60 protein-coding genes (2 of these 60 running past the window's edge) are annotated in these 57,108 nt (G+C 35.3%); 20 read left to right on the forward strand and 40 right to left on the reverse strand.

Going from position 1 to position 57,108, the window contains the following annotated elements; all coding sequences use genetic code 11:
- A protein-coding gene (locus P700755_RS20555; RefSeq protein ID WP_015023605.1) for a T9SS type A sorting domain-containing protein crosses the window boundary here: on the forward strand, positions 1-71 show its 3' end. It extends 1,018 nt beyond the left edge of the window; only the last 71 of its 1,089 coding nucleotides appear in the window; its start codon lies off the left edge, out of view; the stop codon is at positions 69-71.
- 67 nt (positions 72-138) lie between these two features.
- Positions 139-888, forward strand: coding sequence for a 23S rRNA (guanosine(2251)-2'-O)-methyltransferase RlmB (gene rlmB, locus P700755_RS04790; RefSeq protein WP_015023606.1), 750 nt, complete (start codon positions 139-141; stop codon positions 886-888).
- 1 nt (position 889) lies between these two features.
- Here the strand turns inward: rlmB and P700755_RS04795 are convergent, their stop codons facing one another.
- Complete coding sequence (locus tag P700755_RS04795; RefSeq protein WP_015023607.1) at positions 890-1,648, reverse strand: rhomboid family intramembrane serine protease; 759 nt, start codon at positions 1,646-1,648, stop codon at positions 890-892.
- A gap of 94 nt (positions 1,649-1,742) precedes the next feature.
- Here P700755_RS04795 and P700755_RS04800 point away from each other — a divergent pair, with 94 nt between their 5' ends.
- Positions 1,743-3,020 carry a replication-associated recombination protein A gene (locus P700755_RS04800; RefSeq protein ID WP_015023608.1) on the forward strand — a complete coding sequence of 426 codons (1,278 nt, stop codon included), beginning with the start codon at positions 1,743-1,745 and terminating at the stop codon, positions 3,018-3,020.
- On the opposite strand, the gene P700755_RS04805 is transcribed toward P700755_RS04800, so the two are convergent.
- Genes P700755_RS04805 through radC form a run of 4 tightly spaced genes read right to left on the reverse strand, consistent with a single transcriptional unit; the run spans position 3,017 to position 6,448 of the window.
- Positions 3,017-3,787 carry a hypothetical protein gene (locus P700755_RS04805; RefSeq protein WP_041758621.1) on the reverse strand — a complete coding sequence of 257 codons (771 nt, stop codon included), beginning with the start codon at positions 3,785-3,787 and terminating at the stop codon, positions 3,017-3,019. The genes P700755_RS04800 and P700755_RS04805 overlap by 4 nt on opposite strands.
- 1 nt (position 3,788) lies before the next feature.
- Entirely contained in the window at positions 3,789-4,463 is a 675-nt protein-coding gene (locus P700755_RS04810; protein WP_015023610.1) for a YjjG family noncanonical pyrimidine nucleotidase, read from the reverse strand.
- Positions 4,460-5,746, reverse strand: coding sequence for a polysaccharide deacetylase family protein (locus P700755_RS04815; RefSeq protein ID WP_015023611.1), 1,287 nt, complete (start codon positions 5,744-5,746; stop codon positions 4,460-4,462). Before P700755_RS04815 ends, P700755_RS04810 begins: the two co-directional genes overlap by 4 nt.
- 3 nt (positions 5,747-5,749) lie before the next feature.
- Positions 5,750-6,448, reverse strand: coding sequence for a RadC family protein (gene radC, locus P700755_RS04820; RefSeq protein WP_015023612.1), 699 nt, complete (start codon positions 6,446-6,448; stop codon positions 5,750-5,752).
- 135 nt (positions 6,449-6,583) lie between these two features.
- On the opposite strand from radC, the gene P700755_RS04825 reads away from it, so the two are divergent.
- On the forward strand, positions 6,584-7,162 hold the full coding sequence (locus P700755_RS04825; protein WP_015023613.1) for an FMN-binding negative transcriptional regulator: 579 nt from the start codon (positions 6,584-6,586) through the stop codon (positions 7,160-7,162).
- A gap of 2 nt (positions 7,163-7,164) precedes the next feature.
- Here P700755_RS04825 and P700755_RS04830 read toward each other — a convergent pair whose 3' ends face one another.
- The gene (locus P700755_RS04830; RefSeq protein WP_015023614.1) at positions 7,165-8,520 is read right to left on the reverse strand and encodes a UDP-N-acetylmuramate--L-alanine ligase; all 1,356 of its coding nucleotides are present in this window, start codon (positions 8,518-8,520) and stop codon (positions 7,165-7,167) included.
- Positions 8,521-8,644: 124 nt separating this feature from the next.
- On the reverse strand, positions 8,645-9,961 hold the full coding sequence (ahcY, locus tag P700755_RS04835) for an adenosylhomocysteinase (protein WP_015023615.1): 1,317 nt from the start codon (positions 9,959-9,961) through the stop codon (positions 8,645-8,647).
- Positions 9,962-10,015: 54 nt separating this feature from the next.
- On the opposite strand from ahcY, the gene P700755_RS04840 reads away from it, so the two are divergent.
- The 3 genes from P700755_RS04840 to P700755_RS20565 all read left to right on the forward strand — a co-directional run bounded on the left by P700755_RS04840 (position 10,016) and on the right by P700755_RS20565 (position 11,247).
- Positions 10,016-10,648, forward strand: a complete 633-nt coding sequence (locus P700755_RS04840) for a 4'-phosphopantetheinyl transferase family protein (protein WP_015023616.1) — start codon at positions 10,016-10,018, stop codon at positions 10,646-10,648.
- Positions 10,641-10,895 (forward strand): hypothetical protein, encoded by a 255-nt coding sequence (locus P700755_RS20560; protein ID WP_051007934.1) that lies wholly within the window; start codon positions 10,641-10,643, stop codon positions 10,893-10,895. The genes P700755_RS04840 and P700755_RS20560 overlap by 8 nt, the downstream gene beginning before the upstream one ends.
- Before the next feature lie 85 nt (positions 10,896-10,980).
- Positions 10,981-11,247 (forward strand): hypothetical protein, encoded by a 267-nt coding sequence (locus P700755_RS20565; protein ID WP_245536004.1) that lies wholly within the window; start codon positions 10,981-10,983, stop codon positions 11,245-11,247.
- Here P700755_RS20565 and P700755_RS04850 read toward each other — a convergent pair.
- A complete protein-coding gene (locus P700755_RS04850; protein ID WP_015023617.1) occupies positions 11,240-12,607 on the reverse strand; it encodes a saccharopine dehydrogenase family protein in 1,368 nt (455 codons plus the stop codon). The two genes, P700755_RS20565 and P700755_RS04850, sit on opposite strands and share 8 nt — an antisense overlap.
- A 71-nt stretch (positions 12,608-12,678) precedes the next feature.
- On the opposite strand from P700755_RS04850, the gene P700755_RS04855 reads away from it, so the two are divergent.
- Together P700755_RS04855 and pckA are read left to right on the forward strand one after the other, a co-directional pair.
- Positions 12,679-13,071 (forward strand): DUF423 domain-containing protein, encoded by a 393-nt coding sequence (locus P700755_RS04855; protein ID WP_015023618.1) that lies wholly within the window; start codon positions 12,679-12,681, stop codon positions 13,069-13,071.
- 75 nt (positions 13,072-13,146) lie between these two features.
- The gene (pckA, locus tag P700755_RS04860) at positions 13,147-14,742 is read left to right on the forward strand and encodes a phosphoenolpyruvate carboxykinase (ATP) (protein WP_015023619.1); all 1,596 of its coding nucleotides are present in this window, start codon (positions 13,147-13,149) and stop codon (positions 14,740-14,742) included.
- An 82-nt stretch (positions 14,743-14,824) separates the two neighbouring features.
- On the opposite strand, the gene P700755_RS04865 is transcribed toward pckA, so the two are convergent.
- Positions 14,825-15,562, reverse strand: a complete 738-nt coding sequence (locus P700755_RS04865; RefSeq protein ID WP_015023620.1) for a uroporphyrinogen-III synthase — start codon at positions 15,560-15,562, stop codon at positions 14,825-14,827.
- Between the two features lie 30 nt (positions 15,563-15,592).
- Complete coding sequence (locus tag P700755_RS04870; protein WP_281015252.1) at positions 15,593-16,198, reverse strand: DUF4271 domain-containing protein; 606 nt, start codon at positions 16,196-16,198, stop codon at positions 15,593-15,595.
- A 140-nt stretch (positions 16,199-16,338) separates the two neighbouring features.
- Between P700755_RS04870 and P700755_RS04875 the strand changes: the two genes are divergently transcribed.
- The 3 genes from P700755_RS04875 to P700755_RS04885 are packed head-to-tail and all read left to right on the forward strand — an operon-like array spanning position 16,339 to position 18,861.
- A complete protein-coding gene (locus P700755_RS04875; protein ID WP_015023622.1) occupies positions 16,339-17,064 on the forward strand; it encodes a polyprenol monophosphomannose synthase in 726 nt (241 codons plus the stop codon).
- Between the two features lie 3 nt (positions 17,065-17,067).
- Positions 17,068-18,408: a dihydroorotase gene (locus tag P700755_RS04880; RefSeq protein WP_015023623.1), complete on the forward strand. Its 1,341-nt coding sequence runs from the start codon at positions 17,068-17,070 to the stop codon at positions 18,406-18,408.
- Positions 18,409-18,861: a DUF4296 domain-containing protein gene (locus P700755_RS04885; RefSeq protein ID WP_015023624.1), complete on the forward strand. Its 453-nt coding sequence runs from the start codon at positions 18,409-18,411 to the stop codon at positions 18,859-18,861. It abuts the gene before it with no gap.
- On the opposite strand, the gene P700755_RS04890 is transcribed toward P700755_RS04885, so the two are convergent.
- Positions 18,862-19,932, reverse strand: coding sequence for an SDR family oxidoreductase (locus P700755_RS04890; protein ID WP_015023625.1), 1,071 nt, complete (start codon positions 19,930-19,932; stop codon positions 18,862-18,864).
- On the opposite strand from P700755_RS04890, the gene tyrS reads away from it, so the two are divergent.
- The 3 genes from tyrS to P700755_RS04905 all read left to right on the forward strand — a co-directional run bounded on the left by tyrS (position 19,931) and on the right by P700755_RS04905 (position 23,431).
- Positions 19,931-21,226, forward strand: coding sequence for a tyrosine--tRNA ligase (tyrS, locus tag P700755_RS04895; protein WP_015023626.1), 1,296 nt, complete (start codon positions 19,931-19,933; stop codon positions 21,224-21,226). The two genes, P700755_RS04890 and tyrS, sit on opposite strands and share 2 nt — an antisense overlap.
- Positions 21,227-21,667: 441 nt before the next feature.
- Complete coding sequence (locus P700755_RS04900; RefSeq protein WP_015023627.1) at positions 21,668-22,432, forward strand: exodeoxyribonuclease III; 765 nt, start codon at positions 21,668-21,670, stop codon at positions 22,430-22,432.
- 39 nt (positions 22,433-22,471) lie between these two features.
- The gene (locus P700755_RS04905; protein WP_015023628.1) at positions 22,472-23,431 is read left to right on the forward strand and encodes an OmpA/MotB family protein; all 960 of its coding nucleotides are present in this window, start codon (positions 22,472-22,474) and stop codon (positions 23,429-23,431) included.
- 26 nt (positions 23,432-23,457) lie between these two features.
- On the opposite strand, the gene P700755_RS04910 is transcribed toward P700755_RS04905, so the two are convergent.
- The 3 genes from P700755_RS04910 to P700755_RS04920 are packed head-to-tail and all read right to left on the reverse strand — an operon-like array spanning position 23,458 to position 26,355.
- Entirely contained in the window at positions 23,458-24,126 is a 669-nt protein-coding gene (locus tag P700755_RS04910; protein WP_015023629.1) for a response regulator, read from the reverse strand.
- A 5-nt stretch (positions 24,127-24,131) separates the two neighbouring features.
- On the reverse strand, positions 24,132-26,132 hold the full coding sequence (locus P700755_RS04915) for a tetratricopeptide repeat-containing sensor histidine kinase (protein WP_015023630.1): 2,001 nt from the start codon (positions 26,130-26,132) through the stop codon (positions 24,132-24,134).
- Between the two features lie 43 nt (positions 26,133-26,175).
- Positions 26,176-26,355, reverse strand: coding sequence for a hypothetical protein (locus P700755_RS04920; protein WP_015023631.1), 180 nt, complete (start codon positions 26,353-26,355; stop codon positions 26,176-26,178).
- A gap of 497 nt (positions 26,356-26,852) precedes the next feature.
- Between P700755_RS04920 and P700755_RS04925 the strand changes: the two genes are divergently transcribed.
- Positions 26,853-27,191, forward strand: coding sequence for a single-stranded DNA-binding protein (locus P700755_RS04925; protein WP_041758147.1), 339 nt, complete (start codon positions 26,853-26,855; stop codon positions 27,189-27,191).
- A 140-nt stretch (positions 27,192-27,331) separates the two neighbouring features.
- Here P700755_RS04925 and P700755_RS04930 read toward each other — a convergent pair whose 3' ends face one another.
- Both P700755_RS04930 and P700755_RS04935 read right to left on the reverse strand, forming a co-directional pair.
- Positions 27,332-30,013, reverse strand: coding sequence for a TonB-dependent receptor (locus P700755_RS04930; RefSeq protein WP_015023633.1), 2,682 nt, complete (start codon positions 30,011-30,013; stop codon positions 27,332-27,334).
- 62 nt (positions 30,014-30,075) lie between these two features.
- The gene (locus P700755_RS04935; protein ID WP_015023634.1) at positions 30,076-30,795 is read right to left on the reverse strand and encodes a GLPGLI family protein; all 720 of its coding nucleotides are present in this window, start codon (positions 30,793-30,795) and stop codon (positions 30,076-30,078) included.
- Between the two features lie 140 nt (positions 30,796-30,935).
- Here P700755_RS04935 and P700755_RS04940 point away from each other — a divergent pair, with 140 nt between their 5' ends.
- Complete coding sequence (locus P700755_RS04940; RefSeq protein WP_015023635.1) at positions 30,936-32,369, forward strand: IS4-like element ISPto3 family transposase; 1,434 nt, start codon at positions 30,936-30,938, stop codon at positions 32,367-32,369.
- 168 nt (positions 32,370-32,537) lie between these two features.
- Here P700755_RS04940 and P700755_RS04945 read toward each other — a convergent pair whose 3' ends face one another.
- The 17 genes from P700755_RS04945 to P700755_RS05025 all read right to left on the reverse strand — a co-directional run bounded on the left by P700755_RS04945 (position 32,538) and on the right by P700755_RS05025 (position 46,901).
- A complete protein-coding gene (locus P700755_RS04945) occupies positions 32,538-33,281 on the reverse strand; it encodes a GLPGLI family protein (protein WP_015023636.1) in 744 nt (247 codons plus the stop codon).
- A gap of 5 nt (positions 33,282-33,286) precedes the next feature.
- Positions 33,287-33,976: a GLPGLI family protein gene (locus P700755_RS04950; RefSeq protein WP_015023637.1), complete on the reverse strand. Its 690-nt coding sequence runs from the start codon at positions 33,974-33,976 to the stop codon at positions 33,287-33,289.
- Positions 33,977-34,407: 431 nt separating this feature from the next.
- A complete protein-coding gene (locus P700755_RS04955; RefSeq protein WP_015023638.1) occupies positions 34,408-34,680 on the reverse strand; it encodes a hypothetical protein in 273 nt (90 codons plus the stop codon).
- Between the two features lie 26 nt (positions 34,681-34,706).
- Positions 34,707-35,408 (reverse strand): GLPGLI family protein, encoded by a 702-nt coding sequence (locus P700755_RS18640; RefSeq protein ID WP_157609252.1) that lies wholly within the window; start codon positions 35,406-35,408, stop codon positions 34,707-34,709.
- A gap of 71 nt (positions 35,409-35,479) precedes the next feature.
- Positions 35,480-35,686: a hypothetical protein gene (locus P700755_RS04965; RefSeq protein WP_015023640.1), complete on the reverse strand. Its 207-nt coding sequence runs from the start codon at positions 35,684-35,686 to the stop codon at positions 35,480-35,482.
- 76 nt (positions 35,687-35,762) lie between these two features.
- The gene (gene tnpA / locus P700755_RS04970; RefSeq protein ID WP_015023641.1) at positions 35,763-36,197 is read right to left on the reverse strand and encodes an IS200/IS605 family transposase; all 435 of its coding nucleotides are present in this window, start codon (positions 36,195-36,197) and stop codon (positions 35,763-35,765) included.
- A gap of 358 nt (positions 36,198-36,555) precedes the next feature.
- Positions 36,556-37,503, reverse strand: a complete 948-nt coding sequence (locus P700755_RS04975; RefSeq protein WP_015023642.1) for a 2-hydroxyacid dehydrogenase — start codon at positions 37,501-37,503, stop codon at positions 36,556-36,558.
- Between the two features lie 40 nt (positions 37,504-37,543).
- A complete protein-coding gene (locus tag P700755_RS04980) occupies positions 37,544-37,954 on the reverse strand; it encodes an acyl-CoA thioesterase (protein WP_015023643.1) in 411 nt (136 codons plus the stop codon).
- Between the two features lies 1 nt (position 37,955).
- A complete protein-coding gene (gene mgtE / locus P700755_RS04985) occupies positions 37,956-39,305 on the reverse strand; it encodes a magnesium transporter (RefSeq protein ID WP_015023644.1) in 1,350 nt (449 codons plus the stop codon).
- Positions 39,295-40,161 (reverse strand): 16S rRNA (adenine(1518)-N(6)/adenine(1519)-N(6))-dimethyltransferase RsmA, encoded by an 867-nt coding sequence (gene rsmA, locus P700755_RS04990; protein ID WP_015023645.1) that lies wholly within the window; start codon positions 40,159-40,161, stop codon positions 39,295-39,297. The genes mgtE and rsmA overlap by 11 nt, the downstream gene beginning before the upstream one ends.
- Positions 40,158-40,469 carry a DUF4286 family protein gene (locus P700755_RS04995; protein ID WP_015023646.1) on the reverse strand — a complete coding sequence of 104 codons (312 nt, stop codon included), beginning with the start codon at positions 40,467-40,469 and terminating at the stop codon, positions 40,158-40,160. Before P700755_RS04995 ends, rsmA begins: the two co-directional genes overlap by 4 nt.
- 2 nt (positions 40,470-40,471) lie before the next feature.
- Positions 40,472-42,262, reverse strand: coding sequence for a tetratricopeptide repeat protein (locus P700755_RS05000; RefSeq protein WP_245536005.1), 1,791 nt, complete (start codon positions 42,260-42,262; stop codon positions 40,472-40,474).
- A gap of 114 nt (positions 42,263-42,376) precedes the next feature.
- Positions 42,377-43,648: a serine--tRNA ligase gene (serS, locus tag P700755_RS05005; RefSeq protein WP_015023648.1), complete on the reverse strand. Its 1,272-nt coding sequence runs from the start codon at positions 43,646-43,648 to the stop codon at positions 42,377-42,379.
- Positions 43,649-44,213: 565 nt separating this feature from the next.
- Entirely contained in the window at positions 44,214-44,510 is a 297-nt protein-coding gene (locus P700755_RS05010; protein ID WP_015023649.1) for a chaperone modulator CbpM, read from the reverse strand.
- Positions 44,507-45,358, reverse strand: a complete 852-nt coding sequence (locus P700755_RS05015; RefSeq protein ID WP_015023650.1) for a J domain-containing protein — start codon at positions 45,356-45,358, stop codon at positions 44,507-44,509. The genes P700755_RS05010 and P700755_RS05015 overlap by 4 nt, the downstream gene beginning before the upstream one ends.
- 109 nt (positions 45,359-45,467) lie before the next feature.
- Entirely contained in the window at positions 45,468-45,728 is a 261-nt protein-coding gene (locus tag P700755_RS05020; protein WP_015023651.1) for a heavy-metal-associated domain-containing protein, read from the reverse strand.
- A 165-nt stretch (positions 45,729-45,893) separates the two neighbouring features.
- Entirely contained in the window at positions 45,894-46,901 is a 1,008-nt protein-coding gene (locus P700755_RS05025; protein ID WP_015023652.1) for a Gfo/Idh/MocA family protein, read from the reverse strand.
- A gap of 254 nt (positions 46,902-47,155) precedes the next feature.
- Between P700755_RS05025 and P700755_RS05030 the strand changes: the two genes are divergently transcribed.
- Both P700755_RS05030 and P700755_RS05035 read left to right on the forward strand, forming a co-directional pair.
- Positions 47,156-47,884: a phenylalanine-4-hydroxylase PhhA gene (locus P700755_RS05030; RefSeq protein ID WP_015023653.1), complete on the forward strand. Its 729-nt coding sequence runs from the start codon at positions 47,156-47,158 to the stop codon at positions 47,882-47,884.
- A gap of 200 nt (positions 47,885-48,084) precedes the next feature.
- On the forward strand, positions 48,085-49,317 hold the full coding sequence (locus P700755_RS05035) for a serine hydrolase domain-containing protein (protein WP_015023654.1): 1,233 nt from the start codon (positions 48,085-48,087) through the stop codon (positions 49,315-49,317).
- 14 nt (positions 49,318-49,331) lie between these two features.
- Here the strand turns inward: P700755_RS05035 and P700755_RS05040 are convergent, their stop codons facing one another.
- The 4 genes from P700755_RS05040 to P700755_RS05055 all read right to left on the reverse strand — a co-directional run bounded on the left by P700755_RS05040 (position 49,332) and on the right by P700755_RS05055 (position 53,653).
- A complete protein-coding gene (locus P700755_RS05040; RefSeq protein ID WP_015023655.1) occupies positions 49,332-49,964 on the reverse strand; it encodes a hypothetical protein in 633 nt (210 codons plus the stop codon).
- Positions 49,965-50,051: 87 nt separating this feature from the next.
- Positions 50,052-52,538: a zinc-dependent metalloprotease gene (locus P700755_RS05045; protein WP_015023656.1), complete on the reverse strand. Its 2,487-nt coding sequence runs from the start codon at positions 52,536-52,538 to the stop codon at positions 50,052-50,054.
- Between the two features lie 142 nt (positions 52,539-52,680).
- The gene (locus P700755_RS05050; protein ID WP_015023657.1) at positions 52,681-53,094 is read right to left on the reverse strand and encodes a DUF6691 family protein; all 414 of its coding nucleotides are present in this window, start codon (positions 53,092-53,094) and stop codon (positions 52,681-52,683) included.
- 4 nt (positions 53,095-53,098) lie between these two features.
- Entirely contained in the window at positions 53,099-53,653 is a 555-nt protein-coding gene (locus P700755_RS05055; RefSeq protein WP_015023658.1) for a YeeE/YedE family protein, read from the reverse strand.
- A gap of 176 nt (positions 53,654-53,829) precedes the next feature.
- On the opposite strand from P700755_RS05055, the gene P700755_RS05060 reads away from it, so the two are divergent.
- Positions 53,830-54,474, forward strand: coding sequence for a porin family protein (locus P700755_RS05060; RefSeq protein WP_041758626.1), 645 nt, complete (start codon positions 53,830-53,832; stop codon positions 54,472-54,474).
- Positions 54,475-54,687: 213 nt separating this feature from the next.
- On the opposite strand, the gene bioA is transcribed toward P700755_RS05060, so the two are convergent.
- From bioA to P700755_RS05075, 3 genes are all read right to left on the reverse strand, one after another.
- A complete protein-coding gene (bioA, locus tag P700755_RS05065; RefSeq protein ID WP_015023660.1) occupies positions 54,688-56,016 on the reverse strand; it encodes an adenosylmethionine--8-amino-7-oxononanoate transaminase in 1,329 nt (442 codons plus the stop codon).
- A 66-nt stretch (positions 56,017-56,082) separates the two neighbouring features.
- Positions 56,083-56,706 (reverse strand): dethiobiotin synthase, encoded by a 624-nt coding sequence (gene bioD, locus P700755_RS05070; RefSeq protein WP_015023661.1) that lies wholly within the window; start codon positions 56,704-56,706, stop codon positions 56,083-56,085.
- On the reverse strand, positions 56,699-57,108 hold the 3' end of the coding sequence (locus tag P700755_RS05075; RefSeq protein ID WP_015023662.1) for a carboxypeptidase-like regulatory domain-containing protein. It continues 679 nt past the right edge of the window; the window shows 410 of its 1,089 coding nt (coding positions 680-1,089); the start codon falls outside the window, past its right edge — the gene reads right to left on this strand; it ends in the stop codon at positions 56,699-56,701. Before P700755_RS05075 ends, bioD begins: the two co-directional genes overlap by 8 nt.

Raw genomic sequence — 57,108 nt, forward strand, 5'->3', positions numbered from 1 at the left:
CAAATGGTGTATATATTGTGAATTTAACGGATGGTCAACAAACTATCAATAAAAGGATCATTAAAGAATAAGTAAGTATTTTATAGGTTTACTAAAGGGATTGGCATAATTTTGTCGATCCCTTTTAACTTTAAAATTATGGAAGAGTCCCACGTCATTTTTGGAATACATAGCATTGTTGAAGCCTTAAGACAAGGCAAAGACATCGAAAAAATCATCTTATTACGGGATTCTGACAATCCTAAGCTTAAAGAGATTGAAGGTCTGGCAGAGCAGAACACAATAAAGGTATCCTACGTCCCTATTCAAAAGTTTAAAAAATACGAACAACTAAACCACCAAGGGGCTATTGCCCATACTTCAAAAATAAGCTATAGTGATTTTGAAGAAACTGTTGAAAAGGTTTTAGAAATCAAGGAAAAACCTTTGTTCTTACTTTTAGATGGTATTACCGATGTAAGAAACTTAGGAGCAATTCTAAGGACAGCAGAATGTACTGGTGTGGATGCAGTCATTCTTCCTAAGAGTGGAAGCGCACAAGTCAACAACGAAACTATAAAAACCTCTGCTGGAGCAGCTTTTAATATTCCTATATGTAAAGTAAATCATCTTAAAGATGCTTTATTCTATTTAAAATCATCTGGTGTAGAAATTGTTGCGGTGACAGAAAAAACAAATACATCCGTTTATGAATTGGAACTCAATAAACCACTAGCTCTTCTTATGGGTGGTGAAGGAGAAGGAATCCAACCAAGCATACTCAAAATGGCTGATGTAAAAGGAAAACTTCCTATGTTAGGCAGTATAGAATCTTTAAACGTTTCCGTAGCCTGTGGTGTCATCTTATATGAATGCCTAAGGCAGCAAAATATGACAATTACCAAATAAATCACTCTTTATCCTCGGCCTTATAGTTGATTTCTATTTGATTTGCAGTTGAAGATTGTGAAAAGTTGGATTCTTTATGGTCTGTATCTAAAGGCTTAAAATTGCCATTTTCATCAAATTGTTTCATAAATTCATCTTCTGAATTCGTTTTCTTAGGCTTATTATAAAGGGGAAGATCCAAAAAATGCGAAGATTTAAGAAAAAAGCTCAAAAGGAATCCAGAGCTAAATCCAGACAAATGGCCTTCCCAAGAAATGCCTGGTTCACCAGGCATAGTTCCCCAAACTAAACTTCCATATAAAAAGACCACGATAAGGGCTAGGGCGACTAGCCTATAATTTCTAGAGAGTATGCCTTTGAAAAACAAAAAAGAAGCTAAGAAATAAACTATACCGCTTGCTCCAATATGAAATGAAGGTCTTGCAATAATCCAAGTTAATACTCCTGAGCTAAGCAATCCAATAAGCAATGCTTTCCAGGCTATGTCTTTATAAAAATAAAATAAACTAGCTAAGAGAACTAGAAGCGGAATTGAATTTTTATAGAGGTGATCTATCCCACTATGAATGAATGGTGAAGCAAAAATACCAAATAGTCCTTTTACCTGTCTTGGGTAAACCCCAAAGGAGGTAAAGTTAAATCTAAACCTGATTTCAATCCAATAAACAATCCATAGTGAGACTACAATTAAAAGTGGCCATAGAATAGCTGAGGCTAAGGAAGATTGATGATGTTGGTCTATGGGGTTTTTGGTCTTCATAATTCAAAAGTATTAAAAAGCGGCTATTAAATATAGCTCTGTTAAGAAATCATTTTAATAAAACAAGCTGAAAAGAAATTCTTAATTTTGAATCATGAAAGCACCTTTAGCTGAAAGATTACGACCAAAACAACTTTCCGATTACTTAAGTCAGACTCACCTTATTGGTGAAAAAGGAACTATTTCTCAAATGATAAAACGAGATTTAATACCGTCAATAATCCTTTGGGGACCTCCAGGCATTGGTAAAACCACCTTGGCAAACTTGATTTCTAAAGAAACCAAGAGAAGCTTTTTTACTTTATCAGCCATAAGCAGTGGGGTGAAAGACGTGAGAGAAGTTATCCAAAAAGCCAAACAAGATCAAGGTTTATTTGAGCAAAAAAATCCTATTTTATTTATAGATGAGATCCATAGGTTTAGCAAATCACAGCAAGATTCACTTTTGGGGGCTGTAGAAAAAGGCTGGATTACCCTTATAGGAGCTACTACAGAAAATCCAAGTTTTGAAGTTATTCCAGCACTGCTTTCCCGCTGCCAAGTTTATACCCTTAATGAATTTTCTAAAGAAGACTTAATTCTGCTTTTAAATAGAGCAAAATCTGAAGACGAGTATCTTTCAAAAAAAAATATCACTCTAAAAGAGACGACTTCTCTACTTCGATTAAGCGGAGGTGATGCCAGAAAACTTCTGAATATGTTTGAGCTGATCGTTAATTCTGTAGATGATGAGAACATCATTATTACAAATGATCTCGTTGAAGAAAAAATTCAACAGAAAACGGCTAGATATGATAAAACGGGAGGGCAACATTATGATATCATATCAGCTTTTATAAAATCGATAAGGGGAAGCGATCCCAATGCAGCTGTATACTGGCTAGCAAGAATGATAGAAGGTGGTGAAGACGTCAAGTTTATTGCCAGAAGGCTTATCATTTTATCTAGCGAAGACATTGGGAATGCAAATCCCACCGCACTTATTATGGCTAATAACACCTTCCAAGCCGTGAATACAATTGGTTTTCCCGAGGCTAGAATAATTTTAAGTCAATGTGTGATTTATTTAGCGACCTCCCAAAAAAGCAATGCCTCTTACCAAGCGATAAAAGATGCACAAGCCCTCATAAAAGAAACTGGAGACCTTTCTGTACCCCTTACTCTAAGAAATGCTCCTACCAAATTGATGAAAGACCTAGGCTATGGGAATGAATACAAATATGCCCATAACTATGAAAACAATTTTATTCAAACTGAGTTTATGCCCGAAGACTTAACAGATAAAGTTTTATTTAACCCAGGAAAAAACAAAAGAGAAGACCAATTAAGACAGTTTTTAAAACAAAAATGGACAGGCAAGTATAGCTATTAGTCGATTTTATTGAATCTTATATTTTGGATTTCATTCAAGTCTCGCTCCATATATTCGACCATAAGATTTCCTTCAGCATCGAAATAAGCAGCTCCGTTTATCATTTTTGAATTAAAAATATAAGAGCCTCTATCTGCTTTTTTAAGCTGAGCGTAGTTCGTTTTACCCTGGCTGGATAAAAGATCATAATCCCCTGAGGAATTAGTCACCAACCAATAAAATTCACCACCAAACTTATAAATAGATTTATCTGGGTATTCCTCCTCTGGGTTTGAGTCTGGTCTTTCCATAACGTCACTTAGTCCACTAGTAAGATCAGGGGTACTATTTAAAGTGTCGTCGTACATATAATTTGCTGTAGAAAAGGACATAAAAGCATCTCTCAACGCATCATTATATGATTTTTTAAAGTCTTTTAACCTACTTACTCCTTGTTCTGTTTCGTAAACAATATCATTAGAACAATCTAAAAGAACGAACTTTAATTTGGTCGTTAGGAAAGCGTTTTCTTGGATGATATTTGCTCTAAGAGAATTACATGGATCTAGCCCAAAGGCTAAAGGCTTCTTTTCCTGATCCATATATACTTTAAAACCCTGATCTTTAAGCAAAACTCGCGCAAGAATATTAAGGCTATATTGGTTGGGCTCCGATTGAAAATTAAACTGCATAGGGACAACAACATATTCGTAAGCATTTAAGCTTTTAGTTTGTCCAAAGCTGAATTGGAGTGATAATAAGACAATAAGAATGACTATGTACTTCATATTAAAAATAAGATTTGAGTTCATTTAAATTTTGAATTTGAATCCCTTTGTAATTTGCATCATATCCAAAAAATATGGCCTCTATCCCTATAGCCTTTGCACCTTCTACATCCGCTTCTAGACTATCGCCTATCATGATACTCTGGGAGTGCTTTGTTTTTGCTAGGTCTAAGGCATAATCAAAAATAATCCTATTAGGTTTTTTGACTCCTGCATCATCCGAAGTGGTTATTGTTTGAAAGTAAGGAGACAACTTTGAATTCCCTAGCTTCTTATGTTGCACATCATAAAAGCCGTTGGTAATAATATGGAGCTTATAGCTAGCAGATAAATAATCCAGCACCTCAAATGTGTTGGGGAACAAGTGGTTGTAATTTGGCAATTGATCTATATAAGCTTGAGATAAATCATCGATGAGCTGTTCTGATGCAGAGAACTTAAGCGTATCAAACACTTCGCTCAAACGCTGGAATCTCAGGTCTTTTTGCTCGATCTTACCCTCCCTAAAAAGCTTCCAATACTTCCTATTCACAGGTAAGTAAACCTGCAGAAAATCGTTTAGGGGTAGATCGACATTGTAGCTTTTAAAAATAGTTTCAAAAGTAAGTTCTGAGTTTTTGTCAAAATCCCAAAGCGTGTGATCTAGATCAAAAAAAATATCGGTTATCTCTTTCATTGTTTCATTTCTTTCATGAGTGCAAATATGGCATTTTTAGAATAGCGATCTACAAAATCTGAATTTTCAAATATAAAATTCATTTGTCCATCAACTGATACTATAGCGGATTTTAATTGCTTCAGTTCCTCGATTTTTTCATAAATATCTATGCCTTTTAAAATCCTGGAATTTAAAACATAAGGCTGTATAACCAGTCCAGACACTTGCTCCAAATTCAAATCATAAAATTGGAAAGCGGTACAAGTCCCTGCCCGAAAGCCTATATTTTTTTGATAACCCATAGAAAAATCTTTCTCAACTTCCAACTTGTTGAAATTGAGATAGGCATCTGGAAAATTAAGATGGTAATTCTTTATAAGAGTTTTTACTAAACTTCTGTTGACTATGCCCTCCCAACGTTTTATTTCTTTCTCGAGAATTTCATAGTCATGGAGTCCTTCAAAACCAGGCAAAAGTCCAAGATCTCCGTAATCTCCCATAGATTTAATAAGGTTGTGATAAATCCTTTTATTATAACTTATACTTTTACTGTACCTAGAATAGTTGCTCAATTGAAAGTAGAAATCGAACTTCAATTTATTCTCTTTTGCAAAACCTATAAGTTCATCATAAATATCAAAAGGATCTGGCTGAAGCCTCAACATAGTCTTAAAGCGTTCAAAAAGAGATTTGATCTGGAGTTGAAAAATATCCCTAAAAGAAGCTCCCACAAATCTTACGAAACCATTGTGTCTATGTTCAAAAGCTTTGGACACTGCTATCAAAAAATGACTGTTAAACTCTCGCTTTGGAAAACTGATTTTAGGAAACTTAGCCTCCAATATTTTTTTTAGCTTATAAGTCCAAACATCCACCACAGGCTGTTTTAGAAAATCATATTGGTGGGCCAAACTTTCTTCAATAGGATAAGAATCGACATCATTTTTGACATGAGGCTGATATTCTTCGTATCGTGTAATTAAATAGAATGCTGCTGAAAAAATATCAAAAGGAATTTCACTTTCTGAAGAGACTCGAAAAAAGCACGGAACCTCTTCCCAATGATCCACACTGAAATTAAGATCGTTAATCCCTTGCTCATCCAATAAACCAAACTTTTGGATAAAAACTTCATTGCCCAATTTTTTCTTAGCGTAAGAAAACTTTACGCCCTCGAAAGCAATGAAATCTTCAACTTTCGTGCAAAATTTGACTTTAAACCCCAGTATCCTTCCACACATGTGTCTAAAGATATAGTTGATTCTTGGAGTTTGTTTTGGAATGTAAACTAATAGTTCCATAAATTAAAGTATACCTTCATCAGCAAAGCTAAAATAAGTTTTTTCTGTTACAATAATATGGTCCAGAATCTTTATATCCAGCAGGTCACCGGCATTTTTCAGTTTTTGGGTGATGGTTTTATCGGCTTGGCTAGGTTGCAAGGTTCCAGAAGGATGATTATGAACCAAAATAAGAGCTGTAGAGCCATGAGCCAAAGCACTTTTATAAACCAAACGCGTGTCTACCATAGTGGACGTAATTCCACCTTTGCTTAAGGGATATTTATAAATAATTTTATTGGAATTGTTCAGCATCAGTATCCAAAACTGCTCATGATCCAAATCCCCTAAAAAAGGATGCATTATCGTAAATACATCCTTACTTGTAGAAATTTTATTAAGCTCTTTAACAGACTCTGCTCCTCTCCTATTTCCAATCTCGAGTGCTGCGATGATACTAATCGCTTTGGCTTCACCAATTCCTTTAAAATCTTGAAGTTGGCTTAAATTGAATTTAGCGAGTTTCTGCAGACTGTTTTCAGAAGCATGTAAAATCCGTTTACAAAGCTCAACAGCACTCTCTTCCCTATTACCAGAGCCTATTAAAATCGCTAAAAGTTCTGCATCACTTAAGCTAGATTTACCTTTATGAATTAACTTTTCTCTTGGTCTATCACCTTCAGACCAATTCTTTATGCTAAAAGATTTTGAGGAGGGTTTCATACTAATGCTTATTTAGATAAAGGTAATCAAATAGAAAACACCCTGAGCTCTCCAACTAAGAAGTCATAAATAATTGACTCAGAATTAAAATTCAGCTAAAAAACAGTGTAATTTTGACATTATTATTTCTAAACTATGAGCTATTTACCAAGTCATTTTACATCCGAAAGTTGGGAATCTGTAAAAACCTTTATCGAGTTATTTCCGCTAGCCACGCTAATCAGTCTCCACGACCAAGAAATTTTTACGTCGCACATCCCTTTTATAATTTACAACGATAAATTGGTAGGACATATTAACAAAGAGAATCCACAATTTCAGCATATCCACAAGTCCCAGGTAGAACTTATCTTTCACGCAGGCGATGCTTACATTTCTCCCTCAGAATTTGAAACTGATGAACTCCCTACTTTTAATTTTGCAAAAGTTCATTTAAAAGGGAAAGCCAACTTTATTGAAGAACCTACAATGGTAGAAAGTTTAATAGCAATGACCAACCAATTGGATTTCAACTTTAAGCTTGAATCAAACCATCCTAAAATTCCTGTATTAAAGCATTTTATACAAGGCCTTGAAGTCTCTATAGATGAGTTCCACGGAAGGTTCAAGATGAGCCAAGACAAATCTGAATCTCATTTCAATAAAGCTAAAACACTCCTCAAAAAAAGTCAGGAAAAACGCTTAAATCTGTTTTTAAACACCTTAAGTCAGTAAGATTATTGAATCCACTTTTTGATTTCTTCAAAATCCAATCCTCCATAATTCCCACTGCTCATCAGTAACAAAACCTGGTCTAAATAAGACTTTGACTTCAAAAACTCTCTAAAAGCTTCAGGATTGGTAAATATTTTTAGATCTTTTCTTCCAAAAGCCTCAAAAATTTGTTCTTCGGTAATAGCTTCAAGCTGTTTAATTTCTAAAGCTTTAGGAGAGTAAAACACCACAGCTTCATCTGCCGCATTCAAAGCTTCTTTGTACTCTTTCAAAAACTCTGAATTCAAGCTGCTATATGTATGAAGCTCTAAACAAGCTAAAACTACCTTCGAAGAAAATTGTGCTTTCACCGCTTTTGTCGTGGCTAAAACTTTGGAGGGGGAATGCGCATAATCTTTAAAAACGATAGCTTTATTAGATTCTGCTATTTTTTCCAGCCTTTTGGACGCCCCTTTAAAGCTATTGATCGCTTCGTAGAAATCATCTTGGTCTACCCCCATATGTTGACAAATCCATTTTGCCCCTGCTATATTTTGTAAGTTATGCTTTCCAAAAACTTCCACAGGCAATGGGCCTTCTGGAGTTTCCAAATAGGTTACCGCGTCATCTATGGTGTGTTCTGGAGTAGAATAGGCATGTTTTCGAGTAGGCTTTTTAGCATTTAAAGCCAGTTGAGTGAGTATATCATCTTCCTCATTGTAAACCAAAGTACTCCCATTGGTCATGGAATCAAGAAATAATTCAAACTGATCTACATAATTTTCGAAGGTGGGAAAGACATTGATATGGTCCCAGGCAATTCCACTTAGCAAAGCGATGTTGGGTTGATATAGATGAAACTTTGGTCGTCTATCTAATGCCGAACTCAAATATTCATCCCCTTCCAATAAAATGAAGTCGTTCTCTTCGGTTAGGTGAACCATAGTATCAAAGCCTTCCAATTGTGCTCCAACCATAAAATCTACTTCTTTATCGTGATAATGCATCACATGTAGAATCATAGCAGTAATGGTAGTCTTACCATGAGAACCTCCTATCACTACCCTAGTTTTTTGCTTGGAATGTTCAAAAAGATATTCTGGATAAGAATAAATTTTAAGACCTAATTCTGTAGCTTTTAGAAGTTCTGGGTTGTCTGCTTTGGCATGCATACCAAGAATAACAGCGTCTATATCTGATGTTAACTTTTCTGGAAACCAACCAAACTCCTCAGGTAGTAAACCCTTTACTTTTAGCCTAGTTTTGGAAGGCTCAAAGATTTCGTCATCACTACCTGTGACTTGGTCTCCCTTTTCATGTAAGGCGATTGCAAGATTGTGCATGGCGCTTCCACCTATCGCTATAAAATGTATATGCATGTTTTGAAATTTGAATTAAAGGTAATAGATTTAAAAAAAGCTCTAAGGTGTAAGTCTTATTTTAATTTTTAATAAAAAAAACCAAGCTTTTTAGGCTTGGTTTGTACTAAATACTAGTTCACAACTAGTACCTATAATATTCAGGTTTAAATGGACCTTTAACTTCTACACCAATATAATCAGCTTGATCGGTTTCCAACTCTGTGAGTTCAACTCCAAGACGTTCTAAATGGAGTTTTGCTACTTTCTCATCCAAGTGTTTTGGGAGCATGTATACTTCATTTTTATACTTGTCTACATTTTGCCATAACTCTATTTGAGCAAGAGTTTGGTTAGTAAAGGAGTTACTCATCACAAAACTTGGGTGGCCTGTTGCGCATCCTAAATTCACAAGACGACCTTCAGCTAATAAAATAATGTCTTTACCATTTATTGTATACTTATCGACCTGTGGTTTGATTTCCACACGGGTATCGCCGTGATTCTTTTTCAACCAAGCTACATCAATTTCATTATCAAAATGACCGATATTACAAACTATAGTTTTGTCTTTAAAAGCTTCAAAATGCTTAGCTCTAATGATGTCTTTATTACCTGTTGTCGTAATAATAATATCTGCCGTTGGAGCTACAGTTTCTAATTTCTTAACTTCAAAACCATCCATAGCCGCTTGTAAAGCACAAATAGGGTCTATTTCTGTTACTGTAACGATGGAACCTGCTCCACTAAAAGAGGCAGCGGTACCTTTACCAACATCACCATACCCACAAACGATAACACGTTTTCCAGCAAGCATGAGGTCTGTTGCTCTTCGTATGGCATCTACAGCACTTTCCCTACACCCATATTTATTGTCAAATTTAGATTTGGTCACACTATCGTTTACATTGATAGCTGGCATAGGCAAAGTTCCATTTTTCACTCTCTCATAAAGCCTATGGACCCCAGTAGTTGTTTCTTCAGATAAACCTTTTATAGCATCTGCAAGTTCTGGAAAGTCGTCAAGAACCATGTTAGTTAAATCACCACCATCATCCAAAATCATGTTTAAGGGCTTTCTATCTTCCCCGAAAAACAAAGTTTGCTCTATACACCAGTTGAATTCTTCTTCCGTCATTCCCTTCCAAGCATAAACAGCAACTCCAGCTTCTGCAATGGCTGCTGCTGCATGGTCTTGAGTAGAAAAAATATTACAAGAACTCCACGTTACCTCAGCACCAAGCTCAACGAGTGTTTCAATTAACACAGCAGTTTGGATGGTCATGTGTAAGCAACCAGCTATGCGAGAGCCTGTCAAAGGTTTCTGTTTTCCAAACTCTTCTCTCAACGCCATTAAACCTGGCATTTCTGATTCTGCTAACTCTATTTCGCGACGTCCCCAATCTGCCAAAGAAATATCTTTAACTTTGTAAGGAGTATAATGTAATGTTTCCATACTCATAATTAATTTTATTATATTTTTGAACACAAAATTAAGGAAACCCTTTACAACTCTATGCCGATTTACAAAAGAATAACAGTAGATAAAGATACAACCGCCCTCATCTGGAAGATAGAAGAATCTTTAGAAAGTCTAGAAGAGGGCGTCGAGTTAACTGATTATTGCAGGGAGCGATACGACGGCATGAAATCTCAGATCCATAAAAAAGGATTTATGAGCATCAGGCATTTACTCAAGGAATTTGGATATTCAGATTTTGATTTAGACTACGACACTAAAGGCAAACCTCATCTTAACGATGGTCATAAGATTTCTATTACTCACTCTTTCGAATTTACAGCAGTTATAGTATCCACTAAAAAAGTTGGAATTGATATCGAGAAACAACGCGACAAAATAAAACTCATCGCACCAAAGTTCACCCCTATTGAAGAATATGAAGCTCTTGGAGATACAGGAGATCTCATTAGAAAATTGACCATTGTTTGGGGAGCAAAAGAATCTCTTTATAAGCTTTACGGAAAAAAAGGATTGCTTTTTTTACATGATATCTTTGTGAACGATTTTGAAATTTCAAGTCAGAAAACTACTGCTAGGGTAACTTCAAATAATGAAATTACTTTTTACAACTTAAATTTTCTTGAGTTCGAAAATTTCACTTGTGTGTATGCTATTGCCAATGATTAATCCTCCCCAGAATCCTATTTACACTAATATTTTTAGGAGCATTCAAAATGGTAATCACTTATTTAACGTTTTAATAGATCCCGATAAGTTTAATCTATCTCAAACTCAAGGGTTTTTAAACCGAACACCAACCGATGCTAATTTTAGTGGGAGTACTATCAAATTAAATCTATTATATCGTGTAAATAAATTTAATTTACTTTCTGGTCAAAATCCTAAATACTTAATCGATCTCAACAAAGTCTAATTTTAAATTAAAGAACTCTACTTTAGGGATCATCCCCGCAGGATATATTTTGATAGATGGAGGCTCAACAACTTCTGTTTTGGAAATGAGTCGAACCAAAGCTATCTCTCAGAACCAAATTTTAATGTGTATCCATACTGCACTTTCTGGTCAACTTCTTGTTTATCTTAACCCTAGAAATGGTGCAAAAACAAGAGTATCCGCAGAAATAATTTCAGAACGCAAGAAAGCCATTAATAATCCTCTTATTGTTAATAGAAGAATTAAAGATGACTTTCAAAAACGATCTGTTTATGAGGCTGCCCATATGAAAGTTATGAGCAAGCGTTTTCAGCTCAATTCCTTTAGTTAAGTTGATCTGTGTTATAACCTATAAATTCTTTTTCGGTCTCTTCAAACTTAATATCGTAATCCTCTAATGATTTTAATATAGGATTGTATATTTCTGGAAATATAGGCCTTAACACACCGGGCTTTTTAATTTCTCCATTTAGAATTTTGAGGGCAGCAATACCAACGGGAAGCCCAACCGTTTTAGCCATGGCCGTATAGGTTTGGTCCTCACCGATACTTACCATTGTAGAATCAATTTGCCTTCTTTCCCCATTAAGCTCAAATCCAAATTTATGATACATCACAATCATATCTTTATCTTCTGGCTTCAAAGTCCACTTATCTTCTAGAATTTTTTGAAGAGCTTGAGCTGGAGTTGCATTTTTTAGTCCAATAATTTTCTCTGAATTAAAAATATCCAACTCTACAAGTTTGTCCCAAATGAGATCGTCTTGGTCAATTTTTAAGCTCAACCTTAGCTTAAGTTCAACTGAATCTGTTGGTGAATAGGGCAAGAATGAATTCACAAAAGATCTATAACTCATTTGTTCTGTGTGTTGCATCGCATAGGTATCGTCTGTCAATCCAAGTTGAACAAATACATTCCAAGCTTTGCTAAAACCAATACGTCTTAGGGTTCCTCTGTAGATGGTAGGAATATTCTCCAATCCATATATACTTCTGTAAGCTAAAGAGTTTCGATTGGCTAAGCCTTCGAAGCGCCCATATTTTGGAATGCTTAGAAATTCGGTTCTGCGAAAAAGGCGTTGGTAAGGAATATATTTATATTGACCGGCTTGGATAAATTCTGCGGCTCCACCTTGTCCAGCCACAACAACGTTTCTGGGATTCCAAGTGAATTTATAATTCCATAGATTATCATCGCTTTCAGGAGCGACAAGTCCCCCCGTAAAAGATTCAAAAAGCAACATTTTGCCTCCTTGAGATCTTATTCTATCTATCACCTGCATGGCACTCATATGGTCAATGCCAGGGTCAACCCCTATCTCATTCATAAAGGTGAGCCCTTTTTCCTTAACTTCTGCATCCAATGCTTCCATTTCTTTAGATACATAAGAGGCTGTGACCATGTTTTTATTAAACTTCACACAATCTTTTGCAACTTCCATATGGAATCTGGCAGGTAGCATAGAAATAACAATGTCTGCACTTTGTATAGCTTCTTGTCTATTGGCTTTGTCAAAAATATCTAATTGCATAGCCTTTGCATTGGGATGATCTGCTGTTAGGCTTCTAGCATTATCAATAGAAATATCCCCTATTATTATGTGTAGGTCTTCTTTAGAAGAAGCCTTTAGCAAAAACCTAACGAGTGATGATGCAGATTTTCCAGCACCTATGATTAAAATTGATCTCATATTCAAAAATGGATTTTAATGATTAATTTTGTGTAAAAATTGAAATTACATAATATAATAGGGATACAAGGATGAAGCAAAGAAAAAAATTGGTTTTACTCGGAAGTTGTTTTGGAGGTATAGGAATTATCCTTGGAGCTTTTGCAGCTCATGGCTTGGAAAGCATAATTTCTGAAGATGCTATAAACACCTTTGAAACGGGAGTGAAATACCAAATCTACCACGCCTTGTTTTTGCTTTTTCTATCCACACAAACCTTTACTACACAAAAACTTAACAAAATCCTCTTTTGGCTTATACTCACTGGTGTTATCTTCTTTTCGGGTTCTATATATGGCCTAGCTACCAATGAACTTTCAAGCTTCGACTTTAAAACTATAGCTTGGATTACACCTATAGGTGGAATTTTGTTGATTTTGAGTTGGGCTTTACTCTTCATTCATATTATTAAAAAAAGCTCATAATTTATAATAATTACCTCCTTAATTTAAATATAAACTCATTAGCTTTGTCTGTCATAATAACAACACAACAAAATTATGAATAACTTAAAGCGAATTACTAAAACGATTGAGTTAAAAGATTATGGCATCGATTCAAAGAGAATCAACTATCAACTTTCACCTGAAGATTTACATGAAATCAGCATTCAAAAAGGGATGGGTGTTGAGGTAGATAGTGGTGCACTTGCCGTCAACACTGGTGAATTTACAGGACGATCTCCGAAAGATAGATTCATTGTAAAAGATGATATTACCAAAGATGAAGTATGGTGGAGTGATATCAACTTAGAATTTGACCCTGATCAGTTTGATAAACTATACAATAAAGTGGTTAACTACCTCAACGATAAAGAGCTTTTCGTAAGAGATTGTTATGCCTGTGCAGATGAGAATTACCGACTTAATATAAGAGTCATTAATGAGAATTCATGGAGCAATATGTTTGCTTACAATATGTTTTTAAGGCCTACGGAAAAGGATCTTGAAGATTTTTCTCCAGAGTGGACCGTAGTTAGTGCACCTAGTTTTAAAGCAGACCCTGAGGTTGATGGGACACGGGCCCACAATTTTGCTATTCTTAATTTTACTCGAAAAATCGCCTTAATAGGAGGTACGGGATATACTGGAGAGATAAAGAAAGGGATTTTTTCTGCTCTTAACTTCATACTCCCAGTCATGAAAAACACTCTCCCCATGCACTGCTCTGCCAATGTCGGAAAAAAAGGAGATACTGCTATTTTCTTTGGTCTTTCGGGGACAGGGAAAACGACTTTATCTGCAGATCCAGACAGGAGATTAATTGGAGATGATGAACATGGATGGACCAATGAAAATACAGTCTTTAATTTCGAAGGAGGATGTTATGCAAAAGTCATAAACTTATCTCGCGAAGGAGAACCAGAAATATATGACAGTATTAAACCAGGAGCCATTCTTGAAAATGTAATTATTAAAGATGGGGAAGTAGATTTTAAAGACAAAAGTATCACTCAAAACACAAGGGTAAGTTATCCTATTCATCATATAGACAATATTCAACCTGGGTCTGTTGGGGAAAATCCTAAAAATATCTTTTTTTTAACGGCAGATGCCTTTGGTGTGTTACCTCCTATAAGTAAACTCACCCCTGGACAAGCAGCTTTTCACTTTATAAGTGGTTATACTGCTAAAGTGGCAGGAACAGAAGCTGGAGTTACAGAACCCATACCGAGTTTCTCTGCTTGTTTTGGCGCCCCGTTTATGCCTTTACACCCTACACGGTATGGTGAAATGCTAAGTAAGAAAATGAGAGAAGCAGAAGTAAACGTTTGGCTAATTAACACAGGATGGACTGGAGGACCTTATGGCACAGGAAACCGAATGAAACTGAAGTTTACAAGAGCTATGATTACAGCTGCATTGGAAGGCCAACTTTCTGATGTGGAATACAAAACACACGATATCTTTAATATTGCCATCCCTAAAAGTTGTCCAAACGTTCCCTCTAATGTATTAAACCCTAGAGAGACTTGGGCGAACAAGGAAGCTTATGATCTAAAAGCTAAATCCTTAGCTAAATCGTTTATAGATAATTTCAAAAAATTTGAATCTTACGCGGACGAAGAAATTCTGAATGGTGCCCCCAACGCTTAAAAACTAGAAAACATTATTAAATTAAAGAGCCGATATACACTTGTATATCGGCTCTTTAATTTAATGGAAAGAAAACAATAAATTAGTTCTCTTTTACATAGTTTTCAATGGCCATTGTCATAGATGGGGTTTTTGGAGTAGGAGCTTGTATTTGGACCTTTAGACCTTTCTCCTCGGCGGCTTTGATGGTTGAGTTCCCAAAAGCAGCGATGCGTGTATTTTTTTGTTCGAAATCTGGGAAATTCTCGTAAAGCGACTTAATCCCGCTAGGACTAAAGAAAACCACAATATCGTAAGATACTTCTCTAAGATGAGAAAGATCGCTTACCACAGTTTTATAAAAAATGCCACGCGTCCAATCTACACCAAGTTTATCGAGCTGCTGTGGCACCATAGACTTAAGCATATCTGAGGAAGGCAATAAGAATTTTTCATCTTTATGCTTCTTAATACTTACTTCAAGTTCTTGAAATGTTCTTTTCCCAACATAAATCTTACGCTTTCTATACACTACATACTTCTGCAAGTAAAAGGCTACCGCTTCACTCAAACAAAAATATTTAAGACTATCTGGTATTTTATATCTCATTTCTTCAGCAATTCTAAAGAAATGATCTACTGCATTTCTACTTGTAAGGATAATAGCGGAAAACTTGGTGATGTCAATTTTTTGCTGCCTTACCTCTTTAGAATCTACTGGCTCAACGTGTATAAAGGGGATGAAATCAATTTTTAATTTTAATCTTTCTTCAAGTTCTGAATAAGGAGAGTTTTCTACATTAGGTTTAGGCTGTGAAATAAGGATACTTTTCACTTTCATAGAGCTTAGTTTTTTCTTACAAAATTCTAATTAGTCTGTGTTAAACATTTTAAAAAGAATTAGGTAGGGTGCGATTTCAAAAACGCAAAGGTACAAAATAAAGTAAAACCAGTAAGCTAAAATATGCTTTTGATAAGAGAGAGCATAAATCAATAGCTTTACAGTGTAAAGCAAGGTCACAAGAGCAATAACCAAGGTCACAGAAAGTGAGTGGTCTATGTTTTGAAAATAAATAAGCAATCCAAAAGGAAATAGTATAAATAAACTAATCCAACTTAAAACACCTTGCTTAAAAAAAAGATATTTATTTATGAGTGGATCTATTTCAAACAAGTCTCCTATCATTTTTTCAATAAGGTATTTACTTAATAAAAAAATCAATAGCAATAAAAAGATTTGAAGGTATGACGTAATATTGAAGTCACCGCTGTCGGATATGACATGAAGGAAAAAAGATAATCCTAAAAGACTTGATAATAAAATAAAAACCTCGGGGAGCTCTATGCGCCTTTTTTCAGAGAATTTTTTATTGAAAAAAGACATGTCATAAAAAGAGTTTACATAAGAAAAAAAATAGTTCGTCTTGTTCCACTTTATAATCAACATAAATATCAAAATAAGCAGGATAATTCCCACAGTCCAATGATGATCTTGTATTAGTCTTAAGGTCAAAAACAAGTTTAATATTTGAGACAAATGTAAATTAAAATGAAGTTTTATAGATGAGATTTAGCTTGTAAAATATATATTTGTCAGCCAACATTTAATACGACTTGATGTCTCACAAATTAGTCATCATTCCTACATATAACGAAGTTGAAAATATTGAAAAGGTCGTCAGAAATATTTTCTCTCAACCTGTCAATTTTGATATTCTCGTTGTAGACGATTCTTCCCTTGACAAGACTTGGGCTTTAGTTCAAAACTTACAAGAAGAGTTTAAGGGTAGGTTACATTTAGAAATACGAAAATCTAAGAGCGGTTTAGGGAAAGCCTATTTACATGGGTTCCGTTGGGCTCTCGAAAGATCTTATGATTATATTTTTGAAATGGATGCCGACTTTTCTCATAATCCAAATGATCTAATAAGGCTGTATAATACTTGTCTTAAAGATGGTTTTGATATGAGTATTGGATCGAGATATATAACTGGGGTTAATGTGATAAATTGGCCTATGAAAAGGGTCTTATTGTCTTGGCTGGCTTCAAAATACGTAAAAATTATTACGGGATTACCTATAGAAGATACTACTGCTGGGTTTATTTGTTATCACCGGAAGGTACTGGAGGATATGGATCTTAATAAAATAAAGTTTGTAGGTTATGCGTTTCAAATTGAAATGAAATTTAAAGCCTTTAAAAAAGGATTTAAAATAAAGGAGATTCCAGTTATATTTACAGACAGGACAAAAGGGAAGTCGAAAATGAGCACAGGCATCATCAAAGAAGCTGTCTTTGGTGTAATGAGCCTTAAATTGAAAAGCCTTCTAGGTAAAATTTGAATTATGAGAGAATATCTAATCAAAAATTCTAAGATCGTCAATGAGGGTGAAATCTTTGAAGGCGACGTTCATATCAAAGACGATTGGATAGTAGAGGTCTCTTCGTCGATAAGTGCAAAATCGAGTGACATCAAAATTATTGATGCCGGCGGGAAACATCTTATTCCAGGCATTATAGACGACCAAGTTCACTTTAGAGAACCTGGATTAACCCATAAAGAAACGATACTCACAGGATCCAAAGCTGCTATTTCCGGTGGTATCACCTCCTATTTTGAAATGCCCAATACCAATCCGCAAACCACTACCATAGACAAGTTAGAAGAAAAATTCAGTATCGCTAAAGAAAATTCTTACGCTAACTACTCCTTTATGTTTGGTGGTACAAACGATAACTTGGAGGAAATCAAAAAAATAAACCCTAAAACTACGGCGGCCTTAAAGTTGTTTTTAGGCTCTTCAACTGGTAATATGTTGGTAGATAACGAAAAGGTCCTTGAACAAATCTTTAAACATTCACCCCTAATCATTGCTACCCATTGTGAAGATGAAGACACTGTAAAAAGAAATTTGGATGCTTATCTAAAAACCTACGGCGAAGACATCCCTATAAAATATCATCCAGCCATTCGAAGCGAAGAAGCTTGCTATTTATCGTCGTCTAAAGCTGTTGCTTTGGCAAAAAAAACAGGCGCTAGATTACATGTCTTTCACCTATCAACGGCCAAAGAATTAAAATTATTTTCCAGTAAGCTACCGCTTAAAAAGAAAAAGATTACTGCTGAAGTTTGTATTCATCACCTCTGGTTTGACGATACAGATTATGAGAAAAAAGGAACCTACATTAAATGGAATCCAGCTGTAAAAACAGCAAATGACAAAGAGAAACTCCTAAAAGGACTAAACAACAATTTGATAGATGTAGTTGCATCAGACCATGCTCCTCATACCAAGGAAGAAAAAAACAACACCTATACTAAAGCACCAAGTGGAGGTCCACTTGTACAACACGCTTTACCAGCCATGCTAGAGTTTTACCATCAAGGAAAATTAAGCTTAGAAAAAATTGTAGAAAAAATGTGCCACAATCCAGCTATCTTATTTGATGTAGACCAACGCGGTTTTATAAAAGAGGGCTACAAAGCAGATTTAGTCCTCTTAGACTTAAAAGCACCTTGGACAGTCAACTCTAGCAATATATTTTATAAATGTGGGTGGTCCCCTTTTGAAGGGTCAACCTTCAAGTCTAGGGTAACCCATACCTTTGTAAATGGCCACTTGGTCTATGAGAATTTCAAATTTAATGAGGGCAAGTTCGGTCAACGCCTAAAATTTAACAGATAAATGAAATACACTCTATATTTATTATTCATTTGTATTGTTTCATTACTGGGTTGTCAAAAAATTGAAGATGTCGAAAAACCAGATAAACTTTTGAACAAATCCGAAATGAAAGGCCTTATTTATGATATGGTTCTCCTAGATGCTTCTTATGGGATTAATGAAAAAAAATTTAAAGATATGAGTTTGGATATGCTGGAATTTATCTCTACTAAATATCAATTGGATAGTACCCAGATCAAATTGAATATTGAGTATTACAACATCAACTTTGATGACAATCTTGAAATTTATGAAGCTGTAAAAGATAGTCTTGAAAGATTAGATAGACTCTACATTGATCGCGCAAAGGAAATCGATAGTTTGAAAAAACTAAAGAGAATAAAAAAAGATTCTATTGCCAAATTGGACACCTTGTCTCCAAAAAAAATACTTAAAGTGCTAAGTAAAACCTAATTAGGATCTTTGTGAAATCTTCGAAGCATAGACCGTAAACGCTTCAAAATCAAAGTCTAACTCAGATTTTATTTTATCAGAAGAATAGAAGGAATATTCAAATAAATTCGGGATGGCATCTAAGGTCAATTGTCGTTTATATGAAGTCAAAAAAGACCTTAGAATTTCAAAGCACCAAGCCAAGTATAACATCCATGGTTTAAGAGCCAACTTTGGAGGTGAGACTTGATATAATCTAGAAAATTCATCGATGACCATTTTAAATTTTAAATTTTCGGCGACCAATATAAAACGTTCATTGGTGATGGAACTTTTCATAAGTTGATGCATCGCTTTACTCACATCATACACACTCACAAAACCAGTGATTTTTTGGGGATAAAACTTAAGTCCATTTTTAATTTTGGAAAGCAGAAGTCCACTCCCCGACTCATAAAATCCATCTCCCAATATAATTCCAGGATTTACAATCACAACGTCAAGACCTTCTTGAGACCCTCTCCATACTTCCATCTCTGCACCATATTTGCTTATTTCGTAAGAAGATTGTTTTAAATCTTCAGTTAAAACAGTCTCTTCTGTGACAAATTCTTGACCCAAGGTTTTTCCTAAAGTTGCGATAGAACTCACGTGACAAAACTTCAAAATAGAAAAATCTATGGCCAAATTTACCATATTAGAGGTGCCTTCAATATTTATTTTTCGCATCATTTTATACTCAGAGGGACTATTGCTTATCAATCCAGCGCAATGGTAAACATGAGTTACATCTAAGAAGGCCTCTTCAAGCCTGGGTATATTTAAAATATCACCTTGAAACCACTCGACAAATTGATTTACTTCTCGTAGAGTAATGCCGTATTTCAAAATAATAGAAATGGCCTGATCTTGCTTCGTTTTGGTTCTGTATAAAGCCCTTGTTTGTTCTTTATTCAAAATAAGCTGAGCGAGAAGATGTGCTCCAACAAGACCTGTAGCTCCAGAAAGTAAATTCATTTGGTAAATATACAAATTTCGAAAGTTGAAACCTTTTTCATTATAATATCTTTGCCATAAATCAATACAGATCATGAAAAACGATTTTATAGAAGAAGTAACTTGGAGAGGGATGATCCACGATGTTATGCCGGGGACTCAGGACCACCTTAATGAATCACCTAGAGCGGCTTATGTGGGGATAGATCCAACTGCAGATTCCCTTCATATTGGCCATTTGGTAAGCGTAATGATGCTTAGGCATTTTCAACTTGCAGGACACAAGCCTGTAGCTTTGGTTGGCGGCGCTACTGGTATGATAGGAGATCCTTCAGGAAAGTCTCAAGAACGAAATCTTTTAGATGAAGCTACATTAAGGCATAACCAAAACGCTTTAAAAGCACAATTATCTAAATTCTTAGAGTTTGATGCTAAAGAAGATAATTCTGCTATCCTAGTAAATAACTATGATTGGATGAAGGATTTTTCTTTCTTAGATTTTATTAGAGATGTTGGTAAGCATATTACTGTAAACTATATGATGTCCAAAGAATCTGTAAAAAAACGTTTGTCTTCAGAGTCTAAAGAAGGTATGAGTTTTACAGAATTCACTTACCAGCTTGTTCAAGGTTACGATTTTTTGCACCTCTATAGAACACAAAAATGTACTTTACAGATGGGGGGAAGCGATCAATGGGGTAATATTACAACAGGCACAGAATTGATTCGCCGGATCGACCAAGGAAAAGGCTTTGCACTAACCTGCCCACTGATTACAAAAGCTGATGGTACCAAATTTGGTAAAACAGCAACAGGGAATATTTGGTTAGATCCTAAAAAAACATCGCCATATAAATTTTACCAGTATTGGATCAATACCAGTGATGAGGATGCAGAAATATTTATAAAGATTTTCACCTTCCTTTCCCAAAAAGAGATTTCAGACTTGGTGAACACACATAAAGAACAGCCGCATTTAAGGCAACTGCAAAGTAGGCTGGCAGATGAAATCACAGCTGCAGTACACTCTAAAAAGGGTTTAGACAAGGCTAAAGAAGCTTCTCAAGTTCTATTTGGAAAAAGCACTGAAGAAGACTTAGCAAAGCTCGATGAGGCTACATTTCTGGATGTCTTCGAAGGGGTTCCGCTTAAAGAATTAAGCAAAGAGATCTTAAATGATAACTTTGATATGATTGCTGCGCTTTCCGCAGAAACTGAGTTTTTAAGCTCAAATGGTGAAGCAAGAAGAGCCTTAAAAGAAAATTCTATATCCGTGAATAAGTCTAAAGTAGGATTGGATTATACGCTTACAGAAAAAGATTTGATTAACGGCAAATATGTTTTAATCAATAAAGGAAAAAAGAACACTTATTTAATAAAATTCAACTAAATAAACTTGAACTCTTTTAAAAAGGCTTTCTAAAGGGAAGCCTTTTTTTTGTGACTTAAAACAGAAAAGCCTTGAGCGAGTGCTCAAGGCTTTTCTTAACTAACCAATCTATTATGAAAAAACTTCATCCTGATACAAATATAAAGTACAAATCTATAATGTAAAAACAATTGCAAAATTATCTTCAAATTATTAACAATTAAAAGTTTAAATATCTCATTTTCAGGTATCTAAATTATCTTAAATTTATAATAACTTTTAGAAAATTAAAGACCTCCCTGCCAATTCATAAAATATGAGTTCTAAAAAAATAAAATTTAGAGGCAGACCTTGAGAAGACTCCTCGCATTAGACAGCTTAAGCGCTCAATGAGGAATTAAAATTTTAAAACCCCGAAACTAAGTTGATAAGGTTTATGTATTTTTGAACAAAAATGAAGAAATGAAAATTGTTTCATATAACGTAAATGGCATAAGAGCCGCTCTCAAAAAAGGATTGATAGACTGGTTAAAAACTACAGATGCGGATGTGGTTTGTTTTCAAGAAACCAAAGCACAACCGGAACAGATAGATAACAGTATTTTTGAAAACATTGGGTATAACAATTGCTACTGGTATTCCGCAGAAAAGAAAGGCTATAGCAGCGTTGGTATACTTTGTAAATCTGAACCTAAGCATGTCGAATATGGAACAGGAATAGACTATATGGATAGAGAAGGACGAAACCTAAGGGTCGATTTTGAAGACGTCTCCATAATGAGTCTCTATCTTCCTTCAGGCACCAACGATGCTAGGTTGAACTATAAGTTTACCTACATGGATGATTTTAAAGTTTATATCGAAAATTTAAAAAAAGAAATCCCTCCCCTAGTCATTTGTGGAGATTACAATATTTGCCATGAGGCCATAGATATTCACGACCCCGTAAGATTAAAAACAGTCTCTGGTTTTTTACCAGCAGAGCGAGAGTGGCTATCTAAATTTTTGAAAGACTCTGGCTTTGTGGATTCCTTCCGAAAATTAAACGAAGATGTTGTACACTATTCTTGGTGGAGTTATAGAGCAAATGCCCGACAAAATAATAAAGGCTGGAGGCTAGATTATCTTTTGGTTGCTCAAGAAATAGAAGACCTGGTGTTTAGGTCTGTCATTTTACCCGACGCTAAGCATAGCGACCACTGCCCTGTCTTACTCGAATTGAAATAAACCAACTAAGCTCTCGTTTCTAATTAAAATAGCTATCCTATGAAAATAATTAAATTTCTTTTAATCGGATTTACAGTTTTAAATCTTGTGGGCTGCGTTAGCCAAAAAAAATTCTTAGAGCTAGAGGATGAATTTGGTACTTTACAAAGAGTCAATACTCAACTTAACCGAAAGTTGGACGATTGCAATTCTGAAAAAACAGCCTTGGAAGATGAACTCTCCTATTCCAAAGATAGAATTGAGGTTTTAAAAACTCAACGCGACGACCTTACTAAAGACTTGCAAACCACTAAAAGCACCTTAGAAAAGCTAAACGATTCTTACGATGCTTTAGAACAAAACAGCTCACAAGCCCTTGCCGCTAATTCTAAACAAAACAGAGAACTTTTAGAACAGTTGGAGCTAAAAGAAGGTGCTCTCGCCGAAGAACAAAACCGCCTAGAACAACTTCAAAAGGATTTGCAAGCGAGATCCAACCAGATAGAAGAATTACAATCTCTTATTGCAGATAAGGAGCAAAAGATGATCTCTTTAAAAGAAAATTTATCCAGAGCATTAACCAATTTTGAAGGACAAGGCTTAAGCGTCGAGCTGCGAGATGGTAAAGTATATGTGTCGATGGAAAATAAACTCCTGTTCGCTTCAGGAAGCTGGACCGTAGGGGGCGAAGGTCAAAAAGCTGTAAAGGAACTTGGTAAAGTCCTCGCAGATAATCCTGATATAGCTGTCTTAATAGAAGGCCATACCGATAATGTACCTTACGGAGGAAATGGGCCATTAACAGATAACTGGGACCTGTCGACCAAGCGGGCTACCGAAGTCTTAAAACTGCTGTTAAAAAATGGAAAAATCAATCCTCAAAATCTGACTGCAGCAGGAAAGGGTGAGTTTGCACCATTAGTCCCTAACACAACGGAGGAGGGGAAAGCTAAAAACCGCCGAATCGAAGTGGTATTGACGCCAAAACTAGATGAAATTTCGAAATTATTAAGTGAATAAACAAGTTGAACTAAAAGGGATTCTTACTATAAGAATCCCTTTTCTTTAGCCTTTTCTACCAAAATTTTATCGTTGGTATTGGGAATATCAAAGAAAAATTTCATCTGCTTCTTTCGCTTTTCAATCGCGCTTAAGGAAAGATCCATGTGGTCAGGAATATTTTTTGTAAGAATACCCTTAGAAATTAAATAAAGAATCCTCAAGTCTTCTTCATCGATATTATGAGCAAAGTCAATAGTCTTTTTCATCATTTTTTGTACGGTAGTACTGTGATAAGTATGCCCTTTAAGTAAACTTTCTATAGCAGCAATTAGGATATCTGGGTTGGTATCCGACTTTACTAGAAATCCGTTGGGATCTATCCGTCGCAAAACATTTAATACCTTATAGTTGTTTTCCAACATAGTGCAGATTAAAAGTTTGGCATGAGGCTGTTTTTTTTTGGCGAGTTTGGCTAAGTCCTCTCCAGAGCTATACTTACCGTCCTTGCTTGCAGGCAGGGAAAGATCTAGACAGATAAGATCATACTTTTTATCTTCGTTTAAAATTTTTTCGGCGGCATCCGTACAATTTAAGGCTGAATCTTTGGAGAATTTTAGTTCATCATCATGTTCGTTTATGATTTCCAAGGCTTGTTCAAAACCTGCAATTATCATTGGATGATCATCGACAAGAAGGACATTATACTTAGGCATAAGTTTTATTTGAGGGGAATAAAAATACTAATTTTAGTTCCAGTACCAAGCTTAGAATCAATACTTATTTTACCGTGGACTTCATCGACTCTAGACTTTATATTCTTTAATCCAATACCCGGTTTTTTTTGATTTTTAAAGCCTTTGCCGTCATCTTTAATAATGAGTTCAATTTCCTTTGCAGATTCATTTAAGCTGAATTTGATAAATACAAAGCTGGCTTCAGCGTGTTTTTGAATATTCATGGTGGCCTCCTGGAGGATTCGGTAAGTATGCATTTTTACTACAGAAGCTATTAAGGACCAGTTTACAGAATCGTCTATTGTAAGTTGATGACTTCTCTCTAGCTGTTGCTTTTGAATGAGATCTTGAATAAGATCTCCAAATTCTTTATGCTCATCAAAATAGGTGTTGGATAATTCGTGCGATAAGCTCCTGATTTGGCGTTCTACATCCATCAAATTATCGGTGAGTTGGCCGAATTTTTTATCCCCTTTAATCCCCGTTTTATATTTGTAAAACATAAGATTCATCCGGTTGGCATAAAGTTCAGTGAGAATGTTATCGTGTAATTCTCTAGCGATGCGATCCCGTTCTTCACGCTTGCCTTCGTCTTTCCTTGCACTTTGAAGAAGAAGAAGTTCGTATATTTTTTCATCCGCCACTTTTTGATCACGTTCCAGTTCTAAAGCTCTGTTTTTGGATCGCTGAACATAAAATATAAAGACTGAACTCCCTAATATAATGATGAGAGAGGAAATAAGGAAAATGATGGTGCGCTCTTCTTCAAGCATTTCTGCACGTTGCTTAACCTCTTCCGTTTCAAAACGAATACGTTCAAATTTATTACGCACTTTTCTCTCCTCAATTTGAAGACTATCGCTTAAGTTAATATAGGAAGTTGTGTAGGAGTAGCTGTTACTGGGTTGCAAGTCTGCCAAGAGTTGTAAAGAGGCTAAGATATCTCTATTGTTATTATTGCTTTGTGCTGTGGAATTCGCTTCTTCGGCAAGTTGTAAAGCTTTTATGGTGTTGCCTATAAATTTGTAATATTCTGCGATATGAATCTGACTAATAGAAATCCCAGCAAGATGCTTAATATTTTGCCTAATTTCTAAAGCCCTTTCCATGTCGGGAAGCACATTTTGAGTCTCACCGCTTTCCAATCTGTTATAGGCTAGATTATCTAGAGCCATTGCATAGAGATAAGGATCTCTTTCGTACAGATTTTTGGTGAATAAGGTCTTTCTATAATTTTTGATAGCAAGATCAAAGTTTTTTTGCTTTTCATGAACATTACCAACATTATTAAATGTAGCTGCTCTGTATAAGTCTGGGTCTTCTACTTTACCTAAAGCCTGTAACGCATTATTTAGATATTCTAAGGCAACGTCAAAATTTCTAAGATTATAATTACTTACCCCAAGAAGACTGTAAGCTTTAAATAATAAATCAAAATTTCTAATTTCCTTGCTAATTTCAACAACCTTGATTAAAGTGACTTCTGTACCCGTAAAATCTTTCGCTCGAGCTTGAATTAATGCTAAATTGTATAGCATTTGGGCGTAGTTTCCTAAATCATTTTTTTTATTGTAAAAGTAACCAGCTTCATTGTAAGCAAAATAGGCTTTGTCAGATTTATTAGAAGTCAAGTAAAAGTCTCCTAAGTTCCAATAAAAATTCGCCAAAGAAATAGTATCTGTATATTTTATAGATATTTTTCTGCCAAGTTCATTGATTTTAAGGTAATATCTTGAATTTGAATTTAAAGCTCTATAATCAAGTGTTTTGAGATATTTAATTTGAAGGCTATCATTTTCAATTCGTTGTACAAACTGAAATGATTTATTTAAATTTTCTTCTTTATTACTGTTATTGTCAAATTTCTTAAGGTAAATCAAAATAGAATCCCTCAGATCAGGATTAACTTTTAGTTTATCTTTTTTTTGATCTTGACAACTAATAATAAAAATAAGTCCGACAAAATAGTATATGAAACGCTTCATTAAGTTCGTTCTAAAATCTTGCCCAAAGTAAATAAATTAAATTTTAAAGATCACTATCATCAGGCGGAGTATTTGTTGCTTTATAAATTCTATTTTCTCCACCTGATCCAAAAATCTCTTCTGGAGTTTCTCCTTCGTATTGATCGTCGCTAAACGCTTCTGGTGAACATCCTGCAAAGAAAAATAAACATACCATTGTGAAAATTCCAATTATCTTTTTCATGACTCTAATTTTTAAAATTAATGTTTGTATTAATGTTTGTATTAATGTTTGTATTAATGTTTGTTTTACTATTTATATTATTGTTTTACAAATATAAGTGACATAAAAACATTTGGATTACGGTTTAACCGTACACTTGTTACGGTTAAACCGTAATTTCCAATTATATCTCTCGAAAGCCTTGTTATTGCTGGGATGTAAATTTATAAAAAAAATTATATTTACATGTTTGAGTTATTTTTTTATATGTGAGACTCTTTTCTCAGTTTTTCATTAAAAAATAACGTCGAAAAACTCATCATAATAACAGATTATTAAAGTCTATAAAACGTTTACAAACGGCTACAACCGTCTGTAAACGCAAGTAAAAGGAAGTAACTGGATAACTGTCAATTAAAAGGAACTCGTGCTCTCATCTTTGCCCTGTCGATAGGAAACACCGTCGATGTGGTTTAGAAAGACTAAGCCAATTTAAAAAACCATTTAGTTTTATAGTTATGAGTACTTTAAAAAATTCAGTACAGTTAATGGGCCACTTAGGCCAAGATCCAGAAGTTGTCAACCTTGACTCTGGGAAAAAACTCGTTAAATTCTCTATCGCTACCAACGAGTATTATCACGACACTAGCGGCGAGAAAGTCACCAACACCTATTGGCATAATATCATTGCCTGGGGCAAAACTGCTAGCTTTATCGAAACTTATGTCAAAAAAGGGCAAGAGGTTTTAATAAAAGGCAAACTCGCTCCCCGCTCCTACGAAACCAAAGAAGGTGAAAAACGCTACATCACAGAAATCAATTGTTCTGAGATTGTGACGACCTCGCAGAAGGTGTAAAATTATTGGTGGTCTGATAAAGAATATTTTTAAAAATCGCTTAGACTATTTTTTATTCCTTTATCACAACATAGCCCACGGTTTTAACCGTGGGCTATGTGCTATTAACAATAGAATTTAAAAGATTTTCAACATATCCCTTACAGTTTATAAATTACCTTAATCATCACAATCCTAGGCTGAATAAATAGTCTTCGGTCGGCGACTATGAATTCATTGACAGAATTTTGCCTTTTAAATTCAATATCAAACAAGTTGGTAGCGCTTAACTCAAACCCCCAGGCTGAATCTTCTTTTCCGTAGAATAAAGAAGCATCCGCCATTTCAAATCTATTGACGTCTCCTGTGGTTTGATTTTCAAAATAATTGTAATCGTAATTGAACTTAAAAATAAAATCTTCCCAATCATATTCCAAATAGGCAAAGGGAGACAAAGTGGTAAACTTGTTGTCGATGGCATCTGAGTTGAGTCTGGAAAAACTTTGCCTCACGCCCGTTTCCAGATTTGGCCAATCGTCATATCGTGTGGTTACTTTTGCATTATAGCCAAAATTAATACTTTCATAATCCAACACCTCATCGTTGATGATCCTGGAGTAGTCCGATAGGCTTGCATTACCTCCTAGAGTAAACGTATAATTAGGAATACGTTTATTGATAGTTCCATTAACGTTATAGGTATTTTCAGGTAAATCTGTAAAAATACTGGTGCTTATTTGGTCGATACCTTCAATCTGAGTCTGATTTCTAATGCTGCTTTCTCGATGCGTATAAGACAATCTAGCATTATAAAACAAACCCTTGAACATATTAAACTGACTATAAAGTAAACTCGACGTTTGGTAAATTTGATTTTGTAAATTCTCGTTTCCTCGTCTAATCTGATTAAAACTTTGCAGGCTTAATCTGTTGGCATAATTTGAAGAATTCCCAAAGTTGGTATACCGGTTATAATTGAACCTCAGTTTTTCAGAGGTTTTGAATTCGTACTCCGCGTAAAACTCGGGAAGTAAAACAGCGGTTTGATCATTGACCAATTCATCACCAAACTGTGATACATTCCAGTTAAAATTCTTGACGACCAAACCTGGCCTTAAAACCAATTCTCCAATCTGAGTTTTATACTGAAACCCTAGCGACGCATTAAAGAGCTCAAAATCCATCTGATTATTAAATCCCGCTGACTCAAAACTAGTGGTGCTACCATCGTTTAAGATTTGCTCATCCAGCGTATTCAAGTTGAAGGTAAAGTAATCCACACCTGCCACAGGATAGATGTGATGAAAATCGGCTAGCACCCAATAATGCTTAGCATTAAGGCTCAAGTTGGTAACTTCCTTCTGGTTAAGCTGATTTAACCTGAACTCATCTCCTTCATCTACCAAAGGAATTAACTCAGTAAACAAGGGCTGATTGAAATCCCAAAGCCTGTCTGTCGTTTGGTCTTCACTTTTTATTTCAGCTTCGAGCTTTAAGGTATGTTTGTAAGAAAACTGCTTATTGAGATTAAAAGTTTGGAGGAATTCAAAATTCTCGGGTTGGGTGTTTGTATTGACAAATCGGTTCGTGTTGCCTACTTCAGAATTAAGAAGAGATTGCGCCTCCGCCGTGTTGTATTTAAAATTGGTGTTGGCCCGCAAGTCGGTATCATCGTTATTGTCGTACCTCAACTTGATCTTACTAATGCTAAAAAGCAAGTCATTTTTATTGGATTGCTCACGGGATTCATCCGGAGCTTCTGTCGTTTGGTAAGTAAAATCTTCAAGCGTTTGGGTTCTCAATTTACTTTTATTAAAAATGCTATAGGCATCCAGACTGAAGTTACCTCCAAGCTCTTGAGAAAGACTCGCCGCGCCAAAATCGTTTTTATTGAAAATGAAATCATCTTGTCTTAAGAACTGTGAAAAATCATCCGAATATAATCTAGAATAGGCCCCTTGATCTTCCAAGGCTAAGGCCATACCGCCTTCAAAATCTAAGTAATCTTGAATGGTAAATGACTTTTGGCCAGTGTTATTAAAATCCCCAATGGCATTTACAGCCGTCTTGGGACTGTAATAAAACAATTTAGGATGCACCAAATACCGATCTTCTACTCCTGCGCCAGTTTCTATGTCGCCAAAGATAAATTTCTTTTTCCCATCTTTCAGTTTGATGTTTAACGCCATCTTATCGCTGTCTTCCAAACCTTTAAGAAAAGCTACTTCACTATAATTATCCAAAGCTTCCACTTCATCCACCGCATCGGCGGGAATGTTATTGACCCCCAGTTTTTCGTCTCCCGTAAAAAAAGCTTTGCCATCTACCATAAGTTTTGTCACAGGTTTTCCGTTAACGGTGACATTTCCTTCTCGATCTACCTCCAGACCTGGTAGTTTTTTTAATATATCCCTAAGTTTACGCTCTTCCCCTGTTTTAAACTGGTCTGTCCTATAGGTAATGGTATCTTCTTTTACAATCACCGCCATTTGTTGCTCAATAAGGATTTCTTCAAGACTTTCAGTAGATTCCACCATGATATAGTCCTTGGAAAGGTCTTGAGAAAGTTGAAGTGTATCCATGATTTTCTTAAACCCCAGATGCGTTACTTCTATAAGATAAGACTGGTTGCTTTCCAGCTTCAGCCTATATTCTCCTTTGGAACTGCTTATGCTAAATTTAATCTGTGCATTAACTTCTTGTAATGGCGTAGCGATCACGTTGGTATTGACTAGGGGATTTTGAAGACTATCGGTAATAAAGCCGTCGAGTTGGATGGATTGAGCTGTTGTAATAGTTATTGATAACAAAAGGATGAAAAGGCTTGTTAAGAGATTTCTCATGGAAACTTTACTACTGAAATTGAATTGAAAAATTAGTTTTTTAAAAAAATATACGTTTAACTTTATTTCTGAAACTCTTTCATTCTTTTTTTGAAGATTTTAAGAAATTCTTCTTCAGTAATCTCCTTTCCTTTATCTGGTAATTCAAAATCAACTTTTTTGTTGTCACTAAATCGAAGATTTTTTAAAATATAGTTAGTTTCATCGATCTTTAAGTGTACTATTAAACCAGGCAAATTACCAAAGCCTAAAGGGCCATAATTGAAATTTATACCTGGACAGTACCACGCTGTTATGTTTTGATATTTTTTAACTTCATTATTATTATCAATTTTTCCTTTTGCCTTAAAGCATTTATTTTCTGAAATGGTTCTGGATTCTTCAATTAATTTCCAATCATCAAATAATGGACTTTTAATTAAGAATTCATTTCTTGCTGTTAATCTTGAGCTTTCAGGATTATTCCTTATTAACAATCCATTTTCAATATCTTGATATAAACCGTCATTTATATATCCCGCTAAAGCTAAAGTGATTTTGACATTTTTATCTTCATTGACCATATTCTTTTTTATCGAAAACTCACTAATTTTGTCATTCCCTTTTAATGTAAATTCTATTTTTTTAGAATTTCTAATCGCTATATTTTTATACCGTTTAACTATAGCATTTTGTTCTTCCTTATCTTCAAAATTGAATTCAACCTTATAAGTTGCTTCAAAGCTTTTTTGTGAAAAAGCTAAGTTTGAAAGGAGTATTATAAGAAATGTGATTTTTTTCATACAGCAAGATTTTTATATTGTTTTAACTCAAGTTTCGCACCCATTATTCACAGGGTTTAATTGGAAAAAAATAGCATGAAAACCAAGGGAAACCCTTGGTTTTACTGTATCTTTAAGTAACTAAACACAAAGTACAAAACATGCTACAACACGAATATATTGCAAAAGTTCAAGAAATAAAAGGGAAGTTTAATAAGGTTTGGTTTAATTCAGACTATTTACGGGCACATCTGAATATTTTAGGCTTCAATAGAATAAAAAAACAATTCAGTTGGTGCAAAAAGGCGGGTTTTTCATTTGAGGATTTGATCGCTACGCTCTTGATTTTGCCCCTTATTGGAATTAATTCTATTTATGGACTTACAACTGACAAAGATCCAGAACTTAATAAATGTGGAAAAGATTCATACTATCGAATCTTGGCAAATCAAAAAATTAATTGGAGAGCTTTTTTGGCCCAGTTTGTAAAGCAATATCTATTGAAAGATGAACTCTTCACCCCCTCAGCAGACCCTACAAGATGCTTGATCTTTGATGATACTGATCTTTCAAAAACAGGAAAGACTATTGAAGGAGTCTCAAAGATCTACAACCATGTGTCAAAGACCTACTATTTAGGTTTCAAGCTACTTGTGGCTGGGTATTGGAATGGAAGTGTTTTTATCCCCATTGATTTTAGTCTGCACCGTGAGAGCAAAACATCAAGATTAAAATATGGTCTAACCGCAAAGCAGCGTAAGGCCCAAAAGAAGACACCAAGATGTAGTAAAACAGTTGCGGCAAAGAGGTATAGGGAACTCAATAAAAAGAAAACAGACCTAGTAGTGCAAATGTTTTCCAGGGTTGTAAAGCGTAAAATTCCTGTAGACTATATTTTAATAGATACCTGGTTTACAAGTGTGGGATTACTTAAAAAGTTACGAAGTATTTGCAGTTCGACCCATATTATTGGAATGTATAAATACAATAGTAAAATTGAAGTCAGATCAAAGGTCAAAACTTTAGCACAACTTAAAAAACAGAAAGCAAAGCCCAAGCGCTGTCGTAAATTCAATTACTACTACCATCATTACATAGCTGAAATTGATGGGCTCAAGGTTGCTCTCTTTATCTCAAAACGTGGGAAGAACGGCAAATGGCACACCTTAATAACCACCGATACATCACTCAAATTTGTAAAAGCAATTGAAGTATATAGTATTCGATGGTCAATTGAAGCCTTTTTTAAAGAAGCCAAGCAGCTCTTTGGCCTTGGAAAGTGTCAGTCTACCAATTTTGATGTCCAGATTGCACAAATAACAATTGCAATGACCCAATATCTGCTTACAAGTATTCGGTACAGAATGGAGGCTTATGAAACCATAGGCGGATTATTTAAAGATTTAAAACAGGATTATATTGAAAATAAGCTGAATATCAGAATATTGGCAGTTGTCAACTTAATTTTAACCAATTTGGAAAAACTAGTAGAATCAATTGATATTGAACTTATTACATCCAAAATAATAGAGGATATTGAGAGTTATGGGTTTCTAACAAATACCCATAGCTTTAATCATCAAGGTGTTAAGTGAAATTGATTAGGTGCGAAACTTGAGTTGTTTTAACTTCATAAGACATAAACTCAACCAGGCTATTATTTTATTCTTTTAAGGTCATCTTTTCAACTTTCTGGTTTTAAAAATTTTTTTTAACTTTTCATGAATCAATAATACTTTCAGAAGATTTGGATATAGAATAAATCATCCTCCCATCATATTTGACATTACTTTATGAAGTTGTTTTGCTGATTCTTTTTCTGACATGGCATTTTCTGTGTCAGGAAAATCAATAGTCGTCCTTTTATTTTCTTTTATATTGATCTTTTCAACTTTATAATTTTTACCCTGAGTGCTCAATTCTAATACAAGCCCTGGTAGGCCCCCATAATTTTCTGGACCAAACGAAAATGGCAACTCTGTTGTAAACCATGCTGTAATGGATTGTTCTTTGGTTCTAAGTTCTCCAGAATCTCCATCGACACTATAAAATAATTGTACTGCTTCTGCTTTCATACAGGTGAAGCCTTGTATAATTTTTGTTTCCTTGGAAATTGACCACTCGATGGGAGTTTTATCTACCAAGAGTTCTTTACCACTTATCTTGCTTACTTCATAACGTTCATTTTTTTGGAGATCGTAGTAAAATTTACTTTCTGGCATTGACATACTAGCCATGGCATTATCTTCTTTTGCCATAGTTGGATTGGTAGTGAATTTAGAATGCTCCGTGTTAAATTCTAAAGTAAACCTTAACCGCTTGGTCTTTTCATTCATTTGATTGATCATAAATGAATAGCGCTTGTAGTTTTGAGGATCTGTCTTTTTCATCTCCTCAAGACCTTCTGGTAAACCGGGTTCATTTTTGTAAATGATTTCACCACTTTGAGAGAATGAGCATTGTATTGATAAAAAAATGATACTAAAAAATAATAGTGTTGTTTTCATAAGTGTTATTGTTTTACTGAACTTTGCATCAATTTATTAAAATTGAATTCAGTGATGATTTCTCCCTTAGTTGGTTTTGAAATAGATTCTTGTAATTCGATTTTTAGGACTTCAGCATAAAAGTGATAACTGCCTTTATGAGCTTCAAGTATTAATCCTGGTAAACCATTTATTCCATAAGGTCCGTGCGACAATTCAATTTCGTTAGTAAACCAAGCTTCAATTCTTGAAAAGGATTTATGAGTCCCTTCATGATTTTTATTACCATAGGCTTTTAAGCATTCATAACCCAAAATTTGCTTAGAATCGCTTGTAATTTCCCATTCAATTGGAACTAATTGCACATTAAAATTTTTAAAACGCTTATTTACGAAAAAATAGTTTTCAGCATTGTCTTTGTAAAAATGCCCTGATTTATCTTTTAAAAGTTTGAGTAGATAGTCATCATTTTCATTTAGTATTGGCTTAAATAGCGCTTTTTCGTTTTTAAAAAATAATTTGTGTCGTATGGATTTATCTATCTTTAGTTTGAGGTTCCCAAATTCTTTTACTCGCTCCCACTCAATGGAATCGTTGTCCTTGATCTCTTGAAAATATAAATCTAATTCAGCATCGTTTCTGTACTGAACAGAGCCTTCCTGAGCTGAAGAAAAATTAAATAGAAATAAAAGTAGGAAATACTTTAAAAGTTTCATGACTGAAAATATGTGTAAAATTAAAACTGCCCAATAAATGGGTGGTAATTGTATTAATTATTGGATTGCTACATTACTATTACAGAAGGTACTATAAAAAAATCCAATACCCAATAAGCACCGCTTCTAACATTATGACCATCCATAAATTCTCCTAATGCTTGATCATTAGATATGAATTTTCATGTCTTAAATCTTTTGAGCGCTTCCGTTTTTAAAATCTAAAAGAACATTTTTATTTTATTTAATTTGCTCTAAACAAAACAAAAAAAACGGTTCTGAATAAATACAATTGTTAAATTTTAAATTTATGGTGATATTTACGATTAATCCGTAACCCAATTACGGTTTAACCTTAACAATTCGTGCTATTTATGAAGTTATATTCAATATTCCATAAAAAGCAATAATAATGAACTTAATTGAAATGTTCAATGAATTTCTTCTTTTCGCATCCTTAAGTACCTCACTTTTATAAGATAGGGCTTATTGCTTTCCAGCTTCAGCCTATATTCTCCTTTGGAACTGCTTATGCTAAATTTAACCTGAGTATTAGATTCTTGTAATGGCGTAGCGATTACGTTGGTATTGGTCAGTGGATTTTGAAGATTATCGATAATAAAACCATCGAGTTGGATGGATTGAGCAGATATATCTGTTATTGGTAATATAGATATAAAAAGAGTCGTTAGCAGTTTATACATATAAGTTTGATGAGTTTTCTGACAGGTTAGTTTTTATAAGGATTACCCATAGCTCTACCTTCTGCAAAATAGTCTTGCTCTGTCAATATTTTGCCTTTTACAGGGTTTTCTATGTCTTTCCCGTTTTCTGATAAATCTATTTTAGTGGCATAAAACCGATAACCAAAATCTTCAATCTCCAAAATTAAGCCTGGTAAACCAAAATATTTTTTGGGACCAAACGCATAAGGCAAATCTTTTACAAACCAAGCCGTCACTTTACTTTCCGATTCATTAGGGTCTAAAAATGTAGTTGTCGCCTTAAAACATTGGTAACCCTGAATAGTTTTAGTTTCTTTCGTGATTTCCCAAGACGGTGTGTTAGTTACTATGCTTAAATCTTTATCTTGAAATTGAATAACTTTATAACACTCACCATCACTTTTGTTTGTATAATAATCTCCAGAGGCTTTAGCCACTCTCAAAATATCATTTAGAGGAAAAGTAGCATCATTGTTCATGCTTTCTTTTACTTTAAAGATAGACTCCTCTGCATTAAATTCTAACACAACGTCAACATATTTCAGTTGCTTATTTAGTTTATTTATAATTTTAGCCAGACTACCTGGCATTTCTTTTTGTTTAGATTGGTCTTGTTGTATAGGTTCTACTTTATAATTGACGCTTCCCGATTGACTCATGCAAACGAAATAAAATAAACCAAAAACAACTACTAGTATTTTTTGCATTTTAAGATTCATTGAAAAGGGGTTAATTTTTAACCCTTAAGTTAATTAAAATAATGTAGATTAATTTTTTATTATCTATGCATACAAATCTCATATGTTACATCAGCATAAAATGAAGCATCTGCCATTGAATAACCTATAGACATTGCGAAATCATGGGTTGCAATTGCAGCATCTGTGCAGTTTAGACTTGATTCAGCAATTTGTACAGAACTTGTAAAACTGCTTAAACTTATGGTCATCGCTCCTAAGGCGATAATTGAAAAAAACTTTTTCATGATATTAATTTTTAATAAACCACTATGGACTGGAAGTCCATAGTTTTAAATAAAAGAATGAAATTCTTTCTTAGCATTATTCTAATATCCAGTTACCTTTTTCTGAATTGGGCTTATCTTTATGGTGCTCAAGATATTCTTGAACCATCTCATCAGTTAACTGGCCAGTAATCCACGCCCCATATCCTACTTCCCAAAAATGTCTACCCCAATATTGCTTATTCAACTTGGGAAATTCCTTCTGTATTAGGCGAGAAGAGCGGCCTTTCAATTTCTTTACCAAAATACTTACACTCAATGAAGGTGGGTACTCAACATGCATGTGTACATAGTCCTTACTCACAACTCCCTTTAGAATTTGTACATTCTCAGAATTGCATATCTGTATCAACAAATCTCGACAGCGATGCTGTATATCGCCTTGTAAAACAGAGTAACGATATTTTGTCGCCCATACTATATGACAACTCAAATTAGTTATTGAGTGGGAATTCTTGCGGTAGTTTGACATCCAACAAAACTAAAAAAATTTATAGAAACTAAAGTAACTGCAATGAAATTGCAGGGTTTTAACCTTTAACTAGATAATAAAGCAGGGAGTTTTCAATTTTAATATATTTTAATCAGGCCTTTACGGGTTTGTAAAAATACCCAAGAATCAGAACCAATAGGACGAAAACAGAGGTTAGAAAGCCTTGTAAATCTTTTAGTATGATACTACCCTCAAAATGGATTCCCAGTCTAATTCTATTCCAAAAGCAATAGATAACACTATGACAACACCTATCACCCCCTATATAAAGATGTCTATTTAGAGACATCACTTATCCTTTTTATAGTTGAATAAGTCAACTTTTTACTAAAGATACTCAATCTACTTTAAAATCGGCTTGGATTTTATCGACTATAGTTTGAGCGAGCTTAATATGGCTTTCAAAAGTCCAGCCAGCAACATGTGGACTCAAAACTACATTTGGAGCGTCTATAAGGTATCGAAATGCCGTAGGGATGTCTTTCTCTTTTGAGAATAAATCTTCAAAAGACGTTTTTTCATATTCCAAGACATCTAAACCTGCTCCAAGAATTTTCCCTGACTTAAGTCCTTTCACCAGATCTTCTGTCACCACACTTTTACCCCTCGCCGTATTGATTAACCAAAAGGGTTTTGACATTGACTCTATAAATTTTGCATTGATCATGCCTAAAGTTTTGGACGTTTGAGGAGTGTGTAAACTGATGACCTCTGCTTTAGCTTTTAATTCCTTCAAGCTAACTTGCTTGGCATTGTTATCGCCAAGGTTTTCTATAATATCGTAACACAAGACTTCAACCTCAAATCCGCTCAATTTCTTTGCAAAAGCTTTTCCTGTATTACCATAACCAATAATACCAACCGTTTTACCTTCCAACTCATGCCCCCTATTTTCCTCACGTCGCCACTTGCCGTTTACCACTTCATCGTGTGCTGTACGTAACTTATTAAACAAAGAAAGAAGCATACCAAGTGCGTGTTCAGAAACGGCATTGCGGTTACCTTCTGGCGCGTTATAGAGTTGTATTCCTTTTTCTCGGGCATAATCAACGTCTATATTTTCTAAACCAGCGCCTACTCGACCTATAAATTTAAGACGAGTGGCTTTATCCAAAAACAACTTGTCAATTTTGAAACGACTCCGGACGATAACTCCATCATAGTGGTGGATTTTAGCTTCCACCTCAGCTTTTGTACTCGTAAAATCTTCAGTGTTCTCGAAACCCAATGTGGTTAATTCCTTGATCATTAAAGGATGATTACTGTCCAGATGTAGTATGTTCATAGTACTAAAGTTTTAAACTGAATGTCGCTTAAGCATTAAGCTAAACAGATTCAAATTCAATATAAGGCCTTATAATAGCCGTAGTGATAAGACTTGGTTTTTTGGTAGCTCTATCGATAAAACACCAACTGGTTTTTGCCTCTACCACGGTTTTTCCATCGGTTTTACGAGTGATAAGTACCCGACGTTCCGACTTCACTTTCGAATAAGTTTCTATCCAAGTGGTTAAGATGAGCTCTTCGCCTAAAAAAGCTTGGCGTTTATAGTGCACGTTGTGATTCAGGACAAACCAAGCGTGTTTTTCTCGAGTTTCAGCAGGAGTTTTGGTGGTCCAATGCGCTTCAGAAATGTCCAAAACCCATTTGATATATTCCAAGTTATTGACATGGTTCCACTCATCCAAATGTTGAAAAGCGACCGTTAATTCTTGCTGAAATGGAATAGGCGTCATTCTAAAAGTTCAGTATTAATTTGGCGATATAAAAATAAGCTAGAATCCCGATGATATCATTACTTGTCGTGATAAAAGGTCCTGTTGCAATAGCGGGATCTATGCCGCGTTTATTTAAAATAATAGGCACGAACGTCCCTATTAAAGCCGCCATGATAATCACCGATAAAATAGAAATCGCAATGGTAAGGCTTACTAAAAACTCCATAGAGGTGGCTGCTCCAAAAACCAAAACTAAAATTCCCAAAGCAGAGCCGTTAATAATACTTAACGCCACTTCTTTAAGCAGTCGCTTCACTAAGCTGTCTTTTACAGAATCATTGGCAAGACCTTGTACAATAATCGCCGAGGATTGTACCCCAACATTTCCAGCCATAGCCGCAATAAGAGGTGTGAAGAAGAACAGGATTTCATATTTCTCCAAAGCAGAATCGAATCCTTGCATCACATAAACAGCTCCCAAGCCTCCAAAGAGTCCCAAAATAAGCCAAGGCAATCTGGCCCGTGTAAGTTCCCAAACACTACTATCTGCCTCAACGTCTTCAGAAATACCTGCTGCCATTTGGTAATCTTTATCGGCTTCTTCTTTAATGAAATCTAGAATATCATCTACGGTAATTCTGCCGACCAATCTTCCAAATTCATCCACTACGGGAATGGCTTCCAAATCATATTTTTGCATGACTCTTGCCACTTCCTCTCCAGACGTGTGAACATCTACATAATCTACATTACGGATATAGACATCTCCAATTTCTGCTTCACTAGAAGCGGTGATCAAATCTTTTAAAGACAACCTGCCTTTCAATCTTCCTTTGTTATCCACCACATAGATCGAGTGGACGCGTTTCACATTTTCGGCCTGGTTCCGCATTTCGGTCATGCAGCCGGTAACGCTCCAATTTTCATTCACCCGGATAAGCTCTTTAGCCATGAGTCCCCCGGCAGAATTTTCATCAAATTTAAGCAGCTCTACGATGTTTTCTGCGTGCTTCTTATCCTTGATGTTGGAAATAACTTGAGTCTTGATATCCTCGGAAAGTTCCGATATAATATCCGCAGCATCATCGGTATCCATTTCCTCAATCTCATTGGCAATTTCCTTGGCATTGAGGTTTCTCAAGATTTTCTCTCGGTCATCCTCATCCATCTCCATCAAGACTTCAGACGTTTGATCGCTACCTAGTAACTTTATAATATAAGTGGCCTCATCCATAGTCAATTCATCGAGAATCTCGGCAATATCGGCATGGTGAAATTCTTCCAAATGCGTTTGAAGCTCATGATCTTTTTGTTCTTCAACAAGAACTTCTATTTTCTCAATAAATTCTTTGGTGAATTCAAATGACATCTTGGCTTATTTTTAAAGTCAAATCGATAAATTGCTCAACACTCAACTGCTCTGGGCGTTTTGTAAAGATAGGATCTTCTCTCAATTCTGGTGAAAGGTTGAACTTTTTTAAGCTGTTACGCAAGGTTTTCCTTCTCTGTTGAAATGCTGTTTTTACCACATCTCGTAATTTCTTCTCCTCACAAGGCAGCTCATAATTTTCCTTGCGCTGCAACCTCAACACCCCACTATGGATTTTTGGAGGGGGATCAAATGCCTCTGGGGGAACTGTAAACAAATACTCAGCTTTATAGAAAGCCTGAACCAAAACCGACAAAATTCCATAGGTTTTACTCCCTTCTGAAGCACAAATTCGCTGGGCGACTTCCTTTTGAAACATTCCCGAAAATTCTGGAATTTGCTCTTTATATTCCAAAGTCTTAAAAACGATCTGTGTAGAAATGTTATAAGGAAAATTACCGATAATCGCAAATTGCGTATCTCTGAAATAATCTGAAAGATCCACTTTTAAAAAATCAGCTTCTATCACCGTAAGTGCTTTTGAATCCTCCTCAATGTGATGTTCCTTTTTAAATGAAGAGTTTAAAAAGGCAATCGACTCCCGATCGAGATCCATAGCCACAAACTGACTGTATTTTCCCAATAGATATTTGGTTAATACGCCCATTCCAGGTCCAATTTCAAGGACACTGCTGTAATTGTCTTTTTGCAAGGTCTCTGCAATACGCTTGGAGATATCTTCATCAATAAGAAAATGCTGCCCCAAATGCTTTTTGGCCTTCACTTCCCTAACGCCTTGTTCAAAGTTTGTTTTAAACACTTTGTCGTCTATTGAGGTTCTTTCTTTTTCACTCATAATTCTTCGTGTACAATTTCCATTTCCGTTCTAAAACTTACAAACTTACCCTCAAAAGGTTTAGTTTGTGCTCTAAGTTCATCTGCATCTTCTTCAAAATAACGCTCCAAAACAGCTTTACTCTGAACTTTATATTGCGTAGAATACGTGATACCTCCCATAGATTCTATCACATCCACTCTACTCATAGTGGCACTTATAAACTTTCCCGTTTTTATCATGGCAGGGATATGCTCTTCTTTCATCCACTTCACCCATTGGTCATGGACATCTTCTTCTATATTAGTCGTCACGTTGTAAATAAACATTTTTATTGAATTTGATCTCCTCTTAGCATTCTGAAACGCTTTCTAGCGTCCACAAAATATAGGCTATCGGGATGATTAAAAATTAGGGTTTCGAAATAAGGTTTTGCTTGATCTGGAGTTTTTAGTTCATCCATATAGAGCGTTCCAAGAAGAAAATTGGCATTGTCTGCCAAGATCTCATCGCTATGCTTGTCTACAATACGTTGTAGATAAGGAAGTGCTTTTTCCACGTCTTGGTTGGCTAGATGTAGTTTTGCAATTCTGAATAAGACTTCATCCACAATGGAAGGCGATTGATGGTCTTCAAGAACTCCTTCCAGAATAGTTAAAGCCTGAATGGGTTGATTTTGAAACAGCAACAAATCTGCTTTTGCAACAAGCTTCAAGTCTGTTCGCAACGTGTCTTCTTGGCTATTGTCTTTGATCAGCAGAGCCAATTCCATAGCATCATTTGCTGTCAATTGAGAGGCTGATGATTTTAAAACCTTAAGCTGCGTCAAAGCCCAGTCGAAATCTCCTCTATAATAACTGGTTTTGGCCACTTTAAATCTAGCTTCTCTAGCGATATCGGTATTTGGAATAAGCTTTTCCACTTGGGTATACAAGAGTAAAGCTTGGTTGAATTTTGAATCTAGCACCATCAAATCAGCCTGTAGCAATTTCAGTTCTGCAGTTTGTTGCTGATATAAATCTTGACTCGCTATAAGTTCAATTTGCGTTAAAGCTATTACGATATCTCGCTTTTGATAAGCAAAGAATTCAACAAAGTCTTTTTGAATTAAAAAGCTATCTCTGTTTCTGCCAATCTTTTTAATAAAACTAGCGTAAGCCTCTTCAATAGCCTCATACTCATCTGGTGAAGCCATGATAAGTTGCTTCACTAGCAAAAGTTCTCGTTCTGCTGAAAGTAATTCCCGCTGACTTGAGGCCTTCTCCACTGCAAAATAAAGCATTTCCTCAGCTGAAGTTAGCTCTTTCTTGTCTTTAGAAATTAAGGCTAAGTCGATAATTCGACTTAAAGACTTAAGATCTTGTCGTTGATAAATAGCTTTTTCTTGCGCAAAGGCCTTTGTGTAATCCTCCTGCTGAACAAAGAGCCAGCTCAGCATTTGATTAAAGATAAGCTCTGGATTTTTTTGACTGCGTTTCAACAGGACTCTTCTTAGAGCCACATTGGCAGCGTTGTTTCCATCTTCGGTAATATATTGAGTAAAGTTTCTATTTAAAATCTGGAAATAGCTTGTGTTTTTAGCGATGAGATCCATGTAATTTTCAAACATCTTCATGTATTTACTTTGCTCTCCATAAATACGAGCTAACTGAATGGTGTTATTGCTTCTAGGCTCGATCTGCTGGGCCGTTTCGTAAGTTTGGATTGCAAGATCCAGCAACCCATATTTTTGAAAAACATTGCCTACAGAATACGAAAACCCTGGTCTAGCTTGTACTTGTGCTATGGCTCTTTGGTAGTACTTTTGGGCTTTTAGCGTATCGCTTTGTTTTTGGTACAGATACCCTAACTCGATTTGAATATTGGGATATTCTCCAATTTCGGTGAGATAGGTTTTCAAGACACGTTCAGCGTCTTCGGTTTTGCCCATGGCTTGTAAAGTCTCTACGTAACCAAGTAACCAGTTTTGTTGTCCTGGATTCTTTTTATGTAGATTACCAAAGATAGAGGCGGCCTTTTCATAGTCGCCTTGATCTAAATAATTTCTCGCTAAATCTTCACTTTGTGCAAAACCCACACTAAAGATAAAGCACATTAGAAGACTTAAAAAATAGTTCATCATTGAAAAATAGAGCGTTTTCGAAAACATTCTCAAATTTACCGAAATATTTATGGGCGTCATCACATCTTAGAAAGATTTCTTTACTATGAGGTGACTAGCACTTGTAATTTCAACCTATGAAATCTTATCGAAGCCTGCATAGGGCCGTAACACCTCGGGAATAACAATACCCTCATCGGTTTGATAATTCTCTAGAATTCCTGCCAAAACTCGTGGCAAGGCCAAAGAACTCCCGTTAAGCGTATGAATCAAAGCCTTTTTATTATCGGCATCTTTATAGCGAATCTTCAAACGGTTGGCCTGGAAGGTCTCAAAATTGGATACAGAGGAGATTTCCAACCAACGGTCTTGAGCTGTTGAAAACAATTCAAAATCGAAAGTTAATGCAGACGTAAATCCTAAATCACCTCCACACAATCTCAAGATGCGATAGGGCAATTTTAATTCCCTTAAAATAGTTTTGATGTGCTCCACCATAGTGTCCAAAACTTGGTAAGAGTCATCAGGCTTCACAAGGTTTACCAATTCTACTTTATCGAACTGGTGTAAGCGATTAAGACCGCGAACGTGTGCCCCATAACTTCCTGCTTCCCTTCTAAAACAAGGCGTGTAAGCCGTTAATTGAATAGGTAAGTCCTTAAAATTAAGCAAATCATCACGGTAAATGTTGGTCAGAGGAACTTCAGATGTGGGGATCAAATACAAGTCATCATTTCCAACGTGATACATCTGCCCTTCTTTATCTGGAAGTTGACCCGTTCCATAGCCAGAAGCTTCGTTGACAAGAAGTGGAACTTGGACTTCATTATAGCCGGCTTCGGTATTTTTATCCAAGAAATAAGAAATTAAAGCTCTTTGTAAACGCGCACCTTTACCTTTATAAACAGGAAATCCTGCCCCTGTGATTTTATTGCCCAATTCGAAATCAATGATATCATATTTCTTGGCAAGTTCCCAGTGAGGTAAAGCTGATTTGGATAAGATGGGGATTTCTCCTTCAGAAAAAATCTCTTCATTGTCCTCTTCGCTTTTTCCAGCAGGGACTGAGGGATGTGGAATATTAGGGACTTGATATAGCAAAGCCTGAAGCTCTGTTGCTACGTCTCCCATCTCTTCACCAAGACGCTTAGAATCTTCTTTAAGCCCAGCTGTTTTCTCCTTTGCAGCATTAGCTTTCTCGGTCTCACCTGACTTAAAGAGCATACCTATTTCTTTGGAAAGCGAGTTGGATTCAAATAGAATTTCGTCTAACTTTTTTTGAGTGGAGCGTCTCCTCTCATCTAGATTTAAAATAGCTTCAAAAACAGAATCCGCTTCAAAATTCCTTTTCTTAAGAGCTTGAACGTACTCCTTTTGATGCGCTCGAATGTGCTTAACTTCCAACATAATACTTGTGCTTTGCAAAAAACTATAACGTCTGGTCTGGCGCTATAATTTTTACTTATTTCTTGCAAATTTAGCAATTCAAGCTTCTTTGGCAATTTAAAACTCAAATAAAAAATGAGTAAAATTAGTAAAGGTTACAAATAGTATTGAGGAACATATCATTCAATATCACCTCAACATTATAGGGATTAGAGATATGAATTTCCTATCCGTCTGTTTTTTTGGATTTCGCCTTTAAAGAGTAGGCGATAACTAAAGAAGTCACTATCCCCATCATAAGTGCCCAAATCGTGCTTTTAATCACATGATTTTTCAGATTAAAATAGGCTTCTGCGTCTTCTGGGGTTTTGTAAAATTTTGTTTCTACTAGATCTTACCAAATTAAATTTATAATGCCGTATAAATAAATTGAGTTATTTTCGATAAAAAACAAGTAAAAAAAACCTGTGCCTAATTCGTTTTGGTAAAACGAATTATTACGACATTATTGGTATAATAATGAATAAGGATTTATGACTTATTTATTATTAGCCTACCCTAAAAACAGTCTAACTTTTAAAAACAGTCATTCTTCATATAACCTTAGCTTGTTTTTGGTAGTTATAAGCTCTTCTTGCAAAGTTTCTATCTTTTTCAATAAATTAAAAACAGTATCAATCCCTTCCATATTGATATCGAGTTCGTGATGCATTCTAATCATTTTTTCAATATGAACGACATAATCCTTATGCACATACTGAGAGTGCTCTATGGTTCTAATTTCAATTAAATCGAAATTATTCAAATTGATCAAAAACGACATTTCGATATCGTAATACACACATAACTGTTGAAGGGGAATAAGACTCTCTAGATTTATCATAAGCGTAAGTTTTGGAGCTCATTAAACAATTCATTTTCCTCAGTCGTAAGTTGAGTAGGCAGTTTCAAATTATAGGTGATATATAAATCTCCAAACTCACCTTCTTTTTTATAGACTGGAAATCCTTTCCCTTTGAGTTTTACTTTGGCACCGTTTTGAGTTTCTGGCTTCACTTTCAGTTTCACTTTGCTATCTAAAGTTTCTACGGTGAGCTCACCACCAAGGATAGCGGAGTACAAATCAAGATCTACAGTTTTGTAAAGGTCGTTGCGATTTCTTTTAAATTCTGTGGAGTTCTCTATAGAGAATTTGATATATAAATCCCCCTTAGGGCCACCATTTATACCATCCCCGCCTTGTCCTTTTATTTTAATTTGCTGCTCATTTTTGACACCTGCAGGAATGGTTAGACGAATGTTTTTTCCATTTATAGTAAGTGTTCGCTTAGTGGTAATGTAAACCTCTTTTAAATCAAGCTGTAGTTCTGTATTGTAATCCTGACCTCGAAAACCAACCCCAGACCCTCCTCTACTGCCAGCTGATCGACCCCCAAACATAGACTCAAAAAAGTCAGAGTAATCACCACTATACTGCTGTTGCCTGGCATTATTGAAGTCTCCTGCATGCTTCCAATCCTTGCCATGCGTGTCATATTTCTTTCGGCTTTCTGGATGACTCAAAACTTCATTAGCTTCATTGATTTGCTTAAACTTTGTTTCAGCCTCCTTGTCGTTGGGATTCAGATCTGGATGATATTTACGAGCCATTTTGCGATAAGCTTTTTTGATTTCGCTTTCCGTCGCGCTTTTTTCAATTCCAAGTATCTTGTAGTAATTGATGTATGCCATTCTATGCTAAGTTGTAATTATATCTTTTTAAATACTGGAAACCAGCATCATGTAAAAGGTACTACTTTTTTAGTAATTATCTCAATATAACTTACCTCCCTATTGACGTCTATAATTCAAATAAAGATTTGGAAATGGCATGAAAGCCTATCTTAAGGACAGCATCTTCAATATCTTTTACAGCGACCATTGAAGAGGTATGAATTTTAAATTCTCTAGGGAACTTATCTTCATTCATAATTACATCCTTTATGCCAGGAACCTTTAAAACCGCCTCCTTAATTTTCGCTATATCATTACGTGACGTAGCATTAGTTTCAAAATATTTTCCACGATTTCCTGGGATAATATTGTCTGATAATAAGCTCATTTCCTTAACGTTTTAGTATTAGTTCTTAAAACATGGTTTCCTTTTATCAAAGGCTTTCTTGGAAGTCTCTTGCTCCTCTAAATTAACCAATAATACTCAAGTGAACGCCTATATGGTATTAACTTTAGCCAATCTTAAGTAAGTGAGGCTTAAAAAGCTTCGCCTCTAATGGTCTAAATCTTCCTTATACCTAAGTCCTATTTGCTTCCTAATAGTATCTAATGTTTGAAGTAACTCTAAAGAAGACTTAAGAGACATTTCAGGACTTTGTGTAAGACCTCGATCTAGACAATCATGAACATGTTCAATCTCAAATTGAAAACCATTTGGTAAATAATGAAAGTCTAGATGCTCTTCTCCAGCTTTAGTAGTAATGGTAAGTTGATCGGTATTATGAAATCTAGATCCAAATTCTACGCTAGCCTTTTCAAAATAAACTTTAGCCTTGGAAGGTGTTGTTTTAGCAAAACTAGAAGACAGCTTTGCCACTGCTCCACTAGGATATTGAAAGTGTATTGTATTGGAAACATCTACGCCTGTTTTAGAAAACTGAGCGGTTGCCTTGATATCCTGTGGCAACCCTAAAAGCTTTAAAGCCAAATACACGGGATAAATCCCAATATCCAGAAGGGCTCCACCGCCTAGAGCTTTATTAAATAGGCGAGCTTCGGTATTAAATTCAGCTTTAAAAGAGAAATCTGCTTCAATTTTCAAGCATTTCCCATAAGTTTCCTTTTGAGTAAGGTCATAGACTTTTTGAAGATGAGGCATAAAATTGGTCCAGAGACCTTCCATCAGGAACCTATTAGTGCGCTTTGCTTCAGAAATCAAGCGGCTCAATTGATCTACATTCATCGCTATTGGTTTCTCACACAAAACGGCTTTATGGTGTTGGAGTCCTAGTAAGACATTTTCAAAATGGAAAACATGTGGTGTAGCAACATATATAATATCAACCTCTGGGTCTTTAGCCAAATCGATATAAGAACCATAAGCTTTTTCAGCTTTAAAGTCACCAGCAAAACCCTTAGCTTTTTCCAGTGATCTTGAGGCTACAGCATAAAGAATAGCACCTTCTATCTGCGTTATATCTGAGGCAACTTTGTGCGCAATTCGTCCTAAACCTAAAATTCCCCAACGGTATGGTCGTAACATCATGATCTGATTTTTCATAAAATTAAAACAATAACATGAATTGATCGTGAATAGCGTCTAAAATTAAAATCACTCTATAGCTGCAGTTTAACACTTGTTGATTTTGCCACTATCCATTTTATATTTAATTTTGAGTTCATGAATAATACAAATACATTCTATTACTATCAACCACTTCTAAATTTTAGAATCGGTTAATGGTATAATATATTTACACCTTAATTAAATCCCGATTCAATTGAATCGGGATTTTTATTTTAAAACGAATTGCTATGCAAGACATGTCTAAATACACCAAAGACGATTTATGGGTTTGGAATACCCTATTTAATAGACAAAAAGAAAATATACCAGGCAAAGCTTCCAAATCTTATATCGATGCTTTAGAGCATATGTCTCCTGTTTTAAATGCCGACGAAATCCCTGATTTTGAAAAGATCAATTCATGGTTTAAAACCGAAACTCAGTGGGAATTGCAAGTAGTCCCTGGGCTGATTCCTGTAGAAGAGTTTTTCAAATTGCTTGCCGAACGAAAGTTCTGCTCCTCCACTTGGTTGCGTTCAAAAGACAGTTTAGACTACCTAGAAGAACCAGACGTGTTTCATGATATTTTTGGTCATGTCCCTTTATTAAGCGACCCTGTATTTTCAGAATTTGTGTGTGAGTTTGGAAAATTGGGATGTCAATTTCTAGGAGACACTGAAAAACTCATACAATTACAACGCCTTTACTGGTTTACAATAGAATTTGGAGTCATAAAAGAGCAGGGGAGTATCCAATCCTATGGTGCTGGTATTTTATCTTCCTCTGGAGAGACTAATCAGATCCATGAACAAAAAGCTAATTTTATAGACTATTCTATTCAAGCTATTATTGAAAAAGAATTTAGAACAGATATTATGCAAGAAGATTATTATGTAATTTCTTCTTTTGAAATACTATTTGACTCTTTAAAAGCTCTTGCTGATGTTTGGAATAACGAAACCATACTAGCGGAGTAAACATATAAGATAGTTTAAAGACAAAACTAAGTTGACTTTTTCATCCTTAGCAAGGAAATAAGAATGAAATTATAAAATCCCGTTATAATCCTGAGTTTTAGTTCTAAGTTATATTTTAATTGGTTAAAATTGTAAGTCAAATAATTTATAGCAATAATGTATAATATTTTGCATTATAAATGAAGTTATTACATTAATTAATGAAGTTCAACTCAAAGCTTGTCACAAAACTATTTGTTTTAGGATCCATCTTAGGAATGATTACTTATACCATGTTTCAAAACTTTGCCTTTAGCAATTTTGAAACCATGCCTTCAGATAACTCAGAAGTGACTGATCCCATTCCTAAAGTGCCGGTAGTAGATTATAATTCACTGTTTTCTCCAGAACTTAACGTTTTTGAGGACCAAATTCAGAAGAGAGCTAAACGCAACAGCATAAGTGGATCTGTTATTGTCGCCTACAAGGATCAAATTTTATATGAAGAAGATTTTGGCTACAAGAATCCTATTACAAAAACTCCAATGGAGCCAAATATGTCTTACCAGTTGGCATCGGTGAGTAAACAATATACAGCAGCGGCTATTCTAAAATTATACCAAGAAAAACGTTTGGACATCGATCAATCTGTGTCTACCTATTTGCCAGGTTTTAAATTTGAAAAAGTGACCATTCGAGATTTATTAAAGCATAGGTCTGGACTTTGGAACTACATGTATTTAACGGAAAAGTATTGGGAAAAAGATATTGCCCCCAACAATCTGGAGGTTGTAGATTTAATTAACACCAACGCACCAAGACTCAATTTTCCTGCGGGTCGATATTTTAGTTATAGCAATACCGGTTACGTTGTTTTAGGAGCTATCGTTGAGCAAATAACTCAACTCAATCTTGGAAAATTTATTGAAGAAGAGTTTTTATTACCACTTTGTTTGGATGAAACTTTTGTCGACAAACACGACAGAAATGAGGATGTCATTCTGGACGGTTACCAATCCTATAGACGCTCTTTTATTGAACTCCCTGAAGGTTTTCATAATAATGCCATGGGAGACAAAGGAATTTATGCCTCTGCAAAAGATTTATTCGTGTGGTTTCGGGATTTAAAAAATGGTAAAATAGTAAATAAAAATAGTGTTGACTTGATGTTTGGTAGAAATGAAAATGGCAAAAACAAAAGTTATGGGATGGGGTTTAGACTTGAACACAAAAGTGGTGAAGAGGTTATTTTCCACAATGGTTTGTGGGATGGATTTAGAAATGGCATAGAATTTCACCCAAAAGATGATCTTGTGATCATTGTGATGACTCATACACAAAATAAACAAAAGCATTACTTCCAAGACTATTTAGTCAAAAAAGCAAAAGACTTTATTCACACTGCTGAGCAGCGAACTGAGGTTAAGGATGATGAAAAAGAATTAATCCTTTAAAACTTAGTCTTACCTTATTTTTCAATTTCATAATTCTCCCACCCCCAAGACCGTTTTGGAACATCGATTGGTGACTCCAAATCAAAACCTATAGAAAATTTAATTGGCGAACCTATTCGCCTTAAGTTATAAGTAAATTGTCCATCGTCCACGGTGATCCACCATAAATTAGTGGCCGTTCCAGGCAATAAATCTACGGTTTCTTGGTCAGCCGGAAACATAGCTAAATTATCATATCCACTGTTTGGTGTTACTCCACCATACATGGTGACTTCATCTTCTCTTCCATCTTCTTTACGATGATCATGCTTAAGCTCTATTCCAATTTTAGTTTTGGATAAAATCCAAGTTCTTGATCGGTTTTCACCTACATTGAAAGAAATATAGATCTTTTCATCCTTAACATCCAACACATGCATAACTAAGTCTTTTCCTCTAAAATCATCTCCCTCTGGAGCTTCCAAAACTTTACCTTGAAAAGCTTTTCCTTTCAATTTGGAGAGCCTATTACAAAACTCTTGGTTGACAATTTTTACTGAATTTGCTTCTGTCACAATTTCGGTTTTAGTCTTTTTGGTTTTAGGCTTAGAAGAATCTTGACAAGCGATTATAGTAGTTACCAAAAAGGCAAAAAATAAGTATTTCATGATAATTTATTTTTTACAAAAATAAAGATACGACACAAAAAAAGCCACTTTATAAAAGTGGCTTTTAAAATTTGAATCACTACCTAATTAAGCATCTGGATTGATAATTTTTTCAATTCGCTCTACTGCATCTTGCAGATGGTATCTTGTCATTGTATCTCTAGTTCTATTGATTGCTCTTCTCATATCTACTTGCAAAGTAGTTAACTCTGCTCTTACAAGAGGTCTAATATCACTAGTCTCCACATCGATATTACTTCGGTTGATGTAACTTCTGAATTGAGCAGGAATACTAGATTGCTCTTCTGTCATAAGCTCATGCATCCTTCCAATATAAGCTCTCTGAAGGTTTCTACGAATTCTACTGATGTCTTCTCCACGTCTCAATTCACTGAAAAGACCAGTTCTTAAATTTTCCATCATTTCTACAATGGTATACGCATCATCGTTTAACTCTTCGTTTTCCATCATTCTTGCGAAACGACCAAAGTCTAGAACATTATTTAAAGCTCTTTCCTGGTAGCTTTTTATTTTTTCAAGATAGCCGTCAAATTGTATTTTGTTGAAAATGTCTGTATCGATCAACCATTCTGGAGTTTCAAACAATTCTGCTTGAAGAAATTCCATAGCTCTTACTTGCTTATCTCTTGGCGCGTGTGTATAAACATCGCCCTCTTGATCGTAAGTTTTATAGATTTCGTAAACACCCCCAATATTAGCTGCAACATGGCCCATATAACGGTTATACTGTCCATAAACTTGGTTGTATAGATCTTCTAAGTCTTCGTAGTTTTTACCATCTTCTGCAGTCCACTCTATTAAGTTTGGAACAATTCTTTTAAGATTTTCAATACCATAAGTACTGGCTTCCATCGAATCATCACCAAGATCTTCAGTTTGTGAACTTGGATCGATCACACCTCCAGATTGTTGTTTTCCAAATCTATAGATAGGATCCCCCGCTTTTTCTAAGATCCATCGGTTAAGAACTTCTTTTTCCTCTTCTGGTGTTTTGTCCAAAATAGGTCTATATCCCCAAGCAATTGAATACTTATCATAAGGTCCAACGTTAGGCATTAAAGATACATCTCCATCACCAGGTTGAGCGATATAATTAAATCTCGCATAATCCATAATGGAAGGAGCTGTACCAAATTCTTTAGTGAATTCTGGACTTCTTAAGTCCTCAACACCGTAAGCTACACTACTTCCCATGTTGTGAGGAAGTCCAAGGGTGTGTCCAACTTCATGAGACGATACAAAACGAATTAAACGTCCCATTACCTCATCTTTAAACTCAACACCTCTGGCCTCTGGATTGATTGCTGCAGTTTGCACAAAGAACCAATTGCGAAGCAAAGTCATCACATTGTGGTACCAATTGATATCCGATTCCAAGATTTCCCCAGACCTTGGATCACTCACATGAGGTCCGTTCGCATTTGGTATTGGAGAAGCTAGATATCTCACTACAGAATACCTAACATCCTCAGGACTCCAATCTGGATCTTCTTCTTTTGTAGGAGGATCCATAGCAATAATAGCATTTTTGAAGCCAGCAGCTTCAAAGGCCACTTGCCAATCTTCTATCCCTTGTTTAATATATTTTCTCCATTTTTCTGGAGTAGCTCTGTCTATGTAATAAATAATCTGTTCTTTGGGTTCGACTAACTCGCCATTTTTGAACCTCTCAAGATTTTCATCTTTCACCTCAAGACGGTAACGGTCTAAATACTCTACCGTTTCAGACTTTTGATTATCTAAACCATAATCTGTTTGATTACTTGTAAACCAACCTACACGTTGGTCGAAATAACGTCGTCTCATAGGTTCTTTTGGCAATAAGACCATTGAGTTACTAAATTTCAATGAAACCGAACCCGTACTAGAATTGGAAGGTGGTTTGCCTGCATTGTAAGTTTTGACGTGTCTAATCTCTATGTTTTCAGGATAACTTCTTATCGTATCTATATAAGAACGACTATCATCTAGTCTAGAAATTTTATAAGGTTTTCTTCGTCTACTTTGCAAACCAATAGCTTCGACATCTTTCTGAAATAAATCTGTAACATCTATAACCGTTGTATTAAAAATAGAATCCTTTTTGTAAGCTTTTACATCAAAAGAATATAAAATGGGTTCAAAATTGGAATTCACTACCGCTTCATAAATAGGTAAAGAATCTGCCGCTGCAATATCGTAGGAAACAACTCTAAGATTAACTTTGTCACCTTTACGTTGCCAGCGCAATACTTGTTCGTTTTGCTTTCCTCCACCAAAACCCATGCCTTGAGCAGTTTGAGCAATACGAGTTACCATTAACATCTCTCTATTGAAAAGCGAGTCTGGGATTTCGAAAAAGTAATCTTCATCTACCTTATGAACAGTAAATAATCCTTCATCAGTTTTAGCCTTTTTCGTAATGATTTTGCCGTAAGGTTTAATACCATTTTTGGACTTTTCCTTGGATTGAGAAGCAGACTTATCATCTTTTTTACCCTGAAGGATAGAACATGATGACATCGAAACTAGCATTCCTGCTACACACGTGTAGTACAGTATTTTTTTGAACATAGTTGATTTAATAATGAGTCAGTAAAACTGAGCTATTCAGCTTTATTAAGTAGGACTACTTAAACTAGAAAAAGTTTAAACCTTCTCCAAAAAAAAGCTTCGTTAAAAAACGAAGCTTTTCAGTATTAAATAGTTTTTAATATTAGTGCGGAAGTTTGTTTCTGAGGAGTCCATAAATAAATGTACCTCCAAGCGCACCAAAAATCACTATTAGAATGGAACCATAACCCGCTCCGGCGAGAACATACATGGGGCCAGGACAAGCACCCGCAAGGGCCCAACCCAATCCGAATAAGATTCCGCCGAATAAATAACGTGGTATACTCATTGCTTTAGGGTTTAGTTGCATGTCTTGTCCTCCTAAAGCTTTGATGTTTCGGCGTTTTATAATCTGAGTGCCCATTACTCCTATGGCTAGAGCAGAGCCTATAATACCATACATATGGAAAGACCCAAATTCAAACATTTCATAAATTCTAAACCAAGACGCTGCTTCAGATTTGTACATGACAATACCAAAAAAGACACCTATAATTAAATAAACTAAGGTTTTCATATGCTTAAAAAATTAAGGGATAAATAAAATTAATCATGATTAATCCTCCAATAAAAAATCCAATTACTGCAATTAATGAAGGAAGTTGCAAATTGCTTAAACCAGAAATAGCATGCCCAGAAGTACATCCCCCAGCATACCGAGATCCAAAACCAACTAGAAATCCGCCTATTAGTAAAACGGCTAGAATTTTAGGATCGCTCAAACTTTCATCGCCAAAAATCTCAGTGGGCAAATACGATTCTCCAGCACTGTTAATTCCATAAGATTCCAGTTTAATAACGACATCAGGATTGATATTGACTGTATTATCAGACAAGTAATTAGCTGATACGAACCCTCCAATGATAGCTCCTAAAACCACAATGAGATTCCAGCGTTCTTTTTTCCAATCAAAATCAAAAAAATCTGATGCTTTACTAGCTCCTCCAATAGAACAGGCTGTTCTTAAATTGGAAGACATCCCAAATTGCTTACCTACAAATAGCAAAGCAAACATAACTAAAGCGATAAGAGGCCCAGAAACATACCAAGGCCAAGGGTTCATGATCCATTCCATAATTAAATATTTTATGCAAATTAAAGCTATAAATAGTCGTTTTATTGTAACAAAAGTTACTCATTTTTCAAATCGAAATCTTGTAACTTAAGCTAAAACACTGCAAGGTTAAAATTGAATTAATGAGGATTTACAAATCCTTAAAAAAGTCTATTTTTATTCAAAAATTTTTTATTATGAAACTTTCATTATCAGCTATTGTAACCTTGTTATTAGTCACTATAACTTCACATGCTCAACAAGAGTATTTTGAATACGGGTTTAAAGGAGGTGTCAATTTATCGAGTATCTCTGGGGATGGGGATAAAGTTTCAAACTACGATACAAAAGCTTCCATGAATATAGGAGGATATGGTTTATATAAAATCTTACCTAAGCTAGGTTTACAAGCTGAGTTGATCTATTCTGAGCAAGGGTTTTCAGAAAGATTTAATGTTGAAGAAGATGAAAATATTGATGAGATTAAGAGTCTCACCAGAATGCAATATATTAATTTACCTGTGTTAGTAAGTTATAACCTTATTGAAGAACTTTGGATAGAAGGTGGTGTGCAAGTTGGTTATTTGGTAAATGCTGAAGAAGAAGAAGAAACAAGATCTATAAATGACTCTGGCCAGTTAGATAGTGTAACTGAAACGATAGACCAAACTAGTAGGTATGAAAGTCTGGAACTAGGTTTATTAGGGGGGTTGCGCTATAAGCTCAGTCAAAATTTTATGATACAAGCCCGCTACGAAAAAAGTATAAACGACATCGACAAAGACCTTCCAGGTGACCAGTTCAATGAAGTTTGGAGCTTTTCTGTAGGTTTTGTGTTTTAATTAATTATAAGAGCATATAGCTTTTAAGCCTTTTTTATTCTAAGTATAGCCGAAAATAGTTAAGCCTGTTTTTAATTAGCAAAATAAAAACTGGGTCTTTTTTTTATCTTAGAATTCCTGAATTTATTTTTAAACTAAACAAAAAAACCAAGATTTTAATCAATTCAATTCTCTCAAGTCTAGAATCTATTTTAAGGAAATCCCTCAGACTCATCAAACTTTAAGAGCTCTTTCTTCTATAATACTGAGGTAATCTTCAATCACAGCATATATCTTGGCCAACTGCGCTTCTGTAATTATATAAGGAGGTAGAATATAAATGGTTTTTCCCAGAGGTCTTAAAAAGATCCCTTTACTCATAAAAAATTGAAACATTTCATCGCGAGCATTCCCGTAGCGCTCCATTTCCAGATTTAGATCTAAAGCTAGGATTACCCCAATCTGTCTCACCTCCCCAACCATAGGATGCTTACGCATTTTATCAGCAAACAGTTGATTGAGACTCATAATTGTTTTGATAGATTCTTGGATCTCTTGAGATTGAAGGAGTTCAATGCCTGCAATAGCAGCAGAACAAGCTAAAGGATTTCCAGTATAGGTATGACCATGAAACAAACCTTTGGCGAGGTCATCGGCATAAAAGGCTTTGTATACTTTTTTGGTACAGCTTGTAATTCCCATACCCACCATACCGGCGGATAGGGCTTTACTTAAACACATAACATCGGGTTTTTGTGATAAGTAGTCTGAAGCAAAATGCTTACCTGTTTTTCCAAAACCTGTCATGACCTCATCGGCAACGCAAATCACATCCTGAGCTTTACACAGTTTCAAAATCTCCTCTAATCCTTTAAGGTCGTATGTCTTCATGGCAGCAGCTCCTTGCACCAAAGGTTCGTAGATAAAGCCTGCAATGGTATTTTCTTTTAAAATCGACTTCAATTGCTTAGTGACCTCAGCATTATTTTGACCATCTGGCTTAGGGAGTCTAATCACTTTTATAAAATGATCTTCGAAAGCGCCATTATAGACAGATAAACTGGAGACCGACATGGCTCCAAATGTATCGCCATGAAATCCATCTTCCAAAGCTAACATGACTTTACGGTCGTTTCCTTGGTTATGATGGTACTGTAGAGCCATTTTTATACCAATCTCTGTTGCCGTAGAGCCATTATCATTAAAAAAAAGTTTGCTTTGGTTTTTAGGTAAAATCTCCATCAATTTCTCAGACAATTCTACTGCGGGTTCATGGGTAAAACCACTAAAAACCACCTGATCTAAAGTGTCCATTTGAGCCTTTACCTTTTTTACAATTTCAGGGTGGCAATGGCCATACATACTTGTGTACCAAGAAGCGATAGCGTCTATATAGGTTTTACCAGATTCATCTTTTAAAATCGCTCCTTTAGCCGATTTTATCGCTAGGAGTTCTGGGTTTAATTTATGCTGAGTAAGAGGGTGCCAAATATACTTTTGGTCCCGTTTAGAAATAGAAGGCTTGGTAAAAGGTAATGTAAGAGACTTCCCAAAAAGTTTCATAGTCTTGTATGTATTGCAAAGTTAAGGAGGCTAAGTATTCACTCTTCTGAATCTAATCCAGATGAATTAAAAATTTTCTAAATTTAGCTTTAAACGTTTCGCATGCTTTAAAATAATTTCTTTTGAAATTTGGCTTTCTTCTGGGATACGTCCCAGGCAAAGGAGTTGAGTTTTTTCTAAAATAATACGCTCAGTAGTTGGATGTTCATTTCCATTAAAAAGGATACCTATATTAGAAAACCCCCGGTTTTTTAAAGCTTCTACTGAAAGTAATGTGTGATTAATACTTCCTAAGTAATGTCTGGAAACCAAGATAATTTTATCTGTTTTTTCAATTAAATCGATGATACAATCTTTGTCATTTAAGGGTACCATTAAGCCTCCCGCACCCTCAATCACCAAATGGTTTTGGGTTTTTGGCCTACTTATAGATTTCAGATCGATGGTGACCTCATCAATCTCTGCTGCGGCATGTGGACTCATAGGTGTTTTCAAAGCATAGGCGTTATTGAAAAATTTCGATTTAGAGTTCGAAATTAAAGCCTTGACTTTATCAGTATCAGAATACTCCAATTCTCCTGCTTGTATGGGTTTAAAATAATCTGCCTGAAGAGCTTCAGTCACTACTGCTGAAATTATTGTTTTACCGACTTCAGTGCCGATCCCAGTAATAAAATATGTGTTAGTCATGTGGTTGATAATTTGTAGGAAGCATGTTTCCGAGTCTACCCTTACTCATGTCTCCAGAAAATAAAATAGTGCTGATTTGCGTGTGATTTCCGTAATCATCCACATAAAAGACTTTGGTCTTGAAAGTGATATCGGAACGGTTGTTTTTAAGAAGTAAAGATACCTTTTTTTGGAATTTTTTTTTGAGTGAAGTACTGTCAATATTCAGGTTTTCAAAATCATTTCCTAGAATAGTAATTTCATAACTATCTTCATAAGTTTCCGCTTTAAGAACTTGGGATGAACGCACCTTTCGTTTTACTTTTTTAATTTCAAAAACACTTGAAGCTGACACTTGAAAACTCTTATGAAAGAGTTGAAATTTGTCTTCTTCCAACTGACCTGAGCATAAGCTTTTAAAAA

Source organism: Psychroflexus torquis ATCC 700755 (genome assembly GCF_000153485.2).
Lineage (GTDB): Bacteria > Bacteroidota > Bacteroidia > Flavobacteriales > Flavobacteriaceae > Psychroflexus > Psychroflexus torquis.

Excerpts from the sequence above, each read along its gene's own strand:
- P700755_RS04965 (WP_015023640.1), bottom strand. The coding sequence starts at position 35,686 with ATGAAAAAGTTTTTTTCAATTATCGCCTTAGGAGCGATGACCATAAGT.
- bioD (WP_015023661.1), bottom strand. The coding sequence starts at position 56,706 with ATGACTAACACATATTTTATTACTGGGATCGGCACTGAAGTCGGTAAA.
- tyrS (WP_015023626.1), top strand. The coding sequence starts at position 19,931 with ATGAAAAACGATTTTATAGAAGAAGTAACTTGGAGAGGGATGATCCAC.
- P700755_RS05020 (WP_015023651.1), bottom strand. The coding sequence starts at position 45,728 with ATGAGCTTATTATCAGACAATATTATCCCAGGAAATCGTGGAAAATAT.
- P700755_RS04865 (WP_015023620.1), bottom strand. The coding sequence starts at position 15,562 with ATGAAAGTGAAAAGTATCCTTATTTCACAGCCTAAACCTAATGTAGAA.
- P700755_RS04815 (WP_015023611.1), bottom strand. The coding sequence starts at position 5,746 with ATGGAACTATTAGTTTACATTCCAAAACAAACTCCAAGAATCAACTAT.
- P700755_RS04800 (WP_015023608.1), top strand. The coding sequence starts at position 1,743 with ATGAAAGCACCTTTAGCTGAAAGATTACGACCAAAACAACTTTCCGAT.
- P700755_RS04955 (WP_015023638.1), bottom strand. The coding sequence starts at position 34,680 with ATGTATAAACTGCTAACGACTCTTTTTATATCTATATTACCAATAACA.
- serS (WP_015023648.1), bottom strand. The coding sequence starts at position 43,648 with ATGTTGGAAGTTAAGCACATTCGAGCGCATCAAAAGGAGTACGTTCAA.
- P700755_RS05000 (WP_245536005.1), bottom strand. The coding sequence starts at position 42,262 with ATGATGAACTATTTTTTAAGTCTTCTAATGTGCTTTATCTTTAGTGTG.
- P700755_RS04910 (WP_015023629.1), bottom strand. The coding sequence starts at position 24,126 with ATGCCTAAGTATAATGTCCTTCTTGTCGATGATCATCCAATGATAATT.
- P700755_RS18640 (WP_157609252.1), bottom strand. The coding sequence starts at position 35,408 with ATGCAAAAAATACTAGTAGTTGTTTTTGGTTTATTTTATTTCGTTTGC.
- P700755_RS05015 (WP_015023650.1), bottom strand. The coding sequence starts at position 45,358 with ATGGCATACATCAATTACTACAAGATACTTGGAATTGAAAAAAGCGCG.
- P700755_RS04885 (WP_015023624.1), top strand. The coding sequence starts at position 18,409 with ATGAAATACACTCTATATTTATTATTCATTTGTATTGTTTCATTACTG.
- rsmA (WP_015023645.1), bottom strand. The coding sequence starts at position 40,161 with ATGAGTGAAAAAGAAAGAACCTCAATAGACGACAAAGTGTTTAAAACA.
- tnpA (WP_015023641.1), bottom strand. The coding sequence starts at position 36,197 with ATGTCAAACTACCGCAAGAATTCCCACTCAATAACTAATTTGAGTTGT.
- P700755_RS04925 (WP_041758147.1), top strand. The coding sequence starts at position 26,853 with ATGAGTACTTTAAAAAATTCAGTACAGTTAATGGGCCACTTAGGCCAA.
- P700755_RS05060 (WP_041758626.1), top strand. The coding sequence starts at position 53,830 with ATGAAACTTTCATTATCAGCTATTGTAACCTTGTTATTAGTCACTATA.
- P700755_RS04850 (WP_015023617.1), bottom strand. The coding sequence starts at position 12,607 with ATGAGATCAATTTTAATCATAGGTGCTGGAAAATCTGCATCATCACTC.
- P700755_RS04920 (WP_015023631.1), bottom strand. The coding sequence starts at position 26,355 with ATGAAAAAGATAATTGGAATTTTCACAATGGTATGTTTATTTTTCTTT.
- P700755_RS05040 (WP_015023655.1), bottom strand. The coding sequence starts at position 49,964 with ATGAAATACTTATTTTTTGCCTTTTTGGTAACTACTATAATCGCTTGT.
- P700755_RS05030 (WP_015023653.1), top strand. The coding sequence starts at position 47,156 with ATGCAAGACATGTCTAAATACACCAAAGACGATTTATGGGTTTGGAAT.
- bioA (WP_015023660.1), bottom strand. The coding sequence starts at position 56,016 with ATGAAACTTTTTGGGAAGTCTCTTACATTACCTTTTACCAAGCCTTCT.
- radC (WP_015023612.1), bottom strand. The coding sequence starts at position 6,448 with ATGAAACCCTCCTCAAAATCTTTTAGCATAAAGAATTGGTCTGAAGGT.
- mgtE (WP_015023644.1), bottom strand. The coding sequence starts at position 39,305 with ATGTCATTTGAATTCACCAAAGAATTTATTGAGAAAATAGAAGTTCTT.
- P700755_RS05055 (WP_015023658.1), bottom strand. The coding sequence starts at position 53,653 with ATGGAATGGATCATGAACCCTTGGCCTTGGTATGTTTCTGGGCCTCTT.
- pckA (WP_015023619.1), top strand. The coding sequence starts at position 13,147 with ATGAATAACTTAAAGCGAATTACTAAAACGATTGAGTTAAAAGATTAT.
- P700755_RS04915 (WP_015023630.1), bottom strand. The coding sequence starts at position 26,132 with ATGAAGCGTTTCATATACTATTTTGTCGGACTTATTTTTATTATTAGT.
- P700755_RS04810 (WP_015023610.1), bottom strand. The coding sequence starts at position 4,463 with ATGAAAGAGATAACCGATATTTTTTTTGATCTAGATCACACGCTTTGG.
- P700755_RS05035 (WP_015023654.1), top strand. The coding sequence starts at position 48,085 with ATGAAGTTCAACTCAAAGCTTGTCACAAAACTATTTGTTTTAGGATCC.
- P700755_RS04855 (WP_015023618.1), top strand. The coding sequence starts at position 12,679 with ATGAAGCAAAGAAAAAAATTGGTTTTACTCGGAAGTTGTTTTGGAGGT.
- P700755_RS04840 (WP_015023616.1), top strand. The coding sequence starts at position 10,016 with ATGCCGATTTACAAAAGAATAACAGTAGATAAAGATACAACCGCCCTC.
- P700755_RS04905 (WP_015023628.1), top strand. The coding sequence starts at position 22,472 with ATGAAAATAATTAAATTTCTTTTAATCGGATTTACAGTTTTAAATCTT.
- P700755_RS04890 (WP_015023625.1), bottom strand. The coding sequence starts at position 19,932 with ATGATCTGTATTGATTTATGGCAAAGATATTATAATGAAAAAGGTTTC.
- P700755_RS04900 (WP_015023627.1), top strand. The coding sequence starts at position 21,668 with ATGAAAATTGTTTCATATAACGTAAATGGCATAAGAGCCGCTCTCAAA.
- P700755_RS04830 (WP_015023614.1), bottom strand. The coding sequence starts at position 8,520 with ATGCATATACATTTTATAGCGATAGGTGGAAGCGCCATGCACAATCTT.
- P700755_RS04935 (WP_015023634.1), bottom strand. The coding sequence starts at position 30,795 with ATGAAAAAAATCACATTTCTTATAATACTCCTTTCAAACTTAGCTTTT.
- P700755_RS04875 (WP_015023622.1), top strand. The coding sequence starts at position 16,339 with ATGTCTCACAAATTAGTCATCATTCCTACATATAACGAAGTTGAAAAT.
- P700755_RS05010 (WP_015023649.1), bottom strand. The coding sequence starts at position 44,510 with ATGATAAATCTAGAGAGTCTTATTCCCCTTCAACAGTTATGTGTGTAT.
- P700755_RS05025 (WP_015023652.1), bottom strand. The coding sequence starts at position 46,901 with ATGAAAAATCAGATCATGATGTTACGACCATACCGTTGGGGAATTTTA.
- P700755_RS05050 (WP_015023657.1), bottom strand. The coding sequence starts at position 53,094 with ATGAAAACCTTAGTTTATTTAATTATAGGTGTCTTTTTTGGTATTGTC.
- P700755_RS04980 (WP_015023643.1), bottom strand. The coding sequence starts at position 37,954 with ATGACGCCTATTCCATTTCAGCAAGAATTAACGGTCGCTTTTCAACAT.
- P700755_RS04995 (WP_015023646.1), bottom strand. The coding sequence starts at position 40,469 with ATGTTTATTTACAACGTGACGACTAATATAGAAGAAGATGTCCATGAC.
- ahcY (WP_015023615.1), bottom strand. The coding sequence starts at position 9,961 with ATGAGTATGGAAACATTACATTATACTCCTTACAAAGTTAAAGATATT.
- rlmB (WP_015023606.1), top strand. The coding sequence starts at position 139 with ATGGAAGAGTCCCACGTCATTTTTGGAATACATAGCATTGTTGAAGCC.
- P700755_RS04805 (WP_041758621.1), bottom strand. The coding sequence starts at position 3,787 with ATGAAGTACATAGTCATTCTTATTGTCTTATTATCACTCCAATTCAGC.
- P700755_RS04940 (WP_015023635.1), top strand. The coding sequence starts at position 30,936 with ATGCTACAACACGAATATATTGCAAAAGTTCAAGAAATAAAAGGGAAG.
- P700755_RS04880 (WP_015023623.1), top strand. The coding sequence starts at position 17,068 with ATGAGAGAATATCTAATCAAAAATTCTAAGATCGTCAATGAGGGTGAA.
- P700755_RS04975 (WP_015023642.1), bottom strand. The coding sequence starts at position 37,503 with ATGAACATACTACATCTGGACAGTAATCATCCTTTAATGATCAAGGAA.
- P700755_RS04825 (WP_015023613.1), top strand. The coding sequence starts at position 6,584 with ATGAGCTATTTACCAAGTCATTTTACATCCGAAAGTTGGGAATCTGTA.
- P700755_RS20560 (WP_051007934.1), top strand. The coding sequence starts at position 10,641 with ATGATTAATCCTCCCCAGAATCCTATTTACACTAATATTTTTAGGAGC.
- P700755_RS05045 (WP_015023656.1), bottom strand. The coding sequence starts at position 52,538 with ATGTTCAAAAAAATACTGTACTACACGTGTGTAGCAGGAATGCTAGTT.
- P700755_RS04950 (WP_015023637.1), bottom strand. The coding sequence starts at position 33,976 with ATGAAACTTTTAAAGTATTTCCTACTTTTATTTCTATTTAATTTTTCT.
- P700755_RS04795 (WP_015023607.1), bottom strand. The coding sequence starts at position 1,648 with ATGAAGACCAAAAACCCCATAGACCAACATCATCAATCTTCCTTAGCC.
- P700755_RS04945 (WP_015023636.1), bottom strand. The coding sequence starts at position 33,281 with ATGAAAACAACACTATTATTTTTTAGTATCATTTTTTTATCAATACAA.
- P700755_RS20565 (WP_245536004.1), top strand. The coding sequence starts at position 10,981 with ATGAGTCGAACCAAAGCTATCTCTCAGAACCAAATTTTAATGTGTATC.
- P700755_RS04930 (WP_015023633.1), bottom strand. The coding sequence starts at position 30,013 with ATGAGAAATCTCTTAACAAGCCTTTTCATCCTTTTGTTATCAATAACT.